Annotated in this window: 51 protein-coding genes and 1 tRNA gene (1 of these 52 only partly in view); 34 read left to right on the top strand and 18 right to left on the bottom strand. The window is 66.7% G+C overall.

The genetic code is table 11. The annotated features are described in order from the left end of the window. From IAE41_RS04375 to IAE41_RS04335, 9 genes are all read left to right on the top strand, one after another. A protein-coding gene (locus IAE41_RS04375) for an oligosaccharide flippase family protein (RefSeq protein WP_200732230.1) crosses the window boundary here: on the top strand, positions 1 to 344 show its 3' end. The gene continues 976 nt to the left of window position 1, outside the view; 344 of the gene's 1,320 nt are visible here — the last part of the coding sequence; the start codon falls outside the window, past its left edge; the stop codon is at positions 342 to 344. Positions 345 to 397: 53 nt separating this feature from the next. Further along, the gene (locus IAE41_RS04370; protein WP_200732229.1) at positions 398 to 1,444 is read left to right on the top strand and encodes a polysaccharide pyruvyl transferase family protein; all 1,047 of its coding nucleotides are present in this window, start codon (positions 398 to 400) and stop codon (positions 1,442 to 1,444) included. Beyond that, positions 1,441 to 2,664 (top strand): O-antigen ligase family protein, encoded by a 1,224-nt coding sequence (locus tag IAE41_RS04365; RefSeq protein WP_200732228.1) that lies wholly within the window; start codon positions 1,441 to 1,443, stop codon positions 2,662 to 2,664. Before IAE41_RS04370 ends, IAE41_RS04365 begins: the two co-directional genes overlap by 4 nt. Positions 2,665 to 2,666: 2 nt before the next feature. After that, on the top strand, positions 2,667 to 3,617 hold the full coding sequence (locus IAE41_RS04360; protein WP_200732227.1) for a glycosyltransferase family 2 protein: 951 nt from the start codon (positions 2,667 to 2,669) through the stop codon (positions 3,615 to 3,617). Positions 3,618 to 3,621: 4 nt separating this feature from the next. Continuing rightward, complete coding sequence (locus IAE41_RS04355) at positions 3,622 to 4,680, top strand: acyltransferase (RefSeq protein ID WP_200732226.1); 1,059 nt, start codon at positions 3,622 to 3,624, stop codon at positions 4,678 to 4,680. After that, the gene (locus IAE41_RS22705) at positions 4,677 to 5,129 is read left to right on the top strand and encodes a hypothetical protein (protein WP_200732225.1); all 453 of its coding nucleotides are present in this window, start codon (positions 4,677 to 4,679) and stop codon (positions 5,127 to 5,129) included. The genes IAE41_RS04355 and IAE41_RS22705 overlap by 4 nt, the downstream gene beginning before the upstream one ends. Before the next feature lie 50 nt (positions 5,130 to 5,179). After that, complete coding sequence (locus IAE41_RS04345) at positions 5,180 to 5,605, top strand: glycosyltransferase (RefSeq protein ID WP_234458291.1); 426 nt, start codon at positions 5,180 to 5,182, stop codon at positions 5,603 to 5,605. Between the two features lie 312 nt (positions 5,606 to 5,917). Further along, positions 5,918 to 6,787, top strand: coding sequence for an alginate lyase family protein (locus tag IAE41_RS04340; RefSeq protein WP_200732223.1), 870 nt, complete (start codon positions 5,918 to 5,920; stop codon positions 6,785 to 6,787). 256 nt (positions 6,788 to 7,043) lie between these two features. After that, positions 7,044 to 7,120 (top strand) — tRNA-Arg (locus IAE41_RS04335). 94 nt (positions 7,121 to 7,214) lie between these two features. On the opposite strand, the gene IAE41_RS04330 is transcribed toward IAE41_RS04335, so the two are convergent. From IAE41_RS04330 to IAE41_RS04315, 4 genes are all read right to left on the bottom strand, one after another. Next, on the bottom strand, positions 7,215 to 7,934 hold the full coding sequence (locus IAE41_RS04330) for a DKNYY domain-containing protein (protein ID WP_200732222.1): 720 nt from the start codon (positions 7,932 to 7,934) through the stop codon (positions 7,215 to 7,217). Positions 7,935 to 8,051: 117 nt separating this feature from the next. Beyond that, entirely contained in the window at positions 8,052 to 9,407 is a 1,356-nt protein-coding gene (locus IAE41_RS04325; RefSeq protein ID WP_200732221.1) for a Gfo/Idh/MocA family oxidoreductase, read from the bottom strand. 65 nt (positions 9,408 to 9,472) lie between these two features. Continuing rightward, on the bottom strand, positions 9,473 to 12,448 hold the full coding sequence (locus tag IAE41_RS04320; protein ID WP_200732220.1) for a TonB-dependent receptor: 2,976 nt from the start codon (positions 12,446 to 12,448) through the stop codon (positions 9,473 to 9,475). A gap of 132 nt (positions 12,449 to 12,580) precedes the next feature. Then, positions 12,581 to 15,940, bottom strand: coding sequence for a TIM-barrel domain-containing protein (locus IAE41_RS04315; protein ID WP_200732219.1), 3,360 nt, complete (start codon positions 15,938 to 15,940; stop codon positions 12,581 to 12,583). A 323-nt stretch (positions 15,941 to 16,263) separates the two neighbouring features. On the opposite strand from IAE41_RS04315, the gene IAE41_RS04310 reads away from it, so the two are divergent. From IAE41_RS04310 to IAE41_RS04285, 6 genes are all read left to right on the top strand, one after another. Beyond that, positions 16,264 to 17,418: an SIS domain-containing protein gene (locus IAE41_RS04310; protein WP_200732218.1), complete on the top strand. Its 1,155-nt coding sequence runs from the start codon at positions 16,264 to 16,266 to the stop codon at positions 17,416 to 17,418. Next, positions 17,411 to 18,349 (top strand): ROK family protein, encoded by a 939-nt coding sequence (locus IAE41_RS04305; RefSeq protein WP_200732217.1) that lies wholly within the window; start codon positions 17,411 to 17,413, stop codon positions 18,347 to 18,349. Before IAE41_RS04310 ends, IAE41_RS04305 begins: the two co-directional genes overlap by 8 nt. Before the next feature lie 17 nt (positions 18,350 to 18,366). Beyond that, entirely contained in the window at positions 18,367 to 19,701 is a 1,335-nt protein-coding gene (locus IAE41_RS04300; protein ID WP_200732216.1) for a D-tagatose-bisphosphate aldolase, class II, non-catalytic subunit, read from the top strand. 34 nt (positions 19,702 to 19,735) lie between these two features. Further along, a complete protein-coding gene (locus IAE41_RS04295) occupies positions 19,736 to 20,512 on the top strand; it encodes a DeoR family transcriptional regulator (protein ID WP_079225420.1) in 777 nt (258 codons plus the stop codon). Next, positions 20,509 to 21,636, top strand: a complete 1,128-nt coding sequence (gene nagA / locus IAE41_RS04290) for an N-acetylglucosamine-6-phosphate deacetylase (protein WP_200732215.1) — start codon at positions 20,509 to 20,511, stop codon at positions 21,634 to 21,636. The genes IAE41_RS04295 and nagA overlap by 4 nt, the downstream gene beginning before the upstream one ends. 73 nt (positions 21,637 to 21,709) lie before the next feature. Next, positions 21,710 to 23,488, top strand: coding sequence for an MFS transporter (locus tag IAE41_RS04285; protein WP_200732214.1), 1,779 nt, complete (start codon positions 21,710 to 21,712; stop codon positions 23,486 to 23,488). A 52-nt stretch (positions 23,489 to 23,540) separates the two neighbouring features. Here IAE41_RS04285 and IAE41_RS04280 read toward each other — a convergent pair whose 3' ends face one another. The 4 genes from IAE41_RS04280 to IAE41_RS04265 all read right to left on the bottom strand — a co-directional run bounded on the left by IAE41_RS04280 (position 23,541) and on the right by IAE41_RS04265 (position 26,838). After that, complete coding sequence (locus IAE41_RS04280) at positions 23,541 to 24,011, bottom strand: hypothetical protein (RefSeq protein ID WP_079224064.1); 471 nt, start codon at positions 24,009 to 24,011, stop codon at positions 23,541 to 23,543. After that, positions 24,008 to 24,568 carry a DUF308 domain-containing protein gene (locus IAE41_RS04275; RefSeq protein WP_079224066.1) on the bottom strand — a complete coding sequence of 187 codons (561 nt, stop codon included), beginning with the start codon at positions 24,566 to 24,568 and terminating at the stop codon, positions 24,008 to 24,010. The genes IAE41_RS04280 and IAE41_RS04275 overlap by 4 nt, the downstream gene beginning before the upstream one ends. Before the next feature lie 134 nt (positions 24,569 to 24,702). After that, the gene (locus IAE41_RS04270; RefSeq protein ID WP_200732213.1) at positions 24,703 to 26,022 is read right to left on the bottom strand and encodes a hypothetical protein; all 1,320 of its coding nucleotides are present in this window, start codon (positions 26,020 to 26,022) and stop codon (positions 24,703 to 24,705) included. Between the two features lie 117 nt (positions 26,023 to 26,139). Further along, positions 26,140 to 26,838, bottom strand: a complete 699-nt coding sequence (locus IAE41_RS04265; protein ID WP_200732212.1) for a ComF family protein — start codon at positions 26,836 to 26,838, stop codon at positions 26,140 to 26,142. A 159-nt stretch (positions 26,839 to 26,997) separates the two neighbouring features. On the opposite strand from IAE41_RS04265, the gene IAE41_RS04260 reads away from it, so the two are divergent. After that, the gene (locus IAE41_RS04260; protein ID WP_159095080.1) at positions 26,998 to 27,156 is read left to right on the top strand and encodes a hypothetical protein; all 159 of its coding nucleotides are present in this window, start codon (positions 26,998 to 27,000) and stop codon (positions 27,154 to 27,156) included. A gap of 61 nt (positions 27,157 to 27,217) precedes the next feature. Continuing rightward, on the top strand, positions 27,218 to 27,802 hold the full coding sequence (locus tag IAE41_RS04255) for a DNA-3-methyladenine glycosylase (RefSeq protein ID WP_325166978.1): 585 nt from the start codon (positions 27,218 to 27,220) through the stop codon (positions 27,800 to 27,802). Here IAE41_RS04255 and IAE41_RS04250 read toward each other — a convergent pair. Beyond that, positions 27,799 to 28,710, bottom strand: coding sequence for a LysR family transcriptional regulator (locus IAE41_RS04250; protein WP_200732210.1), 912 nt, complete (start codon positions 28,708 to 28,710; stop codon positions 27,799 to 27,801). The genes IAE41_RS04255 and IAE41_RS04250 overlap by 4 nt on opposite strands. A 125-nt stretch (positions 28,711 to 28,835) precedes the next feature. Here IAE41_RS04250 and IAE41_RS04245 point away from each other — a divergent pair, with 125 nt between their 5' ends. Next, positions 28,836 to 29,585 (top strand): SDR family oxidoreductase, encoded by a 750-nt coding sequence (locus tag IAE41_RS04245; protein ID WP_200732209.1) that lies wholly within the window; start codon positions 28,836 to 28,838, stop codon positions 29,583 to 29,585. A gap of 44 nt (positions 29,586 to 29,629) precedes the next feature. Here IAE41_RS04245 and IAE41_RS04240 read toward each other — a convergent pair whose 3' ends face one another. The 3 genes from IAE41_RS04240 to IAE41_RS04230 are packed head-to-tail and all read right to left on the bottom strand — an operon-like array spanning position 29,630 to position 31,073. Beyond that, complete coding sequence (locus tag IAE41_RS04240) at positions 29,630 to 30,178, bottom strand: HAD family hydrolase (protein WP_200732208.1); 549 nt, start codon at positions 30,176 to 30,178, stop codon at positions 29,630 to 29,632. Positions 30,179 to 30,182: 4 nt separating this feature from the next. Beyond that, complete coding sequence (locus IAE41_RS04235; RefSeq protein WP_200732207.1) at positions 30,183 to 30,518, bottom strand: hypothetical protein; 336 nt, start codon at positions 30,516 to 30,518, stop codon at positions 30,183 to 30,185. Positions 30,519 to 30,527: 9 nt separating this feature from the next. After that, positions 30,528 to 31,073 carry a CbrC family protein gene (locus tag IAE41_RS04230; RefSeq protein WP_200732206.1) on the bottom strand — a complete coding sequence of 182 codons (546 nt, stop codon included), beginning with the start codon at positions 31,071 to 31,073 and terminating at the stop codon, positions 30,528 to 30,530. A 142-nt stretch (positions 31,074 to 31,215) separates the two neighbouring features. Here IAE41_RS04230 and bioB point away from each other — a divergent pair, with 142 nt between their 5' ends. The 5 genes from bioB (at position 31,216) to bioC (ending at position 36,067) form a co-directional block, all read left to right on the top strand. Beyond that, complete coding sequence (gene bioB / locus IAE41_RS04225) at positions 31,216 to 32,259, top strand: biotin synthase BioB (protein ID WP_200732205.1); 1,044 nt, start codon at positions 31,216 to 31,218, stop codon at positions 32,257 to 32,259. A 79-nt stretch (positions 32,260 to 32,338) separates the two neighbouring features. Beyond that, positions 32,339 to 33,562 carry an 8-amino-7-oxononanoate synthase gene (gene bioF / locus IAE41_RS04220; protein WP_200732204.1) on the top strand — a complete coding sequence of 408 codons (1,224 nt, stop codon included), beginning with the start codon at positions 32,339 to 32,341 and terminating at the stop codon, positions 33,560 to 33,562. Positions 33,563 to 33,581: 19 nt separating this feature from the next. Then, entirely contained in the window at positions 33,582 to 34,361 is a 780-nt protein-coding gene (bioH, locus tag IAE41_RS04215; RefSeq protein WP_200732203.1) for a pimeloyl-ACP methyl ester esterase BioH, read from the top strand. 29 nt (positions 34,362 to 34,390) lie between these two features. Further along, positions 34,391 to 35,170 carry an SDR family oxidoreductase gene (locus IAE41_RS04210; RefSeq protein WP_200732202.1) on the top strand — a complete coding sequence of 260 codons (780 nt, stop codon included), beginning with the start codon at positions 34,391 to 34,393 and terminating at the stop codon, positions 35,168 to 35,170. 12 nt (positions 35,171 to 35,182) lie between these two features. Next, complete coding sequence (bioC, locus tag IAE41_RS04205; protein ID WP_079224084.1) at positions 35,183 to 36,067, top strand: malonyl-ACP O-methyltransferase BioC; 885 nt, start codon at positions 35,183 to 35,185, stop codon at positions 36,065 to 36,067. A 113-nt stretch (positions 36,068 to 36,180) separates the two neighbouring features. Here bioC and IAE41_RS04200 read toward each other — a convergent pair whose 3' ends face one another. Both IAE41_RS04200 and IAE41_RS04195 read right to left on the bottom strand, forming a co-directional pair. Further along, positions 36,181 to 36,825, bottom strand: coding sequence for a YdcF family protein (locus tag IAE41_RS04200; RefSeq protein ID WP_174208739.1), 645 nt, complete (start codon positions 36,823 to 36,825; stop codon positions 36,181 to 36,183). Continuing rightward, a complete protein-coding gene (locus IAE41_RS04195; protein WP_079224086.1) occupies positions 36,810 to 37,772 on the bottom strand; it encodes a pyridoxal-phosphate dependent enzyme in 963 nt (320 codons plus the stop codon). Before IAE41_RS04195 ends, IAE41_RS04200 begins: the two co-directional genes overlap by 16 nt. Before the next feature lie 158 nt (positions 37,773 to 37,930). Between IAE41_RS04195 and IAE41_RS04190 the strand changes: the two genes are divergently transcribed. From IAE41_RS04190 to IAE41_RS04150, 9 genes are all read left to right on the top strand, one after another. Continuing rightward, a complete protein-coding gene (locus tag IAE41_RS04190) occupies positions 37,931 to 38,437 on the top strand; it encodes a hypothetical protein (protein ID WP_079224088.1) in 507 nt (168 codons plus the stop codon). A 631-nt stretch (positions 38,438 to 39,068) separates the two neighbouring features. After that, positions 39,069 to 40,958 (top strand): tRNA uridine-5-carboxymethylaminomethyl(34) synthesis enzyme MnmG, encoded by a 1,890-nt coding sequence (gene mnmG / locus IAE41_RS04185; protein WP_200732201.1) that lies wholly within the window; start codon positions 39,069 to 39,071, stop codon positions 40,956 to 40,958. Positions 40,959 to 41,089: 131 nt separating this feature from the next. Next, a complete protein-coding gene (locus IAE41_RS04180) occupies positions 41,090 to 41,620 on the top strand; it encodes a gamma carbonic anhydrase family protein (RefSeq protein WP_200732200.1) in 531 nt (176 codons plus the stop codon). 123 nt (positions 41,621 to 41,743) lie between these two features. Further along, a complete protein-coding gene (locus IAE41_RS04175) occupies positions 41,744 to 42,433 on the top strand; it encodes an RDD family protein (protein ID WP_108747625.1) in 690 nt (229 codons plus the stop codon). Next, positions 42,430 to 43,422 carry a stage II sporulation protein M gene (locus IAE41_RS04170; protein WP_200732199.1) on the top strand — a complete coding sequence of 331 codons (993 nt, stop codon included), beginning with the start codon at positions 42,430 to 42,432 and terminating at the stop codon, positions 43,420 to 43,422. The genes IAE41_RS04175 and IAE41_RS04170 overlap by 4 nt, the downstream gene beginning before the upstream one ends. Continuing rightward, a complete protein-coding gene (locus tag IAE41_RS04165) occupies positions 43,412 to 44,953 on the top strand; it encodes a DUF4129 domain-containing protein (RefSeq protein WP_200732244.1) in 1,542 nt (513 codons plus the stop codon). Before IAE41_RS04170 ends, IAE41_RS04165 begins: the two co-directional genes overlap by 11 nt. After that, the gene (locus tag IAE41_RS04160) at positions 44,950 to 46,140 is read left to right on the top strand and encodes a DUF4350 domain-containing protein (protein ID WP_200732198.1); all 1,191 of its coding nucleotides are present in this window, start codon (positions 44,950 to 44,952) and stop codon (positions 46,138 to 46,140) included. The genes IAE41_RS04165 and IAE41_RS04160 overlap by 4 nt, the downstream gene beginning before the upstream one ends. After that, complete coding sequence (locus tag IAE41_RS04155) at positions 46,137 to 47,123, top strand: MoxR family ATPase (protein WP_079224102.1); 987 nt, start codon at positions 46,137 to 46,139, stop codon at positions 47,121 to 47,123. The genes IAE41_RS04160 and IAE41_RS04155 overlap by 4 nt, the downstream gene beginning before the upstream one ends. Next, positions 47,120 to 48,418, top strand: coding sequence for a DUF58 domain-containing protein (locus IAE41_RS04150; protein ID WP_200732197.1), 1,299 nt, complete (start codon positions 47,120 to 47,122; stop codon positions 48,416 to 48,418). Before IAE41_RS04155 ends, IAE41_RS04150 begins: the two co-directional genes overlap by 4 nt. 88 nt (positions 48,419 to 48,506) lie before the next feature. Here IAE41_RS04150 and IAE41_RS04145 read toward each other — a convergent pair whose 3' ends face one another. Genes IAE41_RS04145 through IAE41_RS04135 form a run of 3 tightly spaced genes read right to left on the bottom strand, consistent with a single transcriptional unit; the run spans position 48,507 to position 50,921 of the window. Further along, entirely contained in the window at positions 48,507 to 49,166 is a 660-nt protein-coding gene (locus tag IAE41_RS04145) for a hypothetical protein (protein ID WP_200732196.1), read from the bottom strand. After that, positions 49,166 to 50,344, bottom strand: coding sequence for a glutathionylspermidine synthase family protein (locus IAE41_RS04140; protein WP_079224106.1), 1,179 nt, complete (start codon positions 50,342 to 50,344; stop codon positions 49,166 to 49,168). The genes IAE41_RS04145 and IAE41_RS04140 overlap by 1 nt, the downstream gene beginning before the upstream one ends. A gap of 7 nt (positions 50,345 to 50,351) precedes the next feature. After that, on the bottom strand, positions 50,352 to 50,921 hold the full coding sequence (locus tag IAE41_RS04135; RefSeq protein ID WP_079224108.1) for a DUF1190 domain-containing protein: 570 nt from the start codon (positions 50,919 to 50,921) through the stop codon (positions 50,352 to 50,354). A 429-nt stretch (positions 50,922 to 51,350) separates the two neighbouring features. On the opposite strand from IAE41_RS04135, the gene ilvD reads away from it, so the two are divergent. Further along, positions 51,351 to 53,189, top strand: a complete 1,839-nt coding sequence (gene ilvD / locus IAE41_RS04130) for a dihydroxy-acid dehydratase (RefSeq protein WP_200732195.1) — start codon at positions 51,351 to 51,353, stop codon at positions 53,187 to 53,189. Positions 53,190 to 53,422: 233 nt separating this feature from the next. Next, the gene (locus IAE41_RS04125) at positions 53,423 to 54,034 is read left to right on the top strand and encodes a hypothetical protein (protein WP_200732194.1); all 612 of its coding nucleotides are present in this window, start codon (positions 53,423 to 53,425) and stop codon (positions 54,032 to 54,034) included. 40 nt (positions 54,035 to 54,074) lie between these two features. Here the strand turns inward: IAE41_RS04125 and dinG are convergent, their stop codons facing one another. Next, positions 54,075 to 56,177: an ATP-dependent DNA helicase DinG gene (dinG, locus tag IAE41_RS04120; protein ID WP_108759169.1), complete on the bottom strand. Its 2,103-nt coding sequence runs from the start codon at positions 56,175 to 56,177 to the stop codon at positions 54,075 to 54,077. Positions 56,178 to 56,385 lie beyond the last annotated feature (208 nt).

Below are 56,385 nucleotides of genomic sequence, written 5' to 3'. Positions count from 1 at the left end.
TGTTCTCGATACTGGTAGTGGGAACACTGTTCGGCGCCATCTGGACCATGCTGTTTCCAAGTTTGTCCGTGGCAACCTCTCCAACCACCGTCCTGAAAATTCTGTCGGTTGGACTTGCGTTGAACGTCGTCGCGACCTTTAGCATGACGTGGGCATGGGGACTGCTTGGGGCGGCATCGTCCACCATTGTAGTAAATATCATTATTTCAGCGATGTTCCTCAGAACCTACAAGACTCGCTTTGGAATTGGAGCAAGTGATTTCATTTTCGTCAAATGGGATGACCTGCCGGTTGACCGCCTGAGGAAAAAATTCCTTCCAGGCAAGAATAGGAGTGGCCAGTGATAATTTCTCGAATTAAATCACTGGCGATGCTTCACTCCCCAAAGGTCGGCTACATGCACGCCAAGACCCAATTCGACAATGTTGGGGATGCTCTGATCGTTGGACAGGCCGTAGCCCTCATGTCCGAGCACATGAACGTAGTCCTTAGTGCCAAAGGAATTCCCGCACACTTTTCCGAACAGATTCGGGAGTCAACCAAGGCGCCATACTCGGAGCTTGATTCAGGAAAGGCAGAGATTTTTCTCGCCCTCGCACTTAGGCGAATGCACGGTCTTCGCTCGTTTTATTCATTGATCCCAGGCGGAATCAATGGCGAAAAATCCACAGGATCCTATCTATCTGGAATAGTTTACAATCTAGCTCTCCGAATAATGTCACTTTTTGGAATCGTGACAGTTCAGATGGGCGTTTCATATGACAAACTGGGCGTTCGCCACCAAAAGTTGGTCCGCGGTCGCGCGCGCGCCCTTAGCTATCACTTCGTCCGTGACAGCCAGACAGACGAGTACTGTCGTGAGCGCGGTATAACACACTCAGGCGTAGCGCCCGACTTGGCGTTCTTAATATTTCCTGATGCCAGCGAAAAGGCGAGCGGCAGAAGGCTTGCATTCTCGTTCCGCACAGACCGGGGTGGGCGAGCGCTTATCGAAAAAATTGGGAGAATGATCGCTGCATCCTTCGCGGCCGATACGGACATTGTGCTGGTCAGCCAGGTAGCACGTGATACTCCAGGAATGCTGGAACTCCAAGAGTTCCTATCATCACTCGGTATGAAATGTGATTTTGAAGACGTGACCTATAGCCTTGACGCAGCAAGCAAGGTCTACTCAACCTGCTCTGTAATCTATTCGAATCGCCTTCACGCATTGCTTCTGGCCGCTTCTAATGGAGTCGCTCCTTGCCCAGTTATCAGCGCCCAAGTGGACCGGAAAATATCCGGAATTTTTCTTGATCTTGGCAACTGCATTAGCATTGAACTGGACTCTTGGAACGGCACACCCCTTCCACAGCCAGGCCTGGAGTACGCTCGGGCTTTCCAGAAAAGCGCCCTGATGATGAAGAGCAGAATCAAGGATGTCACGCGGGAAATTTTCCATTGAAGTACGACTACCCACTCCTTCGAGCAACCAGCAGCTCCAGCACCGCCTGGTATGTGACGGTATTTGTGCTTGCCTCCCTATGCATACAGCTCTCGCTGTTCCGCATCGGCGATAGTCGCGTGAATTATCCGCTTACAATTATCGGATACTTAATCCTATTTCCCTACGCTGCATTCAACATCGCAAAGATGAAGTCGCGCGTCTCGACCACACTCGCGACTTCGTTCGCGGTATACGCCTCTTTCTGCTTTGCATCCGCATTGTGGTCAACCGACAAATCTGCATCTATATCCAATGCATCCTTGCTTTTTGCGTGTCTGCTGATATCAATCGGAGGGGCCAGATATGACCCAGCCCAGACAAGAGTAATATTTGTACGAATTTGCTTGGCTGTAATGGTCCTCAGCTGGGTATCGTTGGTAGTTGCGCCAGGCTACGCGCTTCAGGAGAAGGGTTTTTGGCGACTGCGTGGGATCATGTCACATGAATTCGAGCTGGGCTATCTTGCCGGCTCGTCAATGCTGCTGTCGTTCGCCGGGCTGGCTCGTGCAATGTCGCGCGGAACCCAGGAGCGTAGGCTGATCCTTACGCTGGTATTTTTATTCTCGGCTGCGACTCTCCTCGCAACCCAGACACGGACGCTACTTGTTTATGCTGCGCTCTGCGCAGCACTAATCATGGTTAGCTATACCCGGGGAAGGATAAGGATAATTTCCATCGTCAGTCTAGTGATCCTTACCTCGATTGTGGCCATTTCGGTTGGATATCTGGAGGATACTTTCAGCAGAGGGGAGAGCGACGCGTCACTCTCTGGGCGAACGCTGATTTGGGCGCGAACGATTGCAGAGGCTGAGTCCCGACCGTTGCTTGGCCATGGATATTCCAGCTTCATTTCTCCGATCTACGACTATATCTGGACCGGAAACTATCGTCCGCCGCATGCACACAACACTTGGGTGATGTCGTACTTTGAAGTCGGGATAATTGGCGCGACTCTAGTCTCCATTTACCTTCTTTCGCAGATTTTTGTACTAAGAAAGACGAAACAGGGACATGACGGACTCAGCCCAACTTTCTACGTTGCGCTTTTCTGCACAATGACCGGCATGACAAGCCTTATCTTTGGCGGAAAGCTTTCGCCAATGATGGCGATCATCCTCATACTGACATTCCAAGAATACAACGTTACGAAACGCAGCCTTAGGGAAGATAAGGGTTGATGATGGAACATACTGAAAGCTCCGAGTTCTCACGACCGCCACTTGTTTCGGTGGTCATTCCTGTCTATAACCGCGCAAAGTCCATCGCCGCCACACTGGATTCCGTCAAGGATCAGACAGAGAGAAATTTTGAATGTCTCATAGTCGATGACGGCTCGACCGATGTGGACGACCTTGTCAGCTTTGTTGCTCGCGCATACGACTCGCGCTTTCGCGTTCTGCGCAAGGAGAACGGAGGAGCGAGCTCGGCGCGGAATTTGGGTATTGATGCGGCCCGCGGAGAGTACATAGCCCTTTTGGATTCAGACGACATCTGGCTGCCGGAGAAATTGAGCGTTCAGCTCGGTTTCGCAAGCAAAGACCCCCGTCCTAACTTCATGTGCTTCACTCAGCTAAGGGTCGACAGGGGTATTAGTAGGACCTGGATCAAGCCACCGAGAGGCCCGCGCGCCGGGGAGCGTATTGATGAGTACTTGATGGCTGACGCAGGATGGATTCAAACGTCCACCATGTTCTTGGCTGCACCGCTCGCAAAGCACGTGAGGTTCGATGAGAATCTACCCTCCTCGCAAGATACTGACTTTGCGATCAGATGCGCCAACGCCGGCGCTAACATCACATATTTGGAACAGCCTCTCGTCATAATGGATGACCGCTATATTCCTGGCCGTGTATCCAAGCAAAAGAACTACGCCCCCTTGCTTCAGTGGATCGAGAAGATGAAGTCGAACGGCGAAATATCTTCGCGCAGCTATTATGCGTATAGAGGATGGCAGTGCGCGCGGGTAGCTTCTTACACAAGGATCCCGCTAGCCCTTCAACTTTATGGAAGATCTCTTCTGCGGCGCGCCTATGGGCCCAAGATAGCTGCGGTAATTTTTTTGCAGATTATCCTTCCTCAAAGTTTGTATCAGCGGATAGCCACCGCAACTGTAAAAATTGCAGGCAAATAACAGCATGAACTCGATACGCACCATTCAAGCCATGCGTGGCCTTGCTGCAATCGCGGTCGCTTTCTATCATGTCTACATCATCGCACGGCAGGTTTCACCCGGAAGCGGCGTCGTAATGGAGCAGTTTGCCCGTCATGGCTTTATGGGTGTCAATTTCTTCTTTGTCTTGAGTGGATTTATCATACTCATGGCTCATGAGAAGGACATTGGGCAGGTAGACCGGCTGAAGAATTACATTTCAAAGCGTGCGCTTCGTATTTATCCGGCCTACTGGATATTTACAACCCTCTATGTGATTGCCGCATTTATGGGACTGGGAGCTAGCGACTTCTCAACAAAGCCCTTGGATTTGCTTTCATCTTATGCACTGTTTCAAATATCTCCTGACAAAGTTGTTCCTCCGCTTAAGGTAGCTTGGACTTTATTCTACGAAGTTCAGTTCTACATTGCGTTCTCGCTGCTAATCATTTCGAGGCGCTTTGGATTCACTCTTTTGGGTATCTGGTTCGCCTCCATCTGCGTTGGACTAGCCTCGGGCACTGAAGCGGTAGATTCTCGCCTTCTCTCGCCTTGGAACGTATACTTCTTCGTCGGCATGGCAGTGTTCATCCTCTACAAGCGCGTATCGAACGTCGGTGCGATGCTCGCAGGTATGGCTGCTGCCTGCCTGCTGCTCTATTACTTCCTGAACTACAACCTCGACATCCACGAATTCCATCGTGAGTATGGCTATCTGCATTTCCTGCTGGCACCCGCTTTCGGCCTGTTGATTCTAGGCATAGCGGGACTGGAAAAAACACAGAATTGGTCCGTTCCCTATCCGCTGCAGTTCCTGGGCGATGCGTCCTATTCGATTTACCTCGTCCATTCGGCTGTGATATCAGTCGCGGCGATTGTATTGAGAAAGATAGGCCTGCATATGCATGACAACGTTGCGTTGTATTTCATCGTATTCGCGTCGTCCGTAATCGCCGGCTGTGCAGCATATCTGATCGTTGAAAGACCTCTGACACGGCGACTCAAGCCGGCAATTTCTCTAAAAGCATCACAGGTGAATTCGTGAGGCCTTCTTCAGTTCTTTTTGTCACATCTTCAGGCGGGCACTGGGTGCAGGCCTCAAAGCTTCTTGCTGGTCTACTTGATTATGAGGTGGATATCGCTACGGTAGATGAAACAGCAGTTTCTGGCGTCACCTATCGTCGCTTTTACAAGATTCCGGACTTCAATCGAGACACACCTTTGAAAATGATTCTTGGCGTACCCGCTATAGTTCACTGCGTTCTCAGTAGCGATGCCACACATGTCATATCCACTGGGGCGGCGCCCGGATTGCTCGCTCTCGCCTGCGCTCGCATGGTTGGCAAGCGCACGATGTGGATTGACAGTATCGCCAACACCGAGAGACTTTCAGTTTCAGGAAAGATCGCCAAGGTCATTGCGCACAAGACTTTAACCCAGTGGGAAAATGTCGCAGAAGTGACCGGAGCCAGCTACGAGGGCCGCCTGCTGTGATATTCATGTCATGTGGAAGCCAGCTTCCATTTCCTCGCCTCGTGGAAATGATGCAGGCTTGGGCGGATCAACATCCGGACACGGAAGTGGTTGTTCAGGCCGGTGAGCATAATTTCATTTCCTCCACAATGAAAGTTCACAAGTCGTTAGACCAACAAGCATTCATTAAGCTGATCGCTACCTGCGAGGTTTTCATTTCCCACGCGGGCATGGGCAACATTATTACTGCCCTTGAACTTGGTACGCCGCTCTTGATCGTTCCCCGCCGTGCCACCCTGGGCGAACATCGCAATGATCATCAGATGGATACGGCGGAGCGATTTGGCAAGTACCCTGGAGTAGCTGTGGCCACAGATTTGGCTGAGTTGATGGCTCAGGTGGATTCACTTCGAGATGGCTCTCGATCGGCGAGTGCAGGGGCCTCGCCAGAGAAGGAAAAGCTCTTGAACGCGGTCAGGAACTTTGTGTCAACCTGACTCGCCTGAGAGTTTTCGCGGTCTGAGTGGATTTCGAGAGGAGTCCACTCTAGCTGCCTACAGGCAAATTCGGCACTATTTGTCCTGCGATCACGATGCCAACAGGCAGCTGTAGACATTTTGCCAACAAGGCATGGGCTAAGCTAGCCATCTAGCTTTCAACTCAGAATGGCAACGCTCATGCGAATGCAGAGTTTGACACTTCTTCTAGCGCTTACGGCTCCCACAGTTTACGCAGCCACACCCGCCAGTAAATTCTCCTGCCCGAAGGTCGAAGTGTCCGCCGGAGATATGGGCATCAAGACCCGCTACATGGCAAAGCGAATTGATCCAACGTCTTCGACCTTGGATCCAGACGCCGTGGCAGCCCAGTCAGGAGTGCGTGAGGAGGTTAGTTATCCGGCAAAAAAAATCGTTAACCTCTCAATGCTCTATCGCAAGGGCCCGAGCAACGAGATCGCAAATTGCCTCACAACGCATCTCAATGCGTTAGCTGAAAGCAACTACCTTGAAGGCTCGGGTGAGTACAATATTCTTTACAAGAGTTGGATGATCTCAGCCATAAATTTTTCGCTTCTTGGATTGGAGGCTGATTCTCGATCCGCGCCTAAACTTCAGGATGCCAAATTCCGCACATGGCTTGGCACTCGGACACACGAAATAACGGCCTTCTTCAGGGAAAGTGGTTGCCATAATAATCACTGCTACTGGGCTGGTGTTGCCGCTGCGTCTTCCGCTCGCTACTTGAAGTCTGATGATCCTCTCCAATTCTCAAAGTGGGTTCTGCTTCAGTCTGAGAAAAATGTAAATGATTCTGGACAGTTGAGTGCAGAGGTAAGTAGAGGGACCATGGCATTTCACTACTCTGCATTCTCTATCGCAGCACTTCTGGTTCAGACCAGGCTTTGGAACCAGAATGACGCGTCAGTAGAGGCCTTTGTCAGCAAGCTTTCTGGTCGCTTCTGCTCCGACGCCCTGACGGGGTCAAGCGGCACTACGTTTGCAGGAATTCCTGCTCAGAATGTTAAAGGCGCCTCTCCTTACGTCTCGTTGATCACGGCTGCCGAACCAGAGAAATGTGGAGCACTGGCCAGCTCTTCGTCTGCTGATGCCAAGTCTTTCTTCTTCGGTTGGAACATGGACTACGTTCGCGGTCTCGTTACGGGTAAGAATGCTCCGTAGCAGCGCTAAGGCCTTGGATGTTTTCGCTCCAGAAATAGCATGCTGAGAGGATCAGGCTACCGTACTGTCAGTATCGGGCACTAGGCTGGTTTTGGCGCGAGGCTGGCCACGGCCATGCAACCGATTGCGCTTTGCTGCTCTGAGCAGGAGACATCGAAATTTTTTCTTCTCTAAGGTAGACTCCCTCATCCGCATCGCGCCATCGCGCTGCGCTGCGGCGCCACGGACGTTCATGGCGCCGCGACAGCTCAACAACGCGCTCGTAGCTCAGCCGGATAGAGTAGTGGCTTCCGAAGCCATTGGTCGGGGGTTCGAATCCCTCCGGGCGCGCCATCTTCCCCTGCTCACGTCTGCCCTTGCAGGCCCCCCCTTCCAGCAGGTCGCCCCCAGCAGCATCCCGGCTCCCAGAGCCCCACCGCCAGGCGCTTCAGCTGGCGGCACAGCGCCATGGCCGATCGCCCGCGCGTCGGCCCCAGTCACTCAAACCCATGCAGCGCCCGCACCCCGGCATCCTTCTCCACCAGATGCAGGGTGAACAACTGCGTCGCATCCCGCGACCAGCCCCCTTCCAGCCAGCGCCACGTCGCTGCATCCACCCGCGGCAGCTTCCGTTCCAGGTAGTAGACCCGGCTGCCATCACCCGAGAAGCACCCGTCCAGCAGCTGCCAACGCGCGCGATCCACACCGGGCAGCGGCTTCCCGTCGCAGTAGACGTTGCTGTCATCACCCCCTGCAGCAGGTCTCCGCGCAGGCAGTGCTTCATCCGCCTGCCGCAATGCCAGCCGCCCTGGTCATCGGCCCCGTAGCCGCCACCGAGATCGCGGAACGTCGTGCAATCCGCCCCGGCCAGCGCCTTCAGCGAGGTCTCGTACTCGAAGTAGACGGCATGGTCGTCCAGCCAGTACGCGCCGCACTGGCGGAAGCTGTCGCGGTCGATGGAGGTCTGCCGGGTCCACGCGTGGTAGACCGCATGCGCATCGCGCCCGATGAAGAAGTGCGCCGGAATGAACTCGAAGCTCGCTGCATCGGCCTTGCGCAGCAGCCGGCCCTGGTGGAACACCTGGCCCTCGTCGATGCGCCAGAATTCGATGCGAAACGGACCGAGGAAACGCTGGTCCGGCTGATCGCTGATCTTCTGCCATGGCATGGTGTGAGGCTCTGCCGGTGGTGAGGACGCTAGCGCTGGCAGCCGAGCGTGGGCTCGGCGCTACGCCGGATCAGGCGGCAACGCCGGGCATGGCCCGGCGCTACCGTGGGGCACAGATCAGTACTTGCCGTCGAAGGCGAAGATCGGCTTGCGCTGCTTCCACGCACCGGCGGTGAAATCCGGGAATTCCAGCGTCTGGAAGCCGTTGGCGATCGACTGCTCGGACAGCGGCGTGATCGCGCTCCAGGTCACCGCGTCATAGATGTCGATCGGCATCGGTGCCTTGGCCTTCAGCGCTTCCACGAAGGCGTGGATGACGAACCAGTCCATGCCGCCATGGCCGGCGCTGGCCGCGGTGTCGGCGTTCTGCTTCCACAGCGGGTGTTCGTACTGGTCCTGGTAGGTCTTGAACTCTTCCCACTGGTGCGGCGGGCTGCGGCCTTCGATGTGGATCGAATGGTTCACGTCCATCCACAGGCCCTTGGTGCCCTGCACGCGGAAGCCCATCGAGTACGGGCGCGGCAGCGAGGTGTCGTGCTGCAGCAGGATGGTCTCGCCGTTCTCGCAGGCCAGCGTGGTGGTCACGATGTCACCCAGCTTGAATGTGACCTTGGTGCTGGGGTGGGTGGTGCCACCGCTCTTTGCCACGGTGTAGTCGTGCAGGCCACGCGCCTTGCTGGCGAACGCGTTGATGTGGGTGAAGCGGTTGCCGCGGTTGATGCCGGTGTACATCGCGCACGGGCCGATGCCGTGGCTGGGGTACAGCTCGCCGTTGCGCTGCGCCGAATGCTCGGTGCGCCAGCGCGCTTCGCTCCAGCCCTTGGGGCCGAATTCCACGCCGCTGTCGTAGGGCTGGCTGGGATCGCCGGAATTGAACTTCACCCCGCGCAGGTCGTGCTGGTAGCCGGCCTGCAGGTGCACCAGTTCGCCGAACAGCCCCTGCCGCACCATCTGCAGCGCGGCCATCACGTCGCGGCGGTAGCAGACGTTTTCCAGCAGCATGTACGGCGTGCCGGTGTTGAGCTGGGTCTTCAGCACGTCCCAGTGGTCCTGCAGGGTGATGCCGGCCACCACTTCGCAGCCGACGGCCACGCCCGCCTGCATCGCGGCAATCGCCATCGGTGCGTGGTATTCCCACGGCGTGGCGATGACCACGCCATCGATGCCCTTCTGTTCCAGCAGGCGCTTCCACGCGTTGATGTCGCGGTCCTGGCCGTAGGTCTTCGGGGCGGCCTTGCCGGCCTTGGCCACCATGTCCACGGCGCGGCCCAGCATGATCGGTTCGATGTCGCACAGCGCGACCACCTCCACATCATCCCGGCGCACCAGCTCCTTCAGCAGCACCAGGCCGCGCATGCCGGTACCGATGAGGGCCAGGCGCACCTTGCGCCCTGCCGCCCAGGCGGGGGTCTGCGGCAGCAGGCTGCTGGCGGCGACGGCGGCACTGGCCGCGATGAATTCCCTACGCTTCATGGCAAACACTCTCCTCTTGAAGGTGCGCCGGCCCCGACCGGCGCACCAGGGTCACACGAACGGAATTACTTGAACCGGTAGCCGACGGTCACACTGTAGCCGCGGCCGAAGATGGTGGCGTAGTCGCTGGAATCGCCCAGGAAGCTGTTCGGATCGTAGAACGGCAGGCGATCGAACAGGTTCTTGACCGTGAAGCTGAGGTTCCAGGCATCATCCGGGCGCCAGGTGACGCTCAGGTTGGCGGTCCACCACGACGGCGCGCCATCACACTTGCTGGCCTCCAGCGCAAGGAAGCCGGCGGTGCAGGTGTCCTTGTTGTTGTCCACTTCGTCCACGCGGTCGCGGGCCCACTTGGTGCCGCCCACGTAGTTGACGAACATGCTGGTGGTGACCTGCTTGTAGGTCCAGTCGGCGTTGAGCGTGGCGCGCAGGCGCGGGTTGTTGTAGTAGCCCACCACGTCGCCGTAGTACCAGCCGCTTTCGTCATCCATGTAGTAGCGGTTGCGGTTGGCGATGGTGGCGGCCAGGCCCACGTTCAGCCCGCCCCATTCACCCAGCGAGAAGCGGCTGCGTGCATCCACGTCGAAGCCGTCGACCAGGGTCTTGCCGCGGTTCTTGTACTGGCCCACCACGCTGGCCACGTTGCCCACGCTGTAGCCGGGCAGCACGGCCGGGCAGCTCACGCCGCTGGCCGGGTCGGCGCACATCGCCGCCAGCTGGGCCAGGTTGGCGCGGTCGGCGTCGGTGATCGGCGAACGGCTGGAGGAGATGATGTCGGTGTCGCGGCTGAAATCCGGGGCGACGATCTCGTTGTTGCGGTAGATGAACCAGTAATCGGCCGACACCGACAGCCAGCTGGCCGGCTCGTAGACGAAGCCCAGGGTGGCGATCTTGGCCTTTTCCGGCTTCAGGTCCTGGTTGGGCTGGGTCATGCGGGCGACGGTGCGGCTGCAGTCGACGTTGGCCAGGCTCTTGCCCAGGTCCACGTCACCGGCACGCTGCGACTGCCGCAGCAGGTCGGCGATGGCGTTGGTCTCGGCGCAGCGCACCTCGTCGCGGTAACCGCCCAGCTGGGCGAACACACCACCACTGCCCGACTCGGCCAGGCTGGGCGCACGGAAGCCGGTGGAATAGGTGCCGCGCAGCATCAGCTGGTCGAAGGCCTGGTACTTGAAGCCGATCTTCGGCGCGACATTGGCGCTGAAGTTCGGGTACTTGTCCACGCGCACCGCCGCATCCAGTTCCAGCTTGTCGGTGATCGGTGCCACCGTTTCGGCGAACAGCGCATAGGTGTTGCGCGCACCGTCGAACCACGAACCACCCTGCTGGGTGATCAGGCCGGCGGCGGCATCGGGGTTGCCCGGGGTGTAGAAGGTTTCGCGGCTGGCATTGAAGCCGAAGGCCGCGCGCATCTCGCCGGCGGGCAGCTGGAACAGCGGGCCTTCGATCTTGCCGTCCAGGGTGTGCAGGCGGGTCCAGGACTGGATGTCGAAGGTCGGGAAAGCTTCGCGGATCAGCGCAGCGTTGGCCTCGCTGATCTCACCGAACTTGTACGCAGGGTGGTCGGAAATGATGACCCGGCCGGTACCCGGGTCCACCGAGTACGGGCCAAAGGCCTTCTCGAAGCCCTTCAGGTTGACGTTGATGGTCTGGTAGGTGGTGGAGTGCGTGCCTGCGGTGGCGAAGGCGGTTTCCCAGTTCCAGTCACCGACGTTGCCACGCGCACCGGTCAGCACGCGGTAGCTCTGGTCGGTGTTGCGCTGGCCGAAGTAGTTGGCGCCGGCATCCTGCAGCAGGTACTGCAGGCCGACCACGCCGCCCATCATCGCCTTCAGTTCGGGGCTGGCGTGGTTGTACTCGTTGTTCGGGCCCAGGTACGGGTACAGGAACTGGTTGACCGAGGTGCCGGTATCACGCGAGAACCAGCTGGTCGGGTTGCCGGTGGTGGTGCCGTAGGTGCGCGGCGTGCCGCCGTTGGCGCGCAGGTCGATGTCGGTGTAGGTGGCCTCGGCGAAGATCTCGGTGTTGTCGCCCACCAGGAAGGTGCCGTTGAGGTAGGCGGTGTTGCGCTCGGACTTGGCGCCGGCATCGATCTCGTTGTTCATCCACGTTTCCCAGACGCAGCTGGGGCCGGCGGCCTGGCCCTGCAGCACGTTCTGGCAGCCCGGTGCGGCTTCCTGCACGCGGCGGCCGGTCACCGGGTCGAAGGCGAAGTACGTGCCCGGGTTGAACTGGCCCGGCTTGCTGCCTACGCCCAGGCGCAGATTGGTCAGGTAGTTGGGGTTGTTGACGTAGTACTGGCTGGGGCGCTTGTCGTAGAAATCGCTGAGCGGAATCGCGTCGCGGCGGTACATGTTCACCGCGGCGTAGACGTTGAAGCGGTTCTCGGTGAGGTCACCGAAGCCGGCGGTGATGCTGGCCTGGCGCTCGCCGTAGGAATCGATGCGCGAGGAGGTGTCGTTGGTGAAGTTGATCTCCGCGCCCTGGAAGTTGCGCTTGGTGATCACGTTGATGACGCCGGCCACCGCATCGGTGCCGTACACCGCCGAGGCGCCGTCGGTCAGCACTTCCATGCGTTCGATGGCTGCCGCCGGGATCGCATCGATGTTGACGAACTGGGTCTGGAAGCCCGCCGGTGCGCCGTAGTACGAGAGGCGGCGGCCGTTCAGCAGCACCAGCGTGCCCTGTGCGCCGAGGCCACGCAGGTTGGCCTGCGAGGCGCCGTCCGAACCGGTGAACAGCGAGCGCGAATCCTGCTGCGCGGGCCGCGCGGCCGGCAGGTTGTCCAGCACCTGCAGCAGCGTGCGCGCACCCATGTTCTGGATGTCCTGCTTGCTGATCACCTGCACCGGCGATGCGGTTTCAACGTCGGTGCGGCGGATGTTGGAGCCGGTGACCTCGATGCGGGCCAGGTCGGTGGCATTGTCCTTGCTGTCCTGGGCGGCAGCAGGCAGGGCGATCGACAACAGCACGCCGGCGATGGCCAGCGACAGCGGAGCGATCGAGCGACAGGGGGGACGGGGGTGGCGTGCGGGCAACATCGGGGTTCTCTCCTGGCAGGGGTGCGGCGCGGGTGGGCGGCGCGAAAGCGATTGGCGGGCAAAACGCTCCCGGGCCACGGCTCGAAAGCCGTAGTCGGAATGGGCGGGGGGAGGAGCGGTGTTACGTGGGGGTCATGGGGCGACGATGCTGGCGGAGTCGCCCTCCTGGCCGATCAGCGCGGCATTGGCCCAGTTGGCGCAGACCTGGGCGGGTTGGCTGCCCTGCGCACCCAGCGTGCGCAGGCTCAGGGTGGAAAGACCACGGACGTCCAGTTCCGGCTTGACCACGCCGGGTGCCTTCACCAGGCCGCTGTCGTACAGCAGGCGGCCATCGCCCCAGACCTGGAACTGCAGGCCACCGGCGGCGCGGCAGGCGTCGTCGATGCCGAGATCGGCGCGCAGCAGGTTCCAGCCGCCCTGCAGGCGCAGGTCGATGCGGCTGTTGCCGGCCACGCCCAGGCCACGGCGGAACTGCAGGCCGTTCATGCGCAGGCCGGCGTCGCCACGGAAGGACTGGTCGGCGCGCACCTGGCTGGCCAGCGCGGCCGGCACCGGCAGCTCGGAGAGATACTGCTGCCGGGCCGGTCGCTCCGGTTCCTGGTGCTCAAGGATGTGGAAGGTGGACAGCGCGATCGGGCCGACATCGCGCGGCTGCAGTGCATCGAAGGCACGGGCGCTGCCCTGTGCGGCGGTGACCATCGGATCGGTGCTGCTGGCGCCGTCGCCTTCAGGGTTCTGCACGCTCAGCACGCGGAAGCGCAGCAGGCGGCCGGCATGGGCCGGGAAGTCGATGCGCTGCACGCCTTCCTTCAACTGCAGGCGGCCACGGGCGATCGGCTCGCCCCACTCGCCATTGCTGTCACCCAGGTACACCTCGTAGTCGCGTACCTGGCCGTGCTTCCAGTTCTTGTCGTTGCGCGGGGCGATCTCGATGCCGTCGATCATCTTCCGCTCGCCAAAGCCGACCACCCACTCGTGGGCACCGGTGCGCACGGCCTGGTTGCGCACGCTGCGGAACCAGGTGCCGGGGTCATCATCGAAGGCGTTTTCGAGTGCGTGGCCAGGTTCTTCGGCCGGACGATTGACCACCAGCAGGCTGTCGGCCGGCAGTTCGCGGCCCAGCACCGGCGCGGCCGGGAAGGCATCGTCGGCAGCCGCAGCGGCCACGGCGAAATCCAGCTGCAGCTGCAGCGGCTGGCGGATGTCCTGCGTGGCGGTACGCACATGCAGGGTGCCGCGGCGGTCCTTCGCATCGAAGTACCAGCCTTCGCTGGCGCTGTTGAACGCCGCCGCATCGGCCAGCGCCGGCAGCGCGCGGCCAGCGGCCTGTACCGCACGCGGCGCCTGCCGGCTGAGCACGCGCAGGCCGTAGCGGCGCTGCGTCAGCTGGCCGCTGTAGCTGCCCTGCACCGCGTCGATCTGCACCTGCACCGGGCCGCTGCCCTGCGCCGGGGCCTGCACGCGCACCACCTGCGTGCTCGATTCGCCCTTCTGGTAGCGGCGCGTGGTGCCGTCGTCTTCGTACAGCGTGTACTGCGCTTCGCCCTGCGGGTAGAGGTCGAAGGTCACTTCATCGAGGGGCTTCTCGCCGTCGAACAGCATCGACGGATACATCGGCAGGATCGCACCGGCGCGCACGAACACCGGCAGCGTGGCCAGGTCCACCTGGCGGTCGAGCTGGCGTCCCTCGGCCCCGGCCTGCACGCGGCGGCCATCCCAGTAGTCGATCCAGCCGCCGGCCGGCAGGTGGATGTCGCGGCGCCAGCCACGGCTGGCCGCCTGGCTGCGGTATACCGGCGCCACCAGCAGGTCGCGGCCAAGCAGGAACTGGTACTTGTAGGTTTCATCCTGCGCATGCGGGTCGCGCGGGTTGTCCCACATCAGGCCGCGCACCGGCGGTGCACCGGTCTGCGCGGCCTCGTGCACCAGCCCGTACATGTACGGGGTCAGGCGCATCTTCAACTTCAGGTAATCGCGGTTGATGCTGCGGTAGGGCTCGTCGTACCACCACGGGTGCTTGCGCGCGTTCGACGACCAGCCGCTCATGCCCATCAGCACCGGGGTGAACGCTTTCCACTGCAGGTCGCGGGTGAAGGTCTCGGCGCTGCCGCCGAAGATCGCATCGACGTCGCCGCTGGCGTAGGCCATGCCGGACAGGCCCGAGCCGACCAGGGTCGGCACGTGCCAGCGGATGTAATCCCAGCTGCTGCTCTGGTCGCCGGTCCAGGCCACCGCGTAGCGCTGGATGCCGGCCCAGCCCATGACCGTCCACAGGAACGGGCGCGAATCGGAGTTGTCGAGGATGCCGTTGAAGGCCTGGCGGTTGGCATCCATCGCGAACTGATAGCCCTTGCCGGTCCAGGCCACGTCCAGCTTCTGCACCCGGCTGCCGGCCTTGCCCACTTCCCAGGCGATCTTGTCGACGCCGTTCTCGGTCCACAGGCCGGTGCGGAAGCCGTACTTGGCCAGCCCCTGCACGGTCTCGGGCAGCTTCTGGTAGCCGCAGCCGTAGCCGTCGTTGGGCAGGATCCAGCCGCCGGGCATGTCATGTTCGCGGTACTGCCTGGCCACGCTGTCGATCACATCCGGCGTGGTGCCGGTCGGGCCGTCGCTCCAGCCTTCGGGCACGGTGCCGGGCTTCCGGCTGTTGTCGGCGTCGTTGTAGCAGTCGGCATCGCCGTAGGAGAGCGTCCAGCGCGCGACCATGTTCGGGCGGCCGGTCAGCTGGGTGTAGCGTTCGATCAGCTTCGGCAGGTCGGCACCGACGAAGTAGTAGGCATCGAAGCGGTCTTCGCGGTGCAGCAGGGTGGCCTGGTCGGGCTGGCGCAGGTCGTAGCTGCCATCGCTCCAAGTGTTGCGCAGCATGCCCCAGCCACGGCTGCTCAGCAGCATCGGCGCCGGGCTCGGGCGATCGCCTTCTTCCCAGCCGCCGGAGTAGGACACCTCCAGCTCGCGACCCTTGAACTGGTAGCGGCCGTTCTGCTGGCCGCCGCCGAAGTAGCCTTCATCGGCCTGCGAGGAGAGCACCTGCACGCTCTGCGTGGCATCCAGGTCCAGCGGCTGCAGTTCCTGCCACAGCGCGGTGGGCTGGCCGTTGTCCAGGCGCTCCAGGCGCAGGCGCAGCGGCTGCCGCTGCACGTGCAGCACCAGCGCGTCGGTGCGCACGCGGATCTCCTGCGCATCTTCTTCCAGCTGCGCCCGCACGTTCGCCTTGGGCTGCGGCAGCACGATCGGCGCGGCCTTGTCACCGGCCCCGGTCAGCGTGCCCTTGCGGCCAGCCTGCACGCGGAGGATGTCCGCGGCCGGCAGTTCGATGCGGATGCGCGCGCCGCTGTCGGTCTGCAGGTCCCAGCCATGCACGCCGTCGCGGCTGCCACTGGCGCTGACCGAACGCAGGTTGCCGACCGGCTCGGCCTGGGCCGATGTCGCTGCCAGCATCATGGCGGGCAACAGGGCCAGCAGCAGCGGCGAGCGACGAATGCGGTTCTCCACACGAACTCCCAACCCGTTCACCGGGCGTTTCGAAAGCAGTTGCGGCCGACTCTAGGGCAGGGATTCGAAAGATGTCAATAAACTGAAAGGAAAAAGGAAGATATATTTGATAGAAACGAAAGTTGTTGCATCGCAATACTTTGTGTAAGCGCTTGCAACCCCCTGTTAAGCATTGTGCGATACGGCATTCGGCCGGTTCTTGCGTTTCTGGATCTACCTGTTCACGAGCAAGCTGCGTCAAGCCATTTCTTTCTTTTTGCTTTCGATGTTTGACATTTCGAAAGAAAACACTGATGGTGCGCTGGCCCAACTGGAACCTCCGAATGGACGTCACCCTGCTTTCCGATGTGTCCGCCTGGCAGCGCCGGGGCGGAGCCGATACCGCTACCGAAATCGCCCAGCAGCCGGCGCTGTGGGAAGCCCTTGCGCAGGACCTGTCGCGTGCCCGCGACCGCCTGCAGGCCTTCCTCGGCGACAGCCTCAACGATCCCAACCAGCGCGTGCTGTTCACCGGCGCAGGCAGCTCCGGCTTCATCGCCGAAATGGTGGCCGATGCGATCAACGCGCAGTGGCCGGCCGAGGTGCGCGTGGTGCATACCACCAGCCTGCTGACCCACCCGGCGCTGTACCTGCAGCGCGACCGCCCCACCCTGCTGGTGTCGTTCGGCCGCAGCGGCTCCAGCCCGGAAAGCGTGGCTGCGGTCGACCGCGTGCGCGCCGACGTGGCCGACGCCCGTTTCCTCGATATCACCTGCAATGCCGACGGCGAACTGGCCCGCCGTGGTGCCGGCCGCAGCGATACCCTCACCCTGCTGATGCCTTCGGCCAGCTGCGACCGTGCCTTTGCCATGACCAGCAGCCTGACCTGCATGCTGCTGGCTGCGCTGACCGTATTCGACCGCTCGCCGTGGGAGGCGCGCAGCGCACGCCTGAAGCAGATTGCCGCGCTGGGCCGCGAAGGCCTGGCACAGTGGGATGCACCGGTCGCGGCACTGGCGCAGCGCCCGTTCAACCGGGTGATCTACCTGGCCAGCGGACCGCTGGAAGCGCTGGCCCGCGAGTGCGCGCTGAAGGTGCTGGAACTGACCGCTGGCCGCGTGCTGGCGCTGGCCAACACCCCGCTGGGTTTCCGCCACGGCCCCAAGTCCACGCTGGATGGCGACACCCTGGTGGTGGTGCTGCGCAGCGTGCAGCCGCTGGCACGCCGCTACGAGCAGGACCTGCTGGAAGAACTGCGCCGCGACGGCGTGGCCGGGCAGGTGCTGGCGATCGGCCCGCATGCGGATATCGGCGCGGACGACGAGTACACGCTGGCCGTGCCGGCACTGGACGACCCGTGGCTGGCGCCGGTGTGGCTGGGCTTCGCCCAGTTGTTCGCGCTGCAGCGCTCGGCCGCGCTGGGCCTGACCCCGGACAATCCGTTCCCGGACGGCACCGTCAACCGCGTCGTCCAGGGCGTCACCATCCACCATGGCTGAGCTGATCGCCCACGCCTGCTACGGCATCGACATCGGCGGCACCAAGATCGAGCTGGTGGCGTGCGATGCGGCGATGCAGGTCACCTGGCGCCGCCGCGTGGCGACGCCGCAGGGCGACTACGCCGGTTTCCTGCAGGCCGTCATTGCACTGGTGGCCGAGGCCGATGCCACGCTGGGGCGCAGTGACGCCGCCATCGGCATCGCCCTGCCCGGCGTGCGCGACCGCCGCAGTGGCCGCCAGCTCAGCGCGAACGTGCCGGCGTTGACCGGCCAGTGCGTGGCGCAGGACCTGCAGGCACAGCTGGCGCGTCCGCTGCACTTCGGTAATGACCTGCAGTGCTTCGCGTTGTCCGAGGCGCACGGTGGCGCCGCCGATGGCTACCCCAGCATGTTCGGCGCCATCCTCGGCACCGGTGCCGGTGGTGGCTTCTGCCTGCAGGGCCGCCTGCTGACCGGCTTCAACGGCCTGGCCGGCGAATGGGGCCACTGGAGCGTGCCCGGCCACCTGCTGCAGCGCCACGGCCTGCCCCTGCTGGACTGCGGCTGCGGCCTGCAGGGCTGCGTGGAGCGCTACGTGTCCGGAAGCGGCGTGGCGATGATCGAACGCCATCTTGGCGGCAGCGCGCGCGATGCCAGCGCGGTGATCGCCCTGGCCGAGGCCGGCGATGCACGCGCCCGCCAGGCACTGGACATCCACCGCGACCTGCTCGGCCACAGCCTGGCCGCGCTGGTGCTGGCGCTGGACCCGCACGTGATCGTGCTCGGCGGCGGCCTTTCGCAGTACGCGCCGCTGTACCAGCTGCTGCCCGCCGCCGTTGCCGCGCATCTGTTCAACGGCGCGCAGGTGCCGCCCATCGTGCCGCCGCGCTTCGGCGATGCCGGTGGTGCGCGCGGTGCCGCGCTGCTGGCCTGCCAACCCTCGTTTTCCTGATCGACCGGAGCCTGACCATGTCCCCGCTGCAGACCCTGCTTGCCTCCCACCGCGCCGGTGCCAACGTCGGCCTGTACAGCGTCTGCTGCAGCAACGAACAGGTGCTGCGCGCGGCCATGCATGTGGCGCTGGCGCACGGCACCGTGCTGCTGGTCGAAGCCACGTCCAACCAGGTCGACCAGTTTGGCGGCTACACCGGCATGACCCCGCCGCAGTACCGCGACTACGTCGGCACCCTCGCCGATGAAGAAGGCTTCCCGCGCGAGCGGCTGATCCTCGGTGGCGACCACCTTGGCCCGAACGCCTGGCAGAAGCGCCCGGCCGCCGAAGCCATGACCCATGCGCGCGTGCTGATCGAGGCCTACGTGGCCGCCGGCTTCCACAAGATCCACCTGGACTGCAGCATGTCCTGCGCCGATGACCCGGTGCCGCTGCCCGATGCGATCGTCGCCGCACGTTCGGCCGAGTTGGCCGAGATCGCCGAGCGCACCGCCGCCGGGCACGGCCTGCCGCCGCCGGTCTATGTCATCGGCACCGAAGTGCCGGTGCCCGGTGGCGAAGCCTCGCTGGCCGGCGGCCTGCAGGTGACCACGCCAGCCGCCGCCGCGCAGACGCTGGCCATCCACCAGCACGCCTTCGATACGCCGCAGCTGCGCGATGCGTGGCAGCGGGTGATCGCGATGGTGGTGCAGCCGGGCGTGGATTTCGACCACAGCAGCGTGCACGAGTACGACCCCGCGGCAGCCGATGCGCTGGCCGGTTTCCTCGAACAGCAGCCGCGCATCGTGTTCGAAGCGCATTCCACCGATTACCAGCGCGAAAGCGGCCTGCACGCGCTGGTGCGCGACCACTTCGCCATCCTCAAGGTGGGCCCGGCGGCGACCTTCGCCTACCGCGAGGCGCTGTTCGCGCTGGCCGCCATCGAGGCCGACCTGCTGCCAGCGGCGCAGTGCTCGCGCCTGCCGCAGGTGCTGGATGAGGTGATGCAGGCGCAGCCGAAGTACTGGCAGCCCTACTACCAGGGCGACGAAGCCGAACTGCGCCTGCTGCGCCGCTTCTCCTTCAGCGACCGCTGCCGCTACTACTGGGGCGACCCGGCGCTGCTGCAGGCGGTGCAGACCCTGTTCGCCAACCTGGAACGGCAGGCGCCGCCGCTGGTCCTGCTCAGCCAGTACCTGCCCGAGCAGTACCGCGCCGTGCGCGAGGGCCAGCTGGCCAACACCCCCAGCGCGCTGGTGCAGCACCGCATCGGCCAGTGCCTGGGCGAGTACGCGCGCGCCTGCAGCGCCAACCAGGCGGGCACCCGCAAGCAGAACGCAAGTTCGGCTGCCTCCGTTCTTGCGAACGGCTAATCTCTACCTTTCCTGACGAAACCGAGAGATGGCCATGCGCAACACCCGCTCCCGCCGGCAACAGATCCTGCAGCTGCTGATCGAGCATGGCTCGGTGCAGGTGGCCGATCTGGTCGAGCGCTTCGGCGTGTCGGCGGTGACCATCCGTGCCGACCTCACCCACTTCGAGGCGCAGGGCCTGGCCACCCGCACCCACGGCGGTGCCACCCTGGTGCGCACGCCGCCGCAGGAACAGGACATCCACGAGAAGGATGCGCTGAACCTGCCGCTGAAGGAGTCCATTGGCACCGCCGCCGCGCGGCTGGTGCAGGCCGGCGACAACATCATCATCGACTCCGGCTCGACCACGATGACCCTGGCCCGCCACCTGCGCGGCCACCGCGACGTGACGGTGATGACCAACGGCCTGAACATCGCCTGGGAACTGGCCAACGCGCCGGGCATCACCGTGCTCCTCACCGGTGGCCTGCTGCGCCAGCAGTCGCTCTCGCTGCAGGGCAGCCAGGCCGAGGCCAGCCTCAACTCCTACAGCTTCGACACCCTGTTCCTGGGCGTGGATGGCCTGGACCTGCAGTTCGGCCTGACCACCCACGACGAAGCCGAAGCCCGCCTCAACCACCGCATGGTCGAGCGTGCGCGCCGCATCGTGGTGCTGACCGACGCCTCCAAGTTCGGCCGCGTCAGCCTGCACCGCATCGCGCTCCTGGACCAGATCCACGCCATCATCACCGACGCCGGCATCGACGATGCCACCCGCGAGGGGCTGCAGCGGCTGGGCATCGAAGTGATCATCGCCGAGACACCGCCATGACCGACACCCGTTCCCTGCACGGCCGCATCCTCACCCCGCTGGGCTGGCGCCGTGGCCATGTCCAGTTCGATTCGCACGTGCGCCAGCTGCAGGTGGATGACCACAGTGGCGCCGACGATCTGCAGCTGCCGGTGATCCTGCCCGGCTTCATCGACCTGCACGTGCACGGCGCGGCCGGCGTGGACCTGATGCAGGGCGGCGAGGTGGCCCGCACCATCGCCCGTACCCACCTGCGCTTCGGTACCACCACCCTGCTGGCGACCACCATGACCGCCGGCCTGGACGAGATCGAGCATGCGCTGCAGGGCGTGGCCGCCGCGATGGCGGCGCCGGATGCCGAAGCCGCGACCATCGCCGGCGTGCATCTGGAAGGCCCCTTCATCAGCCCGCAGCGGCTGGGCGCGCAGCCCAACCGCACGATCGAGGCAACGCTGGCGCTGGTGCAGCAGATGCACGCGCTGGCGCCGATCCGGGTGATGACGCTGGCGCCGGAGATCGGCGAGCACACTGCGCTGATTCCCGCGCTGTCGGCGATGGGCATCCGCGTGCAGCTGGGCCACAGTGCCGGCACCTATGAGGAAGGCGTGGCCGCGCTGCAGGCCGGCGCGTCCGGCTTCACCCACCTGTTCAATGGCATGACCGGCGTCGACCATTACCGCCCGGGCATTGCCGCCGCCGCACTGGCGCATGCGCAGTACGCGGAGATCATTCCCGACCTGCAGCACATCCACCCCGGCGTGATCCGCCTGGCCGCGCGCGCGATTCCGCGCCTGTACGCGGTGACCGATGCCACCGCGGGCACCGGCATGCCAGATGGCGAATACGCGCTGGGCGAACAGCGCGTGCACAAGTGCGGCGGCTGCGTGCGCCTGGCCACCGGTTCGCTGGCCGGCAGTGCGCTGACCATGGACCAGGCGCTGCGCAACCTGGTGCAGGTGGGCCTGGACCTGGCCGATGCCTCGCAGCGCGTCTCCACCTTCCCCGCCGCGTACCTCGGCCTGGACGATCGCGGCCGCATCGCGCCCGACGCCCGCGCCGACCTGGTGGTGCTGGACGCCGCACTGCGCCTGCAGCAGGTGGTGGTGGGTGGGCATGTTGTCGATCTGAACGCTGCACACGCCTGATGCACGCCGTGCGGCGGGAACGCCGCATTGAAACGCCGCCGGGCACGTCCCGGCGCTACCTGGGAACCTGTCGATGACCGCACCCACCGCCCCGCGCTGGCCCGTTCGCTACCTGCTGTTCATCGGCGGCCTCGGCGGCCTGCTGTACGGCATCGACATCGGCATCATCGCCGGTGCCCTGCCCTACCTGGAAGCCACCGCCAGCCATGCCTGGCAGCTCAGCAGCCAACAGCTCGGCTTCGTGGTTGCAGCGGTGCTGCTGGGCAGCGTGCTGTCTTCGTTGTTCGCCGGCATGGTGGCCGACCTCATCGGCCGACGCGGCGCGATGCTGCTGGCGGGCGTGCTGTTCACCGCCTCGATCCCGATCATGGCGCTGGCCTCGGGTTACACGCCGCTGCTGCTGGGCCGCCTGCTGCAGGGCATCAGCGGGGGCCTGATCGGCGTGGTGGTGCCGCTGTATCTGGCCGAAGTGCTCAGTCCCGAGCGGCGCGGTCGCGGTGCGGCGATGTTCCAGCTGCTGCTGACCATCGGCCTGGTGCTGGCTGCCCTCATCGGCCTGTACCAGGCGCATGCCGTGGATGCCGCCGCCGAAGCGGTGCGCTCGTTGCCGCTGGCACAGCAGGCGCAGGAACTGTTCGTGGTGAAGGACCACGCCTGGCGCACCATCTTCTGGAGCTGCCTGGCACCGGGCCTGCTGTTCTGTGCCGGCATCTTCTGGCTGTCCGAATCACCGCGCTGGCTGGTACGCCGTGGCCGCGTGGAAGACGCGCGCCGCAGCCTGCAGCGTGTGCTGCCCGCTGCCGATGTGGAACCCACGCTGGCGCAGATCCAGGCACCCGAAACACGCAACAGCGATGGCCGCCGTGATCCGCTGCTGAGCCGCCGCTACGTGGTGCCGTTCCTGCTGGCCTGCGTGGTGCTGGCCTGCACCCAGGCCACCGGCATCAATTCGATACTGGCCTACGCGGTCAACATCCTCAACCAGGCCGGCCTGTCAGGCTCGGTGGCCAACGGCGCCGACGTGGCCATCAAGCTGCTCAACGCGGTGATGACCGTGGTCGCCCTGCTGCTGGTCGACCGCAAGGGCCGCCGCTTCCTGCTGATGCTGGGCAGCGGCGGCATCTGCGTGGCCCTGCTGGCCGCGGCCACGCTGTTCTTCCAGGCCGAGCGCGGCCGCGCCGACGTGCAGCCGCAGCTGCAGGCCGCTGTGAGTGGTGATGGCCTGCAGCTGGTGCTGGATGACGCGCAGTGGCAGCGCCTGGCCGCTGGCACCGACAGCGAGGGCCGGCCACTGCAGCTCACCGTGTCCTATGCCTATGGCGATTTCACCAACGTGCGTGCCCTGCGCAGCGGCAACCTGGGTGACCGCGAACTGCGCATCGCGCGTGCCGGCACCGTGCAGCCGGACAGCGTCATCGGCGCGTTCTTCCGCCACCTGCACCTGAATCCCTTCGCCGACCCTGCCAGCGCCGCGCAGGCACCGCTGCGCATCGAACAGGCACGCATCGGCCCGGTGCCACCACCGGCACACGGCTGGGCCGTGGCCGCGTGCATCCTGGTGTTCGTTGCGTTCTTCGCGGTCGGCCCCGGCGTGTGCGTGTGGCTGGCGCTGTCGGAACTGATGCCCAACCGCATCCGCTCCAATGGCATGAGCATCGCCCTGCTCATCAACCAGTTCGTCTCCACCACGATTGCCGCCATCTTCCTGCCCACGGTGGGGCACCATGGCTATGCCAGCATGTTCCTGTTCTGGGCCGGCTGCACGTTTGTGTTCTTCCTGGTAGCCGCCCTGTGGCTGCCGGAAACCAAGGGCAAGTCGCTGGAGGAGATCGAAGCGCGGTTCGCCAGGTAGCGGTCGACCTTGGTCGACCTCCGCGCGCAGCGCGGGAGTGGTGGCGCGCCGGTCATCTGCCGGTGATGTGCTTCTCCAGCGCCTGCGCTTCGGCAATGCTGGACAGCCCGCTCAGCAGCATTGATTCGCCGAACGGGCCCTGCACCGTCGCCACCATCAGCACACGGCCATCCACGCTGATGGCCGCACGCTGGCCCACCAGGGCTGCGGTGCCATCGTGGATGCGCTGGTGTGCCTCCGGGCGGTAGCGGATCTGCAGGCCCGGTTGATTGCCGTTGTCCAGTACATAGCGCACATCGGCGATGTCCGCGCTGCCGGCAATCGGCGGTTCACGCAGGGCCAGTGCCTCGCCCTGCCACTCAACCGGCGTGCCCTTGCCCTCCGCATCGACCGCGCTCAGGCGCACGTCCACGCCGGGGCGCGGTGCCTGCTGCCTGCCCACCGGCGCATCAGCAGGTGCGCCCGGCATGCAGGCGGTCAAGCCCAGCGCCGCGGCCAGCAACAACGGAAGCGCGGCCCTCACGCCAGCGTCCTCAGTTTCAGTGCCACGACAATCTGCAGCAGCCCGTACAGCAGGCTGCCGATCCCCATCCAGAGGGTGGTCACCGCCACCCCGGCCAGCGGGTTGGCTGCAAACAGCAGGCCGAGCACGATGGCCAGCGCGCCGCTGAGGATCAGCACCCACTCGCCCCGGATATGCCTGCGCACGCGCACGGCGAACACGATGCGGTAGATGCCCGCCACCAGCAGCCAGGCAGCCAGCAGCAGCACCAGCACGCTGGCGGTGGCCAGCGGGTTGATCACCGCCAGCGTGCCGAAGCCCAGCGAAGCCACCGCATACAGCAGCAGCCAGCCCCGCGGCGCGCCGCTGCCGCCGCTGATCAACGCAATCAGGCTGATGACCCCTTCGACGATGGCCATCAGGCCCAGTGCCCAGGCCAGCGCGGTGGCTGCGGCCATCGGCCAGCCGATTGCGGTGATGCCAAAGCCCAGCGCGACCACGCCATACAGCAGCAGGATCGACCAGCTCCGACCGATGGCCGACAACAGCGGCGACGGGGAAGATTCGGGAGACAGCATGACCACTCCTTCGATCAGGTTCCTGACATCATCGTAGCCTGTCGACCAGAAATGGAATCCACGCGGTGTGCACACCGTCATGGCAGACCTGCCGCCAGGTCAGCCGTAGGGCCCACGCGTGCCCGGGTCGCGCCTCAGCGTATTTTGTAGCGGGCCCGCAGCAGTCGTATGGCCTCCGCCAAGCCGTGCTTGACCATGTGTGCCTCCGGAGTTTCGTCACACATCCGAGGCTCGGGTCTCTGCAGCACATGTCCTGCGTGATCTATATCCTCCAATGCCAGCCTCAGCTCTGCCGTGTCTACTCTCTGGATAGCGCGAAGCCGCACGGAACCCGAGTGTTCAAGGTGTCTCACCAGCACGCGAACCTTCATCAGGGTGCCATCAACCATCTCCTCGACCTCGTGGTACCGGGCGTGCGTGCTGAACTGACTGGAGCCGCCGGCCTGCAACCCTTTCATTCCCGTCTGCTGCATGTAATGCGAGAACTGCTCAAATGCATCTGCGAGCATGGCAGGAAATCCAGCATAGGCACGCGCAATCTGCTCCTCGCTACGCAAGAGCTTCTCCGGGCCCAGAGTGTGGTCAAGGCGGTCGTGCCTCAGCCAGGGGCCATGATCTTCAACCATCCGCAGCCACTCTGGCGCCACCACCTCTGAGATACGGTGTGTCGGACTCAGGACGCGATATCCACGATGCCATTGGACCGTGACGCTGCTCCGGTCTGGATCAACGTCATCGGCTACATGCAGCCGGATCTCCGGTGGGATGTGACAGAAAATCCCGGCACCTGCGTTGATCAGGCAATCGATGCGTGCGCGCTGCGCGAGCACCACGTTGCAGCTGTAGTGTGCGCAGGCAAGCGTACGGCAATGAACCTCCCCGGTGAATGCGTGCCTTCCCGCAGGCAGGACGGCCAGGCCAAGCCGTGCAGGGCCGTCGACGACAAGGCAGGACCGATGTTGAACGTGCTCATCTTCATCGGCCGCAGCTCCCCCGGTCAGCGAGAAGTTCAGATGGTCGGCCTCCAGACCCTTTCCGCAGATCCAGCCATGGATGCGCAGGTTCGCGTGTCCCGGAAGCGTCCGCATCAGTGTCAGCTGCGAAACAACTACCGGCTCTTCGGCCATCAGAAAGACCGCGTGGGTCGCAGCATCCTCGGGATCGGGAAAATCCCAGGATTGATCAATCAGATGAAAGTCGCTGTGCTCGCGCCTGTGCCGGATCTGGGCCAAGCGCGCTTGCGCCTCGGCAAGATTCAAGACGGTCCACGTCACGCCCTGCCACGTCACAGAGCTTACGGGCGGCGGCCGGTTTGCCCTCGTCCGTCGCAGCAAGTCGGCATGTTGCTGGCCGATCAGCGCCTGCTTGGCTTCGTCATTATCCTGCAGTCGCTTTGCACGTTGTTGCTCCCGCCACAGTTCCCGGGCTCCGTGTGCTGCTCCCATCTCGCTCATCCTTGTGCCATCCGCATAGGCAACGGTGGAGTCAGCATGACATAGGACATCCCCGCGTCCATGCCGTGCCCCATTCAGTCACCGACTCGCGCTCAGAAAGCGACAAGCCGAACACGCTCACGGCACCCGCGCGCACACCCACACGCGCACTTCGTCGGCGCCGACCAGCCGCAGCGTTTCCGCCACTTCCAGCACGGTGCTGCCGGTGGTCATCACATCGTCCACCACGGTCAGGCGCGGTGGCACCGCACCGCGCACATCGAAGGCGTCGAACAGGTTGTCGCGCCGCTGCTCGGCGCTGCGCTCCGACTGCGGCGCGGTGTGCCGGCGCCGGTACAGGCCGCGCCACACCGGCTGGCGCAGCAGCCGGCACAACTCACCGGCCTGGTCGTAACCGCGCTGGCGCAGGCGCCGCGGATGCAACGGCACCGGTGCCAATGGCGGGCACGCCCACGGTGGTGGCAGACGCAGCATCAACTGCGCCAGCAGTCGGCCGGCAGCCAGGTCCTGGTGGAATTTGTAGCGGATCAGCAGCTGGTCCACGGGCGGCAGGTACAGCAGGCTGGCATGGGTGGCAGCCTGCGGCGGCGGCTCCTCGCGGCAGGTGCCGCAGACCGGCAGCGCACTGTCCGGCAGCGGCAGTGCACAGCGCAGGCAGGCCCGCCCGGACCAGGGTAGATCCGCCAGGCAGGCGGCACACAGATCCAGGCCATCGTGGCCGGGGTCACCGCAGACCAGGCAGCGCAGCGGCAGCAGCACCTGCAGGGCCGCTGAAGCGGCGCGAGCCAGCGCGTTGTGGATTCCCTGTATCGGCATGCCCGCTACTGTGTGCGCTGCATTCGCTGGATGGCATCAGGGTTAAGCGCCTCGGCGGGTAGGTGCAGGCTGTCCAGTGCAGGCGGTGGCGAGGACACAGGGAATGCACATCGGCCCGCCTACGCTGTGCCCGCCACATGCCGGAGTTGCGGATCGCGTATGAACAAGCGGACCAGAATCATCATCCTTGTCCTGGTGATCGGGGCACTCGCCATGGCCGTGCCCAGCCTCATTCTGTACATGAAGTACGGCGAAACCCACGACCCGGGCCTGCAGAAAGAGGCGGACCGGATGCAGCAGGAGCAGGACAAACCCTGACGTGCCAGCATCCGCCCCCCGCGCACCCGTTGTACCGGCTTGGCTGCCGGACCATTGGAACGTGCTGCCGCGCGACTTCTATCGCCGCCACCCCACGGCGGTGGCACCCGCGCTGCTGAACAAGCTGATCGTGCGCGATGACGGTCGCGCCGCGCGCATCGTGGAAGTGGAGGCGTACGCAGGCAGCGAGGACCCTGCCGCGCATTCCTACCGGGGGCAGACCGCCCGCAATGCCACCATGTTCGGCGAAGCCGGCCACCTGTATGTCTACTTCGCCTACGGCATGCACTGGGGCAGCAACGCGGTCTGTGGCGAGGTTGGCGAAGGGGTGGGCGTGCTGCTGCGGGCGGCCGAACCGGTCGCCGGGGTGGGCGCCATGCAGACGGCACGGCCTGCCGCCAGGCGCGAACGCGATCTGGCCAGCGGCCCCGGCAAGCTGTCCCAGGCGCTCGGCATCACCCGCGATCTGGATGGAGCCGATCTGGTGGCCGCTGACCGTGGCATCGTCATCGTCTGTGATGGCACGCCGCCGCCGGAATCACCCGTCGTCGGGTCACGCATCGGCATCAGCCGCGCAATCGATTTCCCATGGCGATGGCATGTGCCGGACCATCCGCATGTCTCGGTGCGGCCGCGCAAACGCTAGCTCCCACCCGCCAGCAACGGCGGCAACACCTGCGCCAGCCAGTCGATGAACACCCGCAGGCGCGGCGTCACGTGCCGGTTGTTGGGGTACACCACGTGGAACGGGTACGGCGCCGGCCGCCACGGCTGCAGCACTTCCACCAGTGCCTTGCTGCGCAGCGCAGCGCCCGCCGCATAGCCGAAGGTCTGCACCAGGCCCATGCCTGCCATGGCGGCGGCCAGGTGCGCGTTGCTTTCGTTGATGCCGATGCGGTGCTCGGCCTTGATCTCGAACGCACCGTCTTCGCCGCGAAACCGGAACGGCACCGCACGGCCGTTCGACGGCAGCAGGTAGCTGACCAGCCGATGGCCGTTGCGCAGCTCTTCGGGGTAGGCGGGAATGCCATGCGCCTTCAGGTAGCGCGGGCTGGCGCAGGTCACCAGGTGCGCATCACCCAGGTGACGGGCCACCAGCGAGGAATCATCCAGCGCACCGCCGCGGATCACGCAGTCCACGTTCTCGCTGATCAGGTTCACAGCACGGTCTGAAACGCCCAGTTCGATGCGGATGTCCGGGTAGCGCGCCATGAAGTCAGGCAGCACGGGAATCAGCACATCGCGCGCGGTGGAGCCGCCGATGTCCACACGCAGCAAGCCGCGGGGTGCGCCGCGTGCAGCGCTGAAGGAGGCGTCGACATCCTCCAGGTCACGCAGCAGGCGGCCGGCCTTCTCGTAGTACGCCTGGCCCTCGGCGGTCACCGCTACGCGCCGCGTGGTCCGCTGCAGCAGGCGCACCCCCAGGTGCGTTTCCAGCTCGCGCACCAGCTTGCTCAGCGAGGTGGTGGGCATGTCCAGCGAATCGGCGGCGCGGGTGAAGCTGCCGGCCTCGACGACGCGGGCGAAGGCACGGATGGCAGTGAGCTGGTTCATGCGATTGATTATGCACACACATGCACAGTCATTGTCATTGCGCATGATTTATCGCAGCAGCGCCGCCGCCCATCATTCTCCCACCCGCTGCCACCCCTCCCCGGCAGCCCTTACAGGAGAACACCATGAACACTGATTTCAACGGCAAGATCGCCCTCGTCACCGGCGGCACCACCGGCATCGGCCTGGCCACCGCCCAGCACCTGGCCAGCCTCGGCGCCAAAGTCTTCATCACCGGCCGCCGCCAGCCTGAACTGGACGCCGCCGTGGCCACCATCGGTACGCAGGCCACCGGCATCCGCGCCGATGCCGCGCAGCCCAGCGACCTCGATGCGGTCTACGCGCAGATCGCCCGCCAGGCCGGCCGCCTGGACATCCTGTTCGCCAATGCCGGTGGCGGTGACATGCTGCCGCTGGGCGCCATCACCGAAGAACATTTCGACCGCATCTTCGCCACCAACGTGCGCGGCGTGCTGTTCACCGTGCAGAAGGCGCTGCCGCTGCTGGTCGATGGGGCCTCGGTCATCCTCACCGGCTCGACGGTCTCGATCCAGGGCACGGCCAACTTCAGCGTGTACAGCGCCAGCAAGGCCGCGGTGCGCAACTTCGCCCGCTCGTGGGCACTGGACCTGAAGGAGCGCCGCATCCGGGTGAACGTGGTCAGCCCCGGCCCGATCCGCACCCCCGGCCTGGGCGACCTGGTGCCCGACGAAGCTCGCCAGGGCCTGTTCGATCACCTTGCCGCGCAGGTGCCGCTGGCCCGCCTCGGCGAACCGCAGGAAGTGGCCAATGCCGTGGCCTTCCTGGCCTCGGATGCGGCCAGCTTCGTCAACGGCATCGAGTTCTTTGTCGATGGCGGCATGGCCCAGGTGTGATGCGTGGTGGCCGGTGCGGCCACGGATGAATCAGCGCTGCCGGCTCAGGCCGGCACGCGCTCGCGCCAGCGGCGCTTTTCCACGGCCCGGATGTTCGGGGCCTGCCGCAGCAGTTCCAGGTAATGCGGAAGATGCAGCAGTTCGTCGTCACCGAGGTCGCCGATGAACGCCTGCACCTGCACGAGGTTGCCGTAGTTCTTCGCGTACTTCTCCGGCGTGTCGTCGATGCCGATCATCTCTTCCAGCAAGAACCCCAGCCGCTTCAGTTTATACAGCCGCTTCTGGCTGGAATGCCCACCCGTTACCCAGTCACGCGCGATCGAGCAGCGCTGTGATGACCACAGGAATTCGAGCGTCCGCTCCGGCATCAACCAGGCCACCAGCGGCTCGGCATACAGCTGGCCGGATGATGTCCACACGCCCACATCGAAGTGCGCGAACGCGAAGTCGAGAAAGGCATCGACGTGGGGGCGCTTGTAGACGTGGTAACCCACCACCCGCGCGTCAGCCGGGCGATCCAGCTCGCACGCACTGGCATGCACCAGGGTTTCGTCCAGATCCAGGACCAGCAACTTCCGCTCGCGCCTGCTCATGCGCTCATCCAACGCATCCCGCGCGACGCAGGATGTGGGTCAGCTCGAACTGGTTGCAACCGCCCCCAGGCAGCGCACCGTCTTCACCCGGAACACCCATCTCGAACCCCTCTTCCACGTCCTCGTAGTAGAGCCACCCGTCAGCGAGATGGGCGACGACCCAGACCGGCTCGACCGCACCCAAGCGATGCAACGGCATCGTGTAGAACGGCACGCGCAGCGCAGCGAAGGCGGCCTGCTGGTCAGGTGTGCAGCGGGCCAACTGGGCAGCAACCAACGCATCGAGTTCGTCGCGAGTAATTGGCTCCCAGCGTCCGGCGCGGGCGTCGAAGGGCTCCATCAGTGCGCGTCAGTCGCAATCCTGGTAACCACCCACCACGCCACAGTGCCTGCAGCGGAACAGGTAGGCCGTCGGTGATCCGTCCTTGTCCAACGCGGCAAGGAAGTGCTGCCACTGCGGCCCGTCGTCCAGCCCGGTGCTGTCCTGGATCGCCACCACCGCATCCTTGCCGTGTGCTTCCAGTTCGGCGCGGCCGGCGCGGCCGATGAACTGCGCGGCATCCCCGCAGTGCGTCCACCACTGTTCCTGCTGCCAGCCGTTGAAACCGGGGGTGCGCTGCGCGATCTCGTCGATGATGTCCTCACCGACCTCATCCCACTCGCCACCACCGCCCACGCCTTCCTCGTCGCTGAAGGTGACACCCAGGCGCTCATGTGCCGAGCCATCGGCAATGCACCACGGGCAGATCTGCTGCGCGTACTCCTCTTCGGCATACACCGGCCCGGCATAGACGTAACCGCGCGCCTGCCCGCAGCAGACACAGGGCGTATCGGCGGCCATCACGCTGCCGGTGGCGACGGGATCGGGGTGATAGGTGAAGCGCGGCAGATCCATGGCAGTTCCTTCGCTCGGCGGCCCAGTCTAGCGGCACGCCGGTGCCGGAATTATGTAAACCTGATTGAGTAAATGTAAGTTGACAGTCATTGCCAACCCACCCACACTGCCGCCCTCGCTCCAACTCCCCCAGGGTTCCGCCATGGCTTCTGCCATCCGCCACGACTGGCAGCACGATGAACTGCAGGCGCTGTTCGACCTGCCCCTGCCGGAGCTGCTGTTCCGCGCCGCCAGCGTGCATCGCGCGCATTTCGATCCGGCCCAGGTGCAGGTATCCACCCTGCTGTCGGTGAAGACCGGCGGCTGCCCCGAGGACTGCGCGTACTGCCCGCAGGCGCAGCGCTACAGCACCGGTGTAAGCGCGCAGAAACTGATGGACACCGACGCGGTGCTGGCCAAGGCGCGCCAGGCGAAGGCGGCCGGTGCATCGCGCTTCTGCATGGGTGCAGCGTGGCGCTCGCCCAAGGACCGCGACATCCCCAAGGTGGCCGCGATGATCGCCGGGGTGAAGGCACTCGGCCTGGAAACCTGCGCCACGCTTGGCATGCTCACGGGCGAGCAGGCACGCGCACTGAAGGATGCCGGGCTGGACTACTACAACCACAATCTGGACACCGCGCCGGATTACTACGATTCGATCATCCACACCCGCCAGTACCAGGACCGCCTGGACACGCTCGGCCACGTGCGCGATGCCGGGTTGAAAACCTGCTGCGGCGGCATCGTCGGCATGGGCGAAACGCGCGCACACCGCATCGGCCTGCTGCTGGCGCTGGCCACGCTGCCGGCGCATCCCGATTCGGTGCCGATCAACAAGCTGGTGCAGGTGGCCGGTACCCCGCTGCATGGCAGCGCGGAACTGGACCCGTTCGAGTTCGTGCGCATGATCGCGGTGGCGCGCATTGCGATGCCACGCTCGATGGTGCGGCTGTCGGCGGGTCGCGAGGCGATGAGCGATGAGCTGCAGGCGCTGTGTTTCCTGGCCGGTGCCAACTCGATCTTCTACGGCGAAAAACTGCTGACCACCGGCAACCCGGAAAGCGAGCGCGACCTTGCCCTGTTCGCGCGCCTGGGCCTGCAGCCGATGCCGGTGCAGGTGGACGCCGACGGCCACGACCATGGCGGTACCGTGCATGCCGATATCAGCGCCGATGGCCCCGGCTGTGGCTGCGCCCACGCCGCGTGACACGCCGCGTGATTGGGGCGTCGAGCAGGCGTGGCGGCAACGCGCTACCCTAGCCGCCCCGTCGTCGCCTGAAGCCAGCATGGCCCGCCCCGACCTGACCGCCCGCCTCCAAGCCCAGCGCGCGTTGCGCGATGCACAAGGCCGTCGCCGCCCGCGGCGCACGGTCACCCGTCGTGATGGCGTGCGCCTGGAAATCGACGGGCGCTGGCTGACCGGATTCTGCAGCAACGACTACCTGGGCCTGGCCCAGCAGTTCAGCGTGGTCAACGCGCTGCAGGACGCCGCCGCGCGCGATGGCACCGGCGCCGGTGCCTCGCACCTGGTCTGCGGCCACCACGCACTGCACGACGCACTGGAACGCGAAGTGGCCGATTGGCTGGGCTACCCGCGCGCCCTGCTGTTCGGCAGTGGCTTCGCCGCCAACCTGGCGGTGCAGCAGGCGCTGCTGAGCGAAGAGAACGACGTCTGCGTGCAGGACAAGCTCAACCACGCCAGCCTGCTGGATGCCACGCGCCTGGCCGGTGCGCGCCTGCGCCGCTACCCGCACCTGGACCCGGAAGGCGCGATGCGCCAGCTCAAGCACGCACCCGAGGGGGCGGCGATGCTGGCCACCGACGGTGTCTTCAGCATGGACGGCGATGTTGCACCGCTGCGTGCCTTGTCGCTGGTCGCGCGCCTGCAGCAGGCGCTGTTCTACGTGGACGACGCACATGGCGTGGGCGTGCTCGGCGATGGCCGTGGTGCCGTCGCGACCGCAGGCCTGAGCGTGGACGACGTGCCGCTGCAGCTGGTCACCCTGGGCAAGGCGCTGGGCAGCGCCGGTGCGCTGGTGCTCGGCCGCGAGGATCTGGTCGAGCATCTGGCCGAAACCGCACGCCCCTACATCTACACCACGGCCCTGCCGCCGGCCCTGGCAGCCTCGGCACTGGAAGCGGTGCGGCTGGCCCGCCGCGACCATTGGCGCCGGGCCAAGCTGGCCGACCTGATCGCCCAGTTCCGCGGCGAAGCGCGCCGCCACGGGCTCGACCTGATGGCCTCGGAAACCCCGATCCAGCCGCTGCTGTGTGGCGATGACCACATCGCCGTGGCGATGTCGCAGGCGCTGGAGCAGGCCGGCTGGCTGGTCGGTGCCATCCGCCCGCCGACGGTACCCGAAGGCAAGGCGCGGCTGCGCGTCACCCTGTCGGCGCTGCATACGCCCGAGCAGGTGCGCGAGCTGGTCGAAGCGATCGCCGTGGCGCGCGATCGTGTCGCCTCGGCGCCGCACGAACTGCTGCCGCCTGCGCTGCCGGCGCTGGCCTGACACGCGCCCGTCGTACCCCATGCATATCGACGTCACCGGCCACGGGCCGGATCTGGTTCTGATCCATGGCTGGGCCCTGCAGGGCGGCGTGTTCGCGCCGCTGGTGCAGCGCCTGGCCGACCGTTTCACCCTGCACGTGGTCGATCTGCCCGGCCATGGCCACAGCCGCGACGACAGCACCCCGCTGCGCCTGCCGCACGTGGTCAACGCCATTGCCGCCGCCACGCCACCGGCGGTGTGGTGTGGCTGGTCGCTGGGCGGGCTGTTTGCCCTGCATGCGGCAGCCACCCTGCCGAAGGTGCGCGGGCTGGCGATGATCGCGGCCACGCCGCGCTTCGTGCGTGGCGAAGACTGGCCGCATGCGGTGGAACCGGCCGTGTTCGAGCAGTTCGGGCGCGATCTGGCCACGGACTTCGGCGGCACGCTGGAACGCTTCCTGGCGCTGGACGTGATGGGCTCGGCGCATGCCCGCGAGGAGCTGCGCACCCTGCGCCAGCGCCTGGTCGAGCGCGGCGCCCCCAGCGAGCGCGCCCTGCTGGAAGGCCTGCGCCTGCTGGAAGGCACCGACCTGCGCGGCGCCCTGCCGGCGCTGGGCACGCCCAGCCTGTGGATTGCCGGCCAGCGCGACCGCCTGGTGTCCCCCACCGCGATGCAGGCCGCCGCCGCACTGGCGCCGGGCGCGCAGGCACTGACCGTCGCCCACGGTGGCCATGCGCCCTTCCTCGGCCACGCCGACGAGGTGGCCGCCGCCCTGCAACACTTCGTTGCCGGCCTGTCACCGGCCGATGGCGGACAATGAGCGCCTTCCGAACTCCGCAGGGTTGACGCATGGATCTGGGTATTTCCGGCCGCTGGGCACTGGTCTGTGGCGCAAGCAAGGGCCTGGGCCTGGGCTGCGCACGCGCCCTCGTGGCTGAAGGCGTGAACGTGGTGATCGTGGCCCGTGGCGAAACCGCCCTGCAGGCTGCCGCTGAGGAACTGCGTGCCCTGCCCGGTGCCGCCGAAGTGCGTACGGTCGCCGCCGATGTCACTACCGAAGCCGGCCGCACGCAGGTGCTGGCCGCCTGCCCGCAGGTCGACATCCTGGTGACCAATGCCGGTGGCCCGCCGCCGGGCGATTTCCGCACGTTCGAGCGCGACGACTGGATCGCCGCGCTGGATGCCAACATGCTGGCGCCGATCGCGCTGATCCGCGCCACGGTGGACGCGATGATCGCGCGCGGCTTCGGCCGCATCGTCAACATCACCTCGTCCTCGGTGAAGGCACCGATCGACACGCTGGCACTGTCCAACGGCGCGCGCAGCGGCCTCACCGGCTTCGTCGCCGGCCTGGCGCGGCGCACCGTCGGCCACAACGTCACGATCAACAACCTGCTGCCCGGCCAGTTCGACACCGACCGCCTGCGCGCCAACTTCGCCCATGCCGCGGGCGGGGATGGCGATGTGCAGGCCGTGGCCGACCGGCGCCGCCAGCAGATCCCCGCCGGCCGCTTCGGCACGCCGGACGAATTCGGCGCCGCCTGCGCCTTCCTGTGCAGCGCACAGGCCGGTTACCTCACCGGGCAGAACCTGCTGATCGACGGCGGCGCCTACCCCGGTACGTTCTAAGAGACTTCCGCAATGCCGTCCCACTTCGATGCCCGCCACGTCCGCCGCGCGTTCGCCCGCGCCGCCAACAGTTACGACGCCGCCGCTGCCCTGCAGCGCGAGGTGCAGTCGCGGCTGATCGAATCGCTGGACTACCTGGAATCACGCAAGCCCGAGGTGGTGCTGGACATCGGCGCCGGCACCGGCCACGCCAGCGCGCTGATGAAAAAGCGCTGGCCGAAGGCGCAGGTGATCGCGATGGACGTGGCCCTGCCGATGCTGGACCAGGCCAAGCGCCAGGCCGGCTGGTGGAAGCCGTTCCAGCGCCTGTGCGGCGATGCGGCCGCGCTGCCGCTGGCCGACAACAGCGTCGATGTGATCTTCAGCAACCTGTGCCTGCAGTGGCTGGACGACCTGCCGGCGGTCTTCGCCGGTTTCCGTCGCGTGCTCAAGCCCGGCGGCCTGCTGCTGTGCTCCACCTTCGGCCCGGAAACGCTGGTTGAACTCAACGAGGCGTTCGCTGCCGCCGATGACCGCCCGCACGTCAGCCGTTTCGCGCAGATCGCCCAGTTCGGCGATGCGCTGATGATGGCCGGCTTCCGCGACCCGGTGCTGGACCGTGACCTGTTCACCCTGACCTACGACGACCTGCCGGCGCTGATGCGCGAGCTGCGTGCGATGGGCGCGACCAATGCGCGGGTGGACCGCCGCCACACGTTGACCGGTCGCGGCCGTTTCGCCGCCGCTGCAGCGGCGTACGAACCCATGCGGCGTGCCGACGGCAAGCTGCCCAGCAGCTGGGAAGTGATCTATGCCCACGCCTGGGCACCGGACCCGGGCGCGCCGATCCGCGAAGGCGGGCATGACATCGCCTCGGTGCCGGTGTCGGCCATCCCGATCCGCCGCAAGCAGCCCTGATCAAAAGCCGCCGCCGGGCATGGCCCGACGCTACCGGGTGCGCGATATGGGCCGCGCCGAACGCGCGATATGGGTAGCGCCGGGCCCCGCCCGGCGAGCGCAGCGGCAGCCGCTCAGGTATTGGCCGTCGAACTCAACGGCGGGCGCACCAGGTCGCGGTGGAAGAAATAGATTTCCTGCACCAGGAAACGCCAGCTGGTGTGGAAGCTGCGGAAGCGCGTGCTCGGCGTGGACGAGGCCAGCGCATCGATGCCCAGCGCCTGGCTCAGGCGCAGCGCGCGGGCCATATGCAGCGGGTCGCTGACGATGATGACCGTGTGCAGCTTGCGCTGCTCCATCAGCCGCTTGGCTTCCACCAGGTTCTGCACGGTGTTGCGCGAGGCGGTCTCGATCAGGATGGCGTCATCGGGCACCCCGTGCTTCAGCGCATAGCGCCGTGCCACCTGCGATTCGGAAAAGCGTGCGCCCGTGCCGCCGTAGCCACCGGTAAAGATCAGCAACGGCGCATAGCCGGCCTGGTACAGGTCCAGGCCATGGCGGATGCGTTCTTCGAATACCGGTGAAGGCTTGGCATCGTAGGCCGCTGCACCCAGCACGATGATCGCGTCGGCCTTGGCGGCCTGGTCACGCTCACCCACCCAGACGATCCAGGCGGTCACGCCCAGCAGCCACACCAGCACCAGCACGAACAGGCGCCACAGCCAGCCCAGCAGGCCGGTGCGCGGTCGATGACGGCCGCGGCTCACGCCGCCTCCCAGCGCAGCGCTGGCAGATCGACGTTGCCGCCGGACAGCACCAGGCCCACGCGCTGGCCGGCAAACCGCGCCGGTTGGGCCAGCACCGCCGCCAGCACGATGGCCGAGGACGGTTCCACCACCTGCTTCAGTACCTCCCACAGCAGGCGCATCGCCGCACGGGTGGCGTCATCGTCCACCACGATCACCTCGGCACCGGCCGCCTGCAGCAGCTGGAAGTTCGGCGCGCCGATCAGGGTGCGCAGGCCATCGCAGAAGGTGTCGGGGGTGAAATCGGTCATCCGCTGCCCGGCAGCCAGCGAACGCGCCGTGTCATCAGCGCCGGCCGGCTCGGCCAGCACCAGGCGGGTCTGCGGGCTGGCGTGCTGCAGGGCCAGGGCAGTGCCGCTGGCCAGGCCACCGCCGCCCACCGGCACCACCAGCACGTCGAACGGGCCGTCGCTGTGCAGCAGCTCCAGTGCCGCGGTGCCCTGCCCGGCCATCACCGCCGGGTTGGCATAGGGATGGACCAGGGTCGCGCCGGTATCGGCCTGCACCCGGGCGCAGGTGGCCTCACGGTCAGCGATGGTCGGCGGGCAGCGCCACAGGGTGGCGCCATGGCGGGCGATGTTGGCCAGCTTGGCGGCCACCGCCCCTTCGGGCACCACCACGTGGCACGGGATGCCGCGGGTGCGGGCAGCCAGGGCCAGCGCCGCGCCATGGTTGCCGGAGGAATGGGTGACCACGCCCGCCGCGGCGCGCTCGGCGTCCAGCGACCACACCGCGTTGCAGGCCCCACGGAACTTGAACGCGCCGCCCCGCTGCAGGTGCTCGGCCTTGAACGCCAGTTGTGCCCCGGCCAGCGCATCCAGCGTGTGCGAGCGCAGGACCGGGGTGACATGGGCATGCGGCGCGATCCGCGCGGCGGCGGCCAGGACATCTTCGGCGCGGGGCAACAGTGGATCGCTCATGACGCAAGATTAACGTATGCCCCGACGCTGGCGGCCACGCACCTTGCCGTGCCAGCATGCTGGCCTTCACCGCCATTCATCCTGGGCCGGCACAGTTAAGGGGCGATTCAATGCCCACGCACGAAGCTGGCCCTACACCCGTCCTTGGGGGGACCCACATGAAAACGCGCCTGTTGCTTGCCGGTGGCCTGTTGCTGGCCCTCACCGGCTGTTCCACCTACGACTATGTCGGCGGTGGCGGCGGTGGCAGTTACTACCACGGTGCCCCGTCGACGGAGTACCGCTATCCGTATGGCTACCCGTCCACCTATGGCTACCCGTATTACGGTGGCTACGGCGGTGGTGGTTACGGCTATGGCTACTACGGCAACCCCTATTACTCGCGCCCGATCTACCGGCCGCCGCACCACAACCACCGTCCGCCGCCGCGCCCGGGCAACGGTGGCGAGAACCGTCCGCCGCCGCCGCCGCGCCAGAACAACGGTGGTTCGCCCTGGCGCAACATGGACTCGATGCGTCGCCCGCCGCAGGCCGGCAGGCCGGCCCAGGCGCGTCCGTCGGCGCCGCCGCAGGCTCGTCCGTCTGCACCACCGCAGTCACGTCCGGCACCGGCACCGCGTGCGCCGAGGTCGAACGGTTCCCCGTGGCGAAACATGGAACGATGAACGGTTCCCCGTAGCGAAACATGAATCGTGCGACGCAGCGCACAGTTGGGCCCTGAAACATCTTGCATTTCATCCGGTTCAGGCCGCAATCTACGCCGGTGGTGACGGCCCGCGTCACAAAGTGACGAAAGTGTTAAGGGCCGGTCCCAAACAGCTCTACGTCGATATCCGACAGGAACATCTGGATCCCCCCTGTTCCGGCCCTGTCGGATGTCGGCACCTCTGAAAGCAGACGGCCCCGCAATGCGGGGCCGTCTGTTTTTGGCGTCAGTAGATCCACGCCATGCGTGGATGGGCTCTTCCGGCAAACCGCCCGCCCTGGTAGATCCACGCCATGCGTGGATGCGCCCTCTCGGCAAACCGCCAAAAAACAGGGCCGGACAGTCCCCCGACTGCCGGCCCCCCGCTTCCCCACCGTGCGCCTGTACCGGCCCCTGTTCCAATTCCGGTCAACGGCGCCTACGGCGCCAGCCACGATGGGTGCTATTGGGTTATCTGCAAAAATCCTGCCAACTTTAGGGCGGATTTCATCCCGTACCCGATTCGGGCCCGTCGCCCCCCACCGAATGGCGCTAAAATCGCCACCCCGGCGCCGCCCCCGGCCGCGCCCGTCCCTTGTTGACCTGCCCCCATGACCCAGTCCTTCCATCGTTACGACGTCATCGTCATCGGCGGTGGCCACGCCGGCACCGAGGCCGCGCTGGCCGCGGCCCGCACCGGCGTGCGCACCCTGCTGCTGACCCACAACATCGAAACCGTGGGCGCGATGAGCTGCAACCCGGCCATCGGCGGCATCGGCAAGGGCCACCTGGTCAAGGAAATCGACGCCCTGGGCGGCGCGATGGCGCATGCCGCCGACCGGGCCGGCATCCAGTGGCGCACGCTCAACGCCTCCAAGGGCCCGGCCGTGCGCGCCACCCGCTGCCAGGCCGACCGCAACCTGTACCGCATGGCGATCCGCGCCATCGTCGAAGGCCAGGCCAACCTGACCGTGTTCCAGGCTGCCGTCGATGACCTGGTCATCGAAGGCGACGCCGTGCGCGGGGTCATCACCCAGACCGGCCTGCGCTTCGATGCCGACGCCGTGGTGCTGACCGCCGGCACCTTCCTGGCCGGCAAGATCCACGTCGGGCCGACCCAGTACGCCGCGGGCCGCATGGGCGACCCGCCGGCCTCCACGCTGGCCGCGCGCCTGCGCGAGCGCCCGTTCCAGGTCGACCGCCTGAAGACCGGCACGCCGCCGCGCATCGACGGCCGCTCGCTGGATTACAGCGTGATGGACGAGCAGCCCGGCGACACGCCGCGCCCGGTGATGTCCTTCCTCGGCTCGGTGGACGAGCATCCGCAGCAGGTCAGCTGCTGGATCACCCACACCACCGAACAGACCCACCAGATCATCCGCGACGCGCTGCACCGCTCGCCGCTGTACAGCGGCCAGATCGAGGGCATCGGCCCGCGCTACTGCCCCTCCATCGAGGACAAGGTGGTGCGCTTCGCCGAGAAGGCCAGCCACCAGATCTTCGTCGAGCCCGAAGGCCTGGGCATCGTCGAGATCTACCCCAACGGCATCTCCACCTCGCTGCCGTTCGACGTGCAGCTGGAGATGGTGCGCAGCATCCGCGGTTTCCAGAACGCGCACATCACCCGCCCCGGCTATGCGATCGAGTACGACTTCTTCGACCCGCGTGGGCTGAAGGCCTCGCTGGAAACCAAGCTGGTCAACGGCCTGTTCTTCGCCGGCCAGATCAACGGCACCACCGGCTATGAGGAAGCCGCCGCGCAGGGCCTGCTGGCCGGCCTCAACGCCGCACGCCAGGTGCGCGGGCTGGACGGCTGGTGCCCGCGCCGCGACGAGGCGTACCTGGGCGTGCTGGTGGATGACCTGATCACCCACGGCACCAACGAGCCGTACCGCATGTTCACAAGCCGTGCCGAGTACCGCCTGCAGCTGCGCGAGGACAATGCCGATCAGCGCCTGACCCCGGCCGGCCGCGAGATGGGCCTGGTGGATGACCGCCGCTGGAACGCGTTCGAAACCAAGCAGACCGCCGTCGCCGCCGAGCGCGCACGACTGGGTGCGCTGTGGGCGACGCCGGCCAATGCGCTGGGCCGCGAAGTGCAGGAAACGCTGGGCGTGGCGGTCAGCCGCGAAACCAACGTGCTGGACCTGATCAAGCGCCCGGAGCTGGATTACGCGCAGCTGATGCAGGTGCCGTCGCTGGGCCCGGCCGTGGCCGATGGCAAGGTGGCCGAGCAGGTCGAGATCGGCGTGAAGTACGCCGGCTACCTGGACCGCCAGCGCGACGAGATCGAACGCCAGCAGCGCCACGAAGCCACGCCCATCGCCGAAGGCTTCGACTACGCCAGCGTGCGTGGGTTGTCGGCCGAAGTGCTGCAGAAGCTGGAACGCGTGCGTCCGCAGACCATCGGCCAGGCGCAGCGCATCCCCGGCATGACCCCGGCAGCGATCTCGCTGCTGCTGGTGCACCTGGAACGCGCCCGTCGCGGCCGCGTCGCGTAACGCGCATCAGCGGTAGCGCCGGGCCATGCCCGGCGAGCGCAGCGGCACGCGAACATCCGCCGGGCATGGCCCGGCGCTACCGATGGATTGGCCGCGTATCATCGTCGCAATCGCCCCACCTGGAGACACCGATGAACCCCCTGCGCCCTTTCCGCGACAAGTTGCCCGTCCTCGGCGAGCGCGTGTACGTCGACCCGGCCTGCACCCTCATCGGTGACGTGGAACTGGCCGACGATGTCTCCATCTGGCCGGGCACCGTCATCCGCGGCGACGTCAATTTCGTCCGCATCGGCGCGCGCACCAACGTGCAGGACGGCACCATCATCCACGTCAGCCACCACAGCCCGTACAACAAGGCCGGCTACCCGACCCTGATCGGCGAAGGCGTGACCGTCGGCCACGGCTGCATCATCCACGCCTGCACCATCGGCGATTACAGCCTCATCGGCATGGGCGCGTGCATCCTCGACGGCGCACGTGTCGAGCGCCATGCCTTCGTCGGCGCCGGTGCGGTGGTCGGCCCGGGCAAGGTGGTCGGCGAGGGCGAGCTGTGGGTGGGCAACCCGGCGCGTCCGGCACGCACGCTCAGCGACAAGGAAATCGAGTCGCTGCATTACTCGGCCGACCATTACGTGCGGTTGAAGGACGAATACCTGGGCTGAGGCGCTTCGCCGGCCACGGCGCTCTGCTAAAGTCGGGGCCCGACCAGGAACCGTCGAGACCCCCATGCCTGTGGCAGCACGCCGGAGAGGACTCCAGCGCCCACATCCGCGGCCATCGCACTGATGGCCGCGCCCATGCTCGATACCTACCGCGAGGTGGTAACGCCGGAAGGCGTGCCGCTGCAGTTGCCCACCGCCGGGCCGATGCCGCGTGCGCTGGCCTGGCTGGTCGACCTGGGCATCCGCTTCGGCGCGCTGGTGGTGCTGTCCATTCCGCTGGCCCTGCTCGATGAATTCGGCCGCGGCATCTACATGGCCGCGATGTTCCTGCTGATGTGGGCCTACCCCATCGTCTGCGAGGCGCTGTGGGGCCGCACCCTGGGCAAGCGCGCGCTCGGCCTGCGCGTGCTGTCGCGCGATGGCGCACCGGTGGGCTGGATGGCCTCGATCACCCGCAACCTGCTGCGCACCGTGGACATGCTGCCGTTCGGTTATGCCCTGGGCCTGCTCAGCAGCCTGTTCGATCCTTACGGGCGCCGCCTCGGCGACCTGGTGGCCGGCACCGTGGTGGTGCACGAGCCGATGCGCTACCTGCAGCCGCCGGCCACCATCGACAGCGTGCTGGTACCGCCGCAGCCCCTGCGCCCGCAGGAACAGGCCGCCGTGATGGCCTTTGCCGAGCGCGCGCCGCGCCTGTCGCCGGGCCGCCAGCAGGAACTGGCGGGCATCGCCGAGCCGCTGACCGGCGCGTCCGGCCAGGTGGGCGTGCTGCGCCTGTATGCGATGGCCAACTGGCTGCTGGGCCGCCGATGAAGCAGGAACAGTTCGTCGCCCGCCACCAGCAGGAATGGCAGCAACTGGAGCAGTGGCTGCAGCAGCGCGCGGGCGCCTCGCGCCGCAAGCGGCGCAGGCCCGACGCCGGTGATCCCGGTGATGTTGCCTTCCCCCAGCGCTACCGGCGCCTGTGCCAGCAGCTGGCGCTGGCCCGCGAGCGCGGCTACAGCCCGCAGCTGGTGCAGCGCCTGCAGCAGTTGATGCAGCAGGGCCACAGCGTGCTGTACCGCACGCCGCCGGTGCGCTGGCGGCGGGCGCTGGAATTCCTGGTGGCTGACTTCCCGATGCTGGTGCGCAGCCAGGCACGCAGCATGTGGGTGGCGCTGGCGATGTTCGCGGTGCCGGCGCTGGCCTGCTTCGTGGTGGTGCAGCTGTACCCGGACAGCGTGCACCTGCTGATGGACAACAGCCAGATCGCCGAGATGGAACGCATGTACGACCCCGCGGCCGACCGCCTGGGGCGTGACAGCGGCACCGACTGGATGATGTTCGGCTACTACATCATGAACAACATCAGCATCGCCCTGCGCACCTTCGCCAGCGGCCTGCTGGCCGGGCTGGGCACGCTGCTGGTGCTGCTGTTCAACGGCGTCATCATGGGCGCGGTGGCGGGCCACCTGCAGCAGATCGGCCACGGCGATCCGTTCTGGCGCTTCGTGGTCGGCCATGCCGCCTTCGAGCTGACCGCCATCGTCATCGCTGGCGGCACCGGCCTGCAGCTGGGCATGAAACTGCTCGCGCCCGGCCGCCGCCGCCGCATCGACGCGCTGGTGGAAGGCGGCCGCATCGGTGCGCGCCTGTGCCTGGGCGTGGCCTTCATGCTGCTGCTGGCGGCCTTCGTGGAAGCATTCTGGTCGTCGATCGCACAGATCCCGGCGTGGGCCAAGTACAGCGTGGCCGGCGTGCTGTGGGCCGGCGTGCTGCTGTGGCTGTGGCGTGGCGGTCGCGGGGGTGAACGTGCGGATTGACCACTTGGACGTGGCCCTGCGCGCGCGCAGCAGCTGGGAAGCCATGGAACTGGGCACGGCCCTGACCCGCCGCCATGCGCGCGCGGTGTGGGGCAGCTGGCTGCTGGCCAGTGCGCCGCTGTTCGTGCTGTTCAACGCGCTGGCCTGGTGGCTGGACGGCTTCGCCTGGGCATCGCTGGCGATGTGGTGGTGCAAGCCGCTGTTCGAGCGCGCGCCGCTGTACGTGCTGTCGCGTGGCATCTTCGGCGAGCAGGTGGGCGCCCGCGCGGCACTGGCCGCGCAGCGGCACTGGGGCGGCACCGGGTTCTGGGGCTACCTGGGCTGGCGCCGTTTCAGCCTGCTGCGCAGCCTGTGCCTGCCGGTCAACCTGCTGGAGGGCAACGCCCCGGCGCAGCGCGGGCCGCGACGGCGCGCGGTGGCGGCCGGTGCTGCCGGTCCGGCCATCATCCTGGCGCTGGTCTGCGTGGCCTTCGAGATGGTGCTGGTGCTGGGCGCGATCGCTGCGGTCTTCATGTTCATCCCGCTGGAACTGCTGCCCGATTCGTGGCGCGCAGCCTGGGCGATGCTGAGCGTTGAAACCCCGCCGTGGGCGGATCTGCTGCTGAACCTGCTGGGCTGGCTCAGCGCCGCACTGATCGGCCCGTTCTACGTCGGCGCCGGCTTCGGCCTGTACCTCAACCGGCGCACGCAGATGGAAGCGTGGGACGTGGAGATCGCCCTGCGCCGGCTGCGCGAGCGGCTGCTGCCGGCGGCATCGACGCTGGCCCTGCTGCTGTGCCTGGCGCTGCCGCTGGCCCCGGCGCATGCGCAGGATGCCGCCAATGATCCTGCCAACACCGCCGCCGGCGTCTTCGGCGAGGAACCGGTCGACACGGCAGGCTTCCGTCAGGCGGTGAACCGTGCCTACGAGGATCCCCTGCAGCGCCCACTGCGCCAGGTGACCGAGTGGAAGCCCATCGAGGACGCCGAAAAGAAGAAAGACGCCAGTAAGAATAACAGCAAGGATGACGCCGCCAGCAGCGGAGCGGGCGAACGCAAGCGCACGCTGAAACTGCTGGCACGGGTGGCCGAATGGGGCCTGTGGGGCCTGCTTGGCCTGGTGGTGCTGGTGCTGCTGCTGACCGCGCGCCTGTGGTGGCCGTGGCTGCGCGGCGCCGGCCGGCGCAAGGCGAAGGACGCACCGCGCGTGCAGGAAGAAGCCGTGGACGTGCCGGTGGTGCTGCCGCCGGATGTAGCCACCCAGGCCGGCCTGCTGTGGGATCAGGGACGCCCGCGCCAGGCGCTGGCCCTGCTGTACCGCGCCAGCGTGCGCACCCTGGTCGAGCGCACCGGCAACGTCCTGCCCCCCGGCGCCACCGAAGCGCAGTGCCTGCGCGCCTCGCGGCGGATGCCGCAGCCGGCGGACCGCGACCTGTTCGCGCGCATCGTGCGCACGTGGCAGTACGCCGCGTATGGCGGCCGCCTGCCCACGCGCGATGAATTCGATGGACTGGCCGCGACCCTGCGCCAGCAGTTCGGGTGGAAGGCATGAGCCCGCGCGTTTTCTGGGCCCTGCTGCTCGGCCTGCTGGTGCTGCTGGGCGTGCCGTTGGCCATCCTGTTCCTGCGCACGCACGAGAAGGTGACCGAAACCGTGGTGCTGCCGCCACGCGGCGAAGCCAGCTACAACCCGCTATACGTGCTGGGCCAGGCGCTGCGCGCCGATGGCATCGAGGTGCAGTCGCGGCAACGCCTGCAGCTGGCAAAGATGCCCCTGGGCAACACCGACACCGTGGTGCTGCTGCAGGACACCCGCGAAATGCCGCCGGGCACCGCGCAGGCGCTGCTGGACTGGGTCGGGCGGGGCGGCCACCTGCTGCTGCGCACGCAGCCGCCGGACGTGGACAAGCCCAGCACCACCCAGGGCCCGCTGCTGGATCGCATCGGCGTGGAAAGCCTGTTCCATGGCAACGACTGCCAGCCCTTCCACGTGGTGGATGATCCCAGCCACGTGGAATTCTGCGGGGGCCGCCGCTTCAGCCTCGGCTTCCAGGCCAGCGCCGCGGCCGAGCGCCGCTGGGGCAATGAAGAAGGCCTCGCCTTCGCCCGCCTGCGCCATGGCCAGGGCCGCATCGATGTGCTGGCCGACATGGATTTCATGCTGGGCGCGGGCACCAATACGCTTCCGCGCAAGCGCGCGACGGCCAAGGACACGCCGCAGCGCGACGGCCTGCACGATCTGTCCCACCGCGACCTGACCCGCTACCTGCTGGACCCCAACTACGGGCGCGGCACGGTGTGGCTGGTCTACGGCAGCCGCCCGCCGACGCTGCTGGCGCGCATCGTGCTGCAGGGGTGGCCGGTGTGGATTCCGCTGCTGCTGGGCCTGCTGGGCTGGCTGTGGGCGCGCGCGCAGCGCCTGGGCAGCGTGCTGCCCTCGCCCGTGGTCGAGCGCCGTTCACTGCTGGAACACGTGCGTGCCAGCGGCGAGCTGCTGATGCGCTTCGGCCATGGCACGCAGCTGTACCACGCGGTGCAGGCGCTGTTCCTGCATCGCCTGCGCCTGCGCGCGCCGGTGGCGGCCGCGCTGGATGGCGCTGCCCGCGACCAGGCCATCGCCGAGGTACTGCAGTGGCCGGCCAGCCGCGTGGCCACCGCCCTCACCACTCCTTCGCCGCACGATTCCTCCGCCCTGCGCGAGCGCATCCGCTTGCTGCTCCAGATGAGATCCCTGCTATGACCGATGCCCCTGAGCTTCCGGCGGCCGCTGCCGCCCGCCTGATCGAACGCGTCGACGCCATCCGCGATGCCGTCGGCCGCGCCTTCATCGGCCAGGCCGACGTGCTCGACCAGATCATGGTGGCGCTGCTGGCCGGCGGCCACGTGCTCATCGAAGGCGTGCCCGGGCTGGGCAAGACCCTGCTGGTGCGTGCGCTGGCACAGGCCATGGAACTGGACTACGGGCGCGTGCAGTTCACCCCCGACCTGATGCCCAGCGATGTCAGCGGCCACGCGGTGTACGACCCCAAGAGCGAGAGCTTCAAGATCCGCCGCGGCCCGGTATTCACCAACCTGCTGCTGGCCGACGAGATCAACCGCGCCCCGGCCAAGACCCAGTCGGCGCTGCTGGAAGTGATGCAGGAAGGCCAGGTGACCATCGAAGGCAAGGCCTTCACCCTGGCGCCGCCGTTCATGGCCCTGGCCACGCAGAACCCGCTGGAACAGGAAGGCACCTACCCGCTGCCGGAAGCGCAGCTGGACCGCTTCCTGCTGAAGGTGCTGATCGACTACCCGCAGCTGGACGATGAGAAGCGCATGGTCACGGCCATCACGCTGGGCCGCGCCGCCAGCGATTTCGACCTCAGCCAGGTGCCGCGCGTGCTCGGCGCCGGCGAACTGCTGGCGCTGCAGCAGGCCACCGCCGCCATCACCGTCGATGACGAAGTGATCGACTACGCGGTGCGGATCGTGGCTGCCACCCGTTCCTGGCCGGGCATCGCCGTCGGCGCCGGCCCGCGCGGCAGCATCGCGCTGGTGCGTGCGTCGCGTGCGCAGGCGGTGCTGGCCGGCCGTGATTTCGTCACCCCCGACGACGTGCGCGACATCGCACGGCCGGCGCTGCGCCACCGCATCGCACTGGCGCCGGAACTGCAGATCGAAGGCCAGGGCCCGGACGACGTGCTGGGTGCCCTGCTGGCCAAGGTGGAAGCGCCGCGCCGATGAGGCCTGCGCCGCTGCTGCTGGTGCTGCTGGCCGCCTGGGCCGTGCTGGGCGGCCTGGTGCTGGGCGGGCTGCTGCCGCGCTGGAGCTGGGCCGTGGGCGGTGCCGTGGTGGCCGTGCTGGCGCTGGCCGACCTGTGGCGGCAGTGGCGGCGTGCTTCGCCACAGGTGCAGCGCCAGGTACCCGAAGCGCTGGCGCTGGGCGTGCGCCGCGAGATCGGCCTGCGCCTGTTCGCCGAGCAGCCGATGCGGGTGGACGTGTTTGATCGCGTGCCCGGCGGCTGGCCGCTGGAAGCGCTGCCGCAGCGCCTGCAGCTGCGCGCCGGCCACGCCAGCACCCTGCACTACCAGGTGCAGCCGCAGCAGCGCGGGCGCTTCCAGTTTGAGGGCGTGGACGTACGTATCCGCTCGCCGTGGCGGCTGTGGTGGCAGCAGCGCACGCTGCCGCCGGCGCTGGAAGTGCGGGTTTATCCCAACTTCGTGCCGCTTACCCGCTTCGCGTTGTTCAGTGCCGACCAGGCGTCGCGGCTGGTGGGCGCACACGTGAAGCGGCGGCGCGGCGAAGGCACCGATTTCCACCAGATGCGCGAGTACCGCATCGGTGACAGCCTGCGCCAGCTCGACTGGAAGGCGACCGCGCGCGCGCGCAAGCTGATCTCGCGCGAGTACCAGGACGAGAAGAACCAGCAGCTGCTGCTGATGCTCGACAGCGGCCGGCGCATGCTGGCCAGCGAAGGCGGTCTTTCGCACTTCGACCATGCCTTGAACGCATCGCTGGTGGTGGCCTACCTGGCGTTGCGCCAGGGCGATGCCGCCGGCCTGTTCGCGGTGGGCGGTGAACGCCGCTGGGTGGCGCCGCAGCGTGGCATGGGCACGGTGGAACACCTGCTGCGCGCCAGCTATGACCTGCAGCCGCAGGCCGTGGCCACCGATTACCTGGCCGCCGCCACCGAAGTCTCGCTGCGCCAGCGCCGGCGCGCGCTGGTGATGCTGGTCAGCAACGTGCGCGACGAAGACATCGAAGACCTGCTGGCCGCGGTGCGCCTGCTGCAGCGCCGCCACCTGGTGTGCGTGGCCAGCCTGCGCGAACGCGAACTGGACACCGCACTGGATGGCGAGGTGCACACGCTGGAAGACGCCGCCCAGGCCGGTGCTGCCGCGCTGTACCTGCAGCAGCGCGCGAAGGCGCATGAAGCCCTGCGCAGCGAGAAGGTGATGGTGCTGGACGTGACCGCCGACGCCCTGCCCGCCGCGCTGGTGGAACGGTATCTGGCAGTGAAGCGCGAAGGCCTGCTGTAACCGGTAGCGCCGGGCCGGAGCCGAGCATGGGCTCGGCTCTACAGACAGCTGGATTCCCGTAGAGCCGAGCCCATGCTCGGCTGCAGTGTCAGCGTTCGCCCAGCAACCGCCGCTGCAACCGCTCCACCGCGCGCTGCAGCAGCACCCGGTTGCGGGCCAGTTTCATCCACTGCGGCAGGCGCGAGAACATCGAGCGATGATGCCCGCTGCCTTCGCGCAGCGTGGCCGTGGCGTAGTCGTGCAGCGCCTGCAGGTGCTCGGCGTTGTAAGCCCACAGCAGACCGGCAGCGGTCTTCTCCACCAACCGCAGCGGCAGGCCGAAATCGGGGTCGATGGCTTCGTTGCCACGCCACCGCGACAGGGTCACGTCCACCTCACTGCTGCGGCCGCACTGGCTGCAATCCGCCGCCAGCGTCCGCAGCGGCGCCGTCGCGCGTGCACGGTGCGCTTCAGCGCTTACCCACTTGTGGCCGCAGTAGCCACACGGCCGGTAGCCGCTGTAGCGCACCGGCCCCACCCAGGCACTGGGCCTGCAGCGACCGCAGCCGCAACCGCCATCCAGTGCTTCGCTGCACCCCAGGCAACGGAAGCGCCGCGAGTCGGTGGGGCCGATCACCCAGCCAGGCGTATCACAACGATGGCAGCGCACCGCCACCCGGTCGGCATAGCGCCACAGGGCATGGCCATCATCCCGATGGCGACCCGGCGGCGCGGCAAGCCGCGGGGTGCGGTCGCGCCGCACCGCCATCAGACGTAGATCCGCGTCGGCGCTTCGTCCACGATCGCGTGCGGCACGAAGCGCGCACTGTCGCGGGTGATCGCGCTGTCGTCCTCGCGGATGCCGATGCCGCAGGCGTGGTCACCAATCACCCAGCTGCCGACCAGCGGATAACCGCCTTCGAAGCGGGTCAGCGGGTGCGCGCGCTGGATGATCGCCGGGCCTTCGTACGGGCCGTCGCTGCGCTGCGTGCTGCCATCGGCCAGGTGCATCTCGATGTTGGCGCCTTCGCGCGAGAACAGCGGCTTGCGCACCCAGCCCGAGGCCAGCGCGCTGCCATCATCGAAGTGCGCTTCCAGCAGGTTCGGGTGGCCCACGTTGCGCTGCCACAGCAGCGGCAGGATGCCCTTGTTGCTCAGCACCGCCTTCCACGCCGGTTCCAGCAGCTGGATGCCCGAGCCGGGCAGCGCGCGGCCGAATTCCTCGGCCATCAGGTCTTCCAGCGGGTACAGCTTGAACAGCGTGCCGATCACCGTGTCGTCCAGCGCGGTGAAGCGGCCATCCTCGGACAGGCCGATATCCTCGATGGCGATCGCCTCGCCCTGCAGGCCGGCCTGGGCCGCGCAGTCACGCAGGTAATCGACCGTGCCACGGTCCTCGTCCGAACTGCCCACGGCGCTGAAATACAGCGGCGGCGGCAGGCGCACGGCCAGTTCGCCGAAGCGCTCGACCAGGGCCTCGTGCATGCCGTTGAACTGGTCGGCGTGCTGCGGCAGGCGGCCGGCATTGCGCTGGTCCTCCAGCCACTGCCACTGGAAGAAGCTGGCCTCGAACAGCGAGGTCGGCGTGTCGTAGTTCAGTTCGTACAGCTTGGCCGGGCCGGTGCCGTCATAAGCCAGGTCCAGGCGCCCGTACAGGTGCGGCTGGCGCTGGCGCCAGCTTTCGGCGATCCAGTCGCGGTACTGCGCGGGGATCGCCAGCTGGTCCATCAGGCGCTCGCTGGCGATGACATCGCCCACCAGGTCCAGCGCCATCTGGTGCAGCTCGGCGCTGGGGTCTTCGATGTCCACCTCGATCTGGCGCAGGGTGAAGGCGTAATACGCGCTTTCATCCCAGTACGGCTGGCCATCGATGGTATGGAAGCGGAAACCGGCTTCCTCCGCGCGCGCCCGCCACTGGGCGCGCTCGGCAATGCGAATTCGCTGCATGGGTCGATCAGCCGCCGAAGCTGCCGCCGCTGCGGCGGGCGCTGGTGCTGCCGAAGCCACTGCGGCTGGCGGTGACGGCGCGGTTCGGCTCGCTGCTGACCGGGGCCAGGCCGGCCTTGCCCGCGCCGATGCCGCTGGCGGTGTTCATGCCACCGGTGCCGCCCGGGGCCGGACGCGCCCAGCCGGCGTTCTTGTCCTGGTAGGCCGGGGCCGACGCCGGCGCCTGCGGGGCCAGGCCACCGCGGTTGCTCAGCATCTGCGACATGAAGAAGCCCATCATCATCGGGCCGATGAACGAGGTACCGGCCGAGGTGTGCTGCTGCACGCACTGCTCAGGCTTGTAGTCCTGCTCACAGGCTTCCTTGCTGGCGTACTTCGGCGCCGCATCGGCGGCCTTCTGCTGCGCCTCGGCAAAGGCGTTGCGGCACGAGGACGGATCACCCGTCGCCTCGGTGCAGGCCTGCACCGAGGTGTACAGGCCTTCCTGCACCTGCACCTGCTCTTCCTTCTGGCAGGCGGTGAACAGCAGGGGTGCAGCGCTCATCAACAGCAGCGCGGTGGTGCGGGAACGCTTCATGGCGTCATGCCTCGGAATCGGATCAATTCCCCCAATGATGCCAAATCCGGGCCAACAACCGGAATCGGCAAAGTGGGAAAGATGAACGGAATTTCATTTTCGTTGGCCACCGGGGCAGAGCCCATCGCGCCGCGATGGGATCCGACCCCGTCAGGTCGCGGCCAACTGTCGGAGGCGGGGTGGGTCCGGTGGCAGAGGTGTGAGCCGCATGGATGCGGCGACCAAGCCTCCATGGACGGGTTCACGGCGTCCCCTGCCACCGGACCCACCCCGGCGTCCCACGGATAGCCAGCTTTTGACGTTGACGTTGGTTCGGCAGGTGCAGGGCGCAGCCCTGCCGGGCCACCTTCGGTGGTTGCAGCAGCAACCGAAAAAATTGTCCATGATCGAGCGACCCCCACGTTGTACGGCCCGCCCGTTCCGCCAGCCATGCCTGAATACCGCTCCCGCACCTCCACCGCCGGCCGCAACATGGCCGGCGCCCGCGCCCTGTGGCGCGCCACCGGCATGAAGGATGGCGACTTCCACAAGCCGATCATCGCCATCGCCAACTCCTTCACCCAGTTCGTGCCCGGCCACGTGCACCTGAAGGACCTCGGCCAGCTGGTCGCGCGCGAGATCGAGAAGGTCGGCGGCGTCGCCAAGGAATTCAACACGATCGCCGTGGACGACGGCATCGCCATGGGCCACGACGGCATGCTGTACTCGCTGCCCAGCCGCGAGATCATCGCCGACTCGGTCGAGTACATGGTCAATGCGCACTGCGCCGATGCGCTGGTGTGCATTTCCAATTGCGACAAGATCACCCCCGGCATGCTGATGGCCGCGCTGCGCCTCAACATCCCGGTGGTGTTCGTCTCCGGCGGCCCGATGGAAGCCGGCAAGACCAAGCTGTCCGAGCACAAGCTGGACCTGGTCGATGCGATGGTCATCGCCGCCGACGAAAGCGCCAGCGATGAAAAGGTGGCTGAGTTCGAACGCAGCGCCTGCCCCACCTGCGGTTCGTGCTCGGGCATGTTCACCGCCAACTCGATGAACTGCCTGACCGAAGCGCTGGGCCTGTCGCTGCCCGGCAACGGCTCGACCCTGGCCACCCACGCCGACCGCGAGCAGCTGTTCCTGCGCGCCGGCCGCCTGATCGTCGAACTGTGCCATCGCTGGTACGGCGGCGAGGAAGCAAGCGCGCTGCCGCGTGGCATCGCCACCCAGGCCGCGTTCGCCAACGCGATGACCCTGGACATCGCCATGGGCGGGTCCACCAACACCATCCTGCACCTGCTGGCCGCAGCGCAGGAAGCCGAAGTGGACTTCGACCTGACCCACATCGATGCGCTGTCGCGGCGCGTGCCGCAGCTGTGCAAGGTGGCGCCGAACACGCCCAAGTACCACATGGAAGACGTGCACCGCGCGGGCGGCGTGTACGGCATCCTCGGCGAACTGGCGCGCGGCGGCCTGCTGGATACCAGCGTGCCCACCGTACACAGCCGCACCCTGGCCGACGCCATCGAGCGCTGGGACGTGGCGGTCAGCAGCGAACCGACCGTGCACGACTTCTTCCGGGCCGGCCCGGCCGGCATTCCCACCCAGGTGGCCTTCAGCCAGGCCACGCGTTGGCCCACGCTGGACGTGGACCGCGCCGAAGGCTGCATCCGCAGCGTCGAACACGCCTACTCCGCCGAAGGCGGCCTGGCCGTGCTGCGCGGCAACCTGGCCGTCGATGGCTGCGTGGTGAAGACCGCCGGCGTGGACGAATCCATCCACGTGTTCGAAGGCCGCGCGCGCGTGTTCGAGAGCCAGGACGCGGCCGTGGCCGGCATCCTCGCCGACAAAGTGCAGCCCGGCGACGTGGTGGTCATCCGCTACGAAGGCCCGAAGGGTGGCCCGGGCATGCAGGAAATGCTCTACCCCACCAGCTATCTGAAATCGAAGGGGCTGGGCAAGCAGTGCGCGCTGCTGACCGACGGTCGTTTCTCCGGCGGCACCTCGGGCCTGTCGATCGGCCACGTCTCGCCGGAAGCCGCCAGCGGCGGCACGATCGGCCTGGTGGAAGACGGCGACCGCATCCGCATCGACATCCCCGCACGCCGCATCGACCTGCTGCTGGACGAGGCCACCCTGGCCCAGCGCCGCGCCGAGGCCGACGCACGTGGCTGGAAGCCGCGTGAAGCACGCCCGCGCAAGGTCACCAGTGCGCTGAAGGCTTACGCGCTGCTGGCCACCAGCGCCGACAAGGGCGCGGTGCGCAATACGGCTCTCTTGGGCGATTGAATGGCCGTGGGGTCGGATCCCTTTCGCAGAAAGGGCTCCGACCCCAGCACGGCACAGCACAGCACAGCACAGCACAGCACATCATCCAGTCTGCTTGAGCCGAATCGCGATGATGGTCCAGCCGTGTGCAGTCGCACCACGGTCGTCCGATCTGCGAGGTTGCCGGCCAGCGGCCGGCACTACCCGTGCCAGTTTGGTACGGTGTCCGGGTACTCACTGACACGGAGGTTGTGATGACGTTGCTTTCGCTTGCCCTGGCCGCTGCACTGGGCACCGCAGCCGAACCGCCGAAGGCGCCAGACTGCAGCTACGACCGCGATGCGCTGCTGGCGATGGAACCGGATGCGTTCGATCAGGACCTGGAAGGCGGCTGGCGCCCGCTGGCCGAGCGTGATTGCCAGCGCGAGGCGGCCGACCTGCTTGCCGCTTACAGCGCTCTGCCCAAGGCGGCGGGCAACACCACCATCCTCTGGCATGAGGGGCAGCTGCGCGCCGAGCTCGGGCAGACGGCCCAGGCGATTGCGCTGATGCAACGTACCTACAAGCCGAAGGACAAGGATCCCGGTTACTGGAATGCCTACGTGGACGGCACGGTTGCCTTCCTGCAGCACGACCGTGCGGCACTGGAGAAGTCCCGCGCGGTGCTGGTCGCGATTCCCACACCGGAGGAATTCGCGGGGGCGTTGAAGAATGGGCGCTACCACTTCACGACCGCAGGCGGGCAGAAGGTGGATGTGGCCTGGCCACCGAACCTGGACGTGCTCGATGGCTTCCTGCGCTGCTTTGATCGCGATTACCACAACGCCTATGGCAACCAGGCCTGCCGGAAACCGGAAGGCGGTTGAGGCGCTCCGCCGGGCATGGCCCGGCGCTACCTTCTGATCGTCAGCCGATCACGCGCTTGAACGGTGGCAGCGCGTCGATGATGCGCTTGCCATAACGGCGGGTCAGCAGCCGCGAGTCGAGGATGACCACGCGGCCGGTGTCGGTGGATGTGCGGATCAGGCGGCCGGCGAACTGGGTGAGCGTGCGCAGCGCGTGCGGGATGGCGATCAGATTGAAGGCGTTCATGCCGCGCGCTTCCACCCATTCGCTCAGCGTGGCGGTCTGCGGGTCGGTCGGTACCGCGAACGGCACCTGGGTGATGACCACCGTGGTGCAGGCTTCGCCGGGCAGGTCCAGGCCTTCGCCGAAGGAGTTCAGGCCGAACAGCACCGAGCCCTCGCCCGCGGCGACGCGGCGCAGGTGTTCGTCGATCAGCCGGGTCTTGGACATGTCGCCCTGCACCAGCACCTGCTTGCGGCGTGCGGCCGACATCAGGCCGGCCACCTTCTCCATCTTCCAGCGCGAGGTGAACAGCACCATCGAGCCCTTGGCCCAGTCCAGTTCCTGGTCCAGATAGCGCGCAACTTCGCGCGGATGGCCTTCGCGGTCATCAGGCGTGACCGGGAACTTGGGCACGATCAGCTCGGCCTGGTTGGGCAGATCGAAGGGTGATGCCAGCGAAACCATTTCCGCTTCCGGCGGAATGCCGTTGTCGATGGCCAGCGACTGGAAGTCACCGCCGCCGGTCAGCGTGGCCGACGTCATCACCACCGAATCCACTTCATCCCACAGCAGCTTGCGCAGCACGTGCGCGGCCGACACCGGCGAGCCGTGCAGCACCAGGTCGCCGTCGCGGGTGGCAGTGACCCAGCGCGCGGTGGGTGGCGCACCCTCCTTGTCCTCGCGGCGCCAGGCCTGCCACAGGTTGTACTGCTGCTCGATCATTTCCAGCGCCATGCCGAGGTTGCGCTGCAGGCGCTCGCGCGCGGCGTCATCCGGCTTGCCCTTGGCCACCTGTGCCGTGGCAGCGGTGGCCCAGTTGTAGAGGCTGCGGGTATCGTCGGCCAGCGCTTCGATCGGCTCGCGCCAGGCCTCGGGCAGGCGCCCGTTGGCGGCGCGCCACATCGGGTCCTCGTCGGCCGGCGCCGGCATCCACACTGCTTCCACGTGGTCGCGGAACGCACGCAGCTGCTTGGCCACGTTGCTGGCCACGTCGATGGCTTCGTTCGGCAGCAGGTTGCCCAGGCGATCCTTGTCGACCGCGCGGTAGGCGCCGGCAATCAGGATCTGCAGGCGGCCGGTGCGCTTGGCCATCTCGTCCAGGGCCAGGCTGGCCGCGCCCTGGTCGATGGCCACGTTGCCGATGTGGTGGCCTTCGTCCAGCACCAGCAGCATGTCCGACGGCGCGGCGATCATCGGCTGGCCGTTGTCGCTGTCACCAATGGACAGCGCCGACAGCAGCAGCGCGTGGTTGGTCACCACGATCTGCGCGTCGCGCACGGTGTTGCGTGAGCGCAGCACCGCGCACTGCGCCGAATACGCGCAGCGGCGCCCGGCACAGGCCGAGGCGGGCGTGGTGATGCGGCTGCGCAGGCCGGGGCTGATGGTTTCCGGCGCGTTGTCGATGTCGCCATCCCACGTGCCGCTGGTGAAGGCATCGGACAGGCGCTTGGCGATGTCCATTTCGATGGGCGCCAGCGGCCGGTCGTACAGCGGCGCTTCGTCCTCGAACATGCCGCCCTGCGCACCCTCGCCCTGCGCTTCGGCGGCGTTGCGCGTGCACAGGTAGCGGGTGCGGCCCTTGGCCAGCGCCACGGTCGCTTCCAGGCCGGTGGCCTTGAGGAAATTGGGAATGTCGCGCTCGACCAGCTGCGACTGCAGGGCCACGGTACCGGTGCTGATGACCAGCTTCTTCTTGCTGGCCAGGGCGATCGGCACGCCCGCGGTCAGGTAGCCCAGGCTCTTGCCGACGCCGGTGGGCGCTTCGACCACGCCGACGCCACCGCTGGTGGACAGCGCACGCGACACCACGCCGATCATCTGGCTCTGCGAGCGGCGGGTGGAAAAGCCGGGGGTGTTGGCCTGCAGCGTCGTGTACGCCTTGCGGATCGCGTCCTTCAAGGCGTCATCGAGCTTGCGCGGGGCGGCGACAGTTTCGGTCACGCCGGGAACTACCGTGGCTGGATCAGGCCGGCCATTGTCGCATGGCCGGCCACCGGGACCGAGGCGCGTGCGCTGAACAGGGTCAGCGGCGTCGGGGGTTGGCGGTCATGGGCTGGATGGCCGGATGGGGCCGGGGCAGAAGCGGCGCTCGCCGGGCATGGCCCGGCGCGACCGGGGCATGACCCTGCGGGTGGGTGCCCACCGTTGG

Source organism: Stenotrophomonas sp. S39, assembly GCF_016624665.1.
Taxonomy (GTDB): domain Bacteria; phylum Pseudomonadota; class Gammaproteobacteria; order Xanthomonadales; family Xanthomonadaceae; genus Stenotrophomonas.
The sequence above is the reverse complement of the archived record's forward strand: the minus strand, read 5'-3'. Positions and strand labels throughout refer to the sequence as shown.

What these genes read in the sequence shown, in the direction of transcription:
- IAE41_RS04370 (WP_200732229.1), top strand. Translation starts at nt 398, where the DNA reads ATGCACGCCAAGACCCAATTCGACAATGTTGGGGATGCTCTGATCGTT.
- IAE41_RS04360 (WP_200732227.1), top strand. Translation starts at nt 2,667, where the DNA reads ATGGAACATACTGAAAGCTCCGAGTTCTCACGACCGCCACTTGTTTCG.
- IAE41_RS04355 (WP_200732226.1), top strand. Translation starts at nt 3,622, where the DNA reads ATGAACTCGATACGCACCATTCAAGCCATGCGTGGCCTTGCTGCAATC.
- IAE41_RS04345 (WP_234458291.1), top strand. Translation starts at nt 5,180, where the DNA reads ATGCAGGCTTGGGCGGATCAACATCCGGACACGGAAGTGGTTGTTCAG.
- IAE41_RS04340 (WP_200732223.1), top strand. Translation starts at nt 5,918, where the DNA reads ATGGCAAAGCGAATTGATCCAACGTCTTCGACCTTGGATCCAGACGCC.
- IAE41_RS04330 (WP_200732222.1), bottom strand. Translation starts at nt 7,934, where the DNA reads ATGCCATGGCAGAAGATCAGCGATCAGCCGGACCAGCGTTTCCTCGGT.
- IAE41_RS04325 (WP_200732221.1), bottom strand. Translation starts at nt 9,407, where the DNA reads ATGAAGCGTAGGGAATTCATCGCGGCCAGTGCCGCCGTCGCCGCCAGC.
- IAE41_RS04320 (WP_200732220.1), bottom strand. Translation starts at nt 12,448, where the DNA reads ATGTTGCCCGCACGCCACCCCCGTCCCCCCTGTCGCTCGATCGCTCCG.
- IAE41_RS04310 (WP_200732218.1), top strand. Translation starts at nt 16,264, where the DNA reads ATGGACGTCACCCTGCTTTCCGATGTGTCCGCCTGGCAGCGCCGGGGC.
- IAE41_RS04305 (WP_200732217.1), top strand. Translation starts at nt 17,411, where the DNA reads ATGGCTGAGCTGATCGCCCACGCCTGCTACGGCATCGACATCGGCGGC.
- IAE41_RS04300 (WP_200732216.1), top strand. Translation starts at nt 18,367, where the DNA reads ATGTCCCCGCTGCAGACCCTGCTTGCCTCCCACCGCGCCGGTGCCAAC.
- IAE41_RS04295 (WP_079225420.1), top strand. Translation starts at nt 19,736, where the DNA reads ATGCGCAACACCCGCTCCCGCCGGCAACAGATCCTGCAGCTGCTGATC.
- nagA (WP_200732215.1), top strand. Translation starts at nt 20,509, where the DNA reads ATGACCGACACCCGTTCCCTGCACGGCCGCATCCTCACCCCGCTGGGC.
- IAE41_RS04285 (WP_200732214.1), top strand. Translation starts at nt 21,710, where the DNA reads ATGACCGCACCCACCGCCCCGCGCTGGCCCGTTCGCTACCTGCTGTTC.
- IAE41_RS04275 (WP_079224066.1), bottom strand. Translation starts at nt 24,568, where the DNA reads ATGCTGTCTCCCGAATCTTCCCCGTCGCCGCTGTTGTCGGCCATCGGT.
- IAE41_RS04270 (WP_200732213.1), bottom strand. Translation starts at nt 26,022, where the DNA reads ATGAGCGAGATGGGAGCAGCACACGGAGCCCGGGAACTGTGGCGGGAG.
- IAE41_RS04265 (WP_200732212.1), bottom strand. Translation starts at nt 26,838, where the DNA reads ATGCCGATACAGGGAATCCACAACGCGCTGGCTCGCGCCGCTTCAGCG.
- IAE41_RS04260 (WP_159095080.1), top strand. Translation starts at nt 26,998, where the DNA reads ATGAACAAGCGGACCAGAATCATCATCCTTGTCCTGGTGATCGGGGCA.
- IAE41_RS04250 (WP_200732210.1), bottom strand. Translation starts at nt 28,710, where the DNA reads ATGAACCAGCTCACTGCCATCCGTGCCTTCGCCCGCGTCGTCGAGGCC.
- IAE41_RS04245 (WP_200732209.1), top strand. Translation starts at nt 28,836, where the DNA reads ATGAACACTGATTTCAACGGCAAGATCGCCCTCGTCACCGGCGGCACC.
- IAE41_RS04240 (WP_200732208.1), bottom strand. Translation starts at nt 30,178, where the DNA reads ATGAGCAGGCGCGAGCGGAAGTTGCTGGTCCTGGATCTGGACGAAACC.
- IAE41_RS04235 (WP_200732207.1), bottom strand. Translation starts at nt 30,518, where the DNA reads ATGGAGCCCTTCGACGCCCGCGCCGGACGCTGGGAGCCAATTACTCGC.
- IAE41_RS04230 (WP_200732206.1), bottom strand. Translation starts at nt 31,073, where the DNA reads ATGGATCTGCCGCGCTTCACCTATCACCCCGATCCCGTCGCCACCGGC.
- bioB (WP_200732205.1), top strand. Translation starts at nt 31,216, where the DNA reads ATGGCTTCTGCCATCCGCCACGACTGGCAGCACGATGAACTGCAGGCG.
- bioF (WP_200732204.1), top strand. Translation starts at nt 32,339, where the DNA reads ATGGCCCGCCCCGACCTGACCGCCCGCCTCCAAGCCCAGCGCGCGTTG.
- bioH (WP_200732203.1), top strand. Translation starts at nt 33,582, where the DNA reads ATGCATATCGACGTCACCGGCCACGGGCCGGATCTGGTTCTGATCCAT.
- IAE41_RS04210 (WP_200732202.1), top strand. Translation starts at nt 34,391, where the DNA reads ATGGATCTGGGTATTTCCGGCCGCTGGGCACTGGTCTGTGGCGCAAGC.
- bioC (WP_079224084.1), top strand. Translation starts at nt 35,183, where the DNA reads ATGCCGTCCCACTTCGATGCCCGCCACGTCCGCCGCGCGTTCGCCCGC.
- IAE41_RS04195 (WP_079224086.1), bottom strand. Translation starts at nt 37,772, where the DNA reads ATGAGCGATCCACTGTTGCCCCGCGCCGAAGATGTCCTGGCCGCCGCC.
- IAE41_RS04190 (WP_079224088.1), top strand. Translation starts at nt 37,931, where the DNA reads ATGAAAACGCGCCTGTTGCTTGCCGGTGGCCTGTTGCTGGCCCTCACC.
- mnmG (WP_200732201.1), top strand. Translation starts at nt 39,069, where the DNA reads ATGACCCAGTCCTTCCATCGTTACGACGTCATCGTCATCGGCGGTGGC.
- IAE41_RS04180 (WP_200732200.1), top strand. Translation starts at nt 41,090, where the DNA reads ATGAACCCCCTGCGCCCTTTCCGCGACAAGTTGCCCGTCCTCGGCGAG.
- IAE41_RS04175 (WP_108747625.1), top strand. Translation starts at nt 41,744, where the DNA reads ATGGCCGCGCCCATGCTCGATACCTACCGCGAGGTGGTAACGCCGGAA.
- IAE41_RS04170 (WP_200732199.1), top strand. Translation starts at nt 42,430, where the DNA reads ATGAAGCAGGAACAGTTCGTCGCCCGCCACCAGCAGGAATGGCAGCAA.
- IAE41_RS04160 (WP_200732198.1), top strand. Translation starts at nt 44,950, where the DNA reads ATGAGCCCGCGCGTTTTCTGGGCCCTGCTGCTCGGCCTGCTGGTGCTG.
- IAE41_RS04155 (WP_079224102.1), top strand. Translation starts at nt 46,137, where the DNA reads ATGACCGATGCCCCTGAGCTTCCGGCGGCCGCTGCCGCCCGCCTGATC.
- IAE41_RS04150 (WP_200732197.1), top strand. Translation starts at nt 47,120, where the DNA reads ATGAGGCCTGCGCCGCTGCTGCTGGTGCTGCTGGCCGCCTGGGCCGTG.
- IAE41_RS04145 (WP_200732196.1), bottom strand. Translation starts at nt 49,166, where the DNA reads ATGGCGGTGCGGCGCGACCGCACCCCGCGGCTTGCCGCGCCGCCGGGT.
- IAE41_RS04140 (WP_079224106.1), bottom strand. Translation starts at nt 50,344, where the DNA reads ATGCAGCGAATTCGCATTGCCGAGCGCGCCCAGTGGCGGGCGCGCGCG.
- IAE41_RS04135 (WP_079224108.1), bottom strand. Translation starts at nt 50,921, where the DNA reads ATGAAGCGTTCCCGCACCACCGCGCTGCTGTTGATGAGCGCTGCACCC.
- ilvD (WP_200732195.1), top strand. Translation starts at nt 51,351, where the DNA reads ATGCCTGAATACCGCTCCCGCACCTCCACCGCCGGCCGCAACATGGCC.
- IAE41_RS04125 (WP_200732194.1), top strand. Translation starts at nt 53,423, where the DNA reads ATGACGTTGCTTTCGCTTGCCCTGGCCGCTGCACTGGGCACCGCAGCC.